At 62.2% G+C, this 53,957-nt stretch carries 61 protein-coding genes (2 of these 61 cut by a window edge); 29 read left to right on the top strand and 32 right to left on the bottom strand.

The annotated features are described in order from the left end of the window. Together NKH73_RS19410 and sufA are read left to right on the top strand one after the other, a co-directional pair. On the top strand, positions 1-25 hold the 3' end of the coding sequence (locus tag NKH73_RS19410) for an SUF system Fe-S cluster assembly protein (RefSeq protein ID WP_352934886.1). Its footprint begins 368 nt before the window's first position; the window shows 25 of its 393 coding nt (coding positions 369-393); the start codon falls outside the window, past its left edge; it ends in the stop codon at positions 23-25. Between the two features lie 92 nt (positions 26-117). Then, a complete protein-coding gene (gene sufA, locus NKH73_RS19405) occupies positions 118-498 on the top strand; it encodes a Fe-S cluster assembly scaffold SufA (RefSeq protein WP_006206001.1) in 381 nt (126 codons plus the stop codon). Between the two features lie 126 nt (positions 499-624). Here the strand turns inward: sufA and NKH73_RS19400 are convergent, their stop codons facing one another. After that, the gene (locus NKH73_RS19400) at positions 625-1,122 is read right to left on the bottom strand and encodes a GFA family protein (protein ID WP_352934883.1); all 498 of its coding nucleotides are present in this window, start codon (positions 1,120-1,122) and stop codon (positions 625-627) included. 90 nt (positions 1,123-1,212) lie between these two features. On the opposite strand from NKH73_RS19400, the gene NKH73_RS19395 reads away from it, so the two are divergent. Further along, positions 1,213-1,536 carry a TfoX/Sxy family protein gene (locus NKH73_RS19395; protein ID WP_352934880.1) on the top strand — a complete coding sequence of 108 codons (324 nt, stop codon included), beginning with the start codon at positions 1,213-1,215 and terminating at the stop codon, positions 1,534-1,536. Here NKH73_RS19395 and NKH73_RS19390 read toward each other — a convergent pair. After that, positions 1,506-2,480 (bottom strand): PfkB family carbohydrate kinase, encoded by a 975-nt coding sequence (locus tag NKH73_RS19390; RefSeq protein WP_352934878.1) that lies wholly within the window; start codon positions 2,478-2,480, stop codon positions 1,506-1,508. The genes NKH73_RS19395 and NKH73_RS19390 overlap by 31 nt on opposite strands. Before the next feature lie 276 nt (positions 2,481-2,756). On the opposite strand from NKH73_RS19390, the gene recA reads away from it, so the two are divergent. The 3 genes from recA (at position 2,757) to NKH73_RS19375 (ending at position 7,638) form a co-directional block, all read left to right on the top strand. Continuing rightward, positions 2,757-3,854 carry a recombinase RecA gene (recA, locus tag NKH73_RS19385; RefSeq protein WP_008875470.1) on the top strand — a complete coding sequence of 366 codons (1,098 nt, stop codon included), beginning with the start codon at positions 2,757-2,759 and terminating at the stop codon, positions 3,852-3,854. A 279-nt stretch (positions 3,855-4,133) separates the two neighbouring features. Then, a complete protein-coding gene (alaS, locus tag NKH73_RS19380; RefSeq protein ID WP_352934873.1) occupies positions 4,134-6,800 on the top strand; it encodes an alanine--tRNA ligase in 2,667 nt (888 codons plus the stop codon). A 58-nt stretch (positions 6,801-6,858) separates the two neighbouring features. Beyond that, entirely contained in the window at positions 6,859-7,638 is a 780-nt protein-coding gene (locus NKH73_RS19375) for a PhzF family phenazine biosynthesis protein (protein ID WP_352934870.1), read from the top strand. A 16-nt stretch (positions 7,639-7,654) separates the two neighbouring features. On the opposite strand, the gene NKH73_RS19370 is transcribed toward NKH73_RS19375, so the two are convergent. Then, positions 7,655-8,281 (bottom strand): glutathione S-transferase family protein, encoded by a 627-nt coding sequence (locus tag NKH73_RS19370; protein ID WP_352934867.1) that lies wholly within the window; start codon positions 8,279-8,281, stop codon positions 7,655-7,657. Between the two features lie 82 nt (positions 8,282-8,363). Beyond that, positions 8,364-9,575 (bottom strand): NADP-dependent isocitrate dehydrogenase, encoded by a 1,212-nt coding sequence (locus NKH73_RS19365; RefSeq protein WP_352934864.1) that lies wholly within the window; start codon positions 9,573-9,575, stop codon positions 8,364-8,366. A 218-nt stretch (positions 9,576-9,793) separates the two neighbouring features. Here NKH73_RS19365 and NKH73_RS19360 point away from each other — a divergent pair, with 218 nt between their 5' ends. The 6 genes from NKH73_RS19360 (at position 9,794) to NKH73_RS19335 (ending at position 14,692) form a co-directional block, all read left to right on the top strand. Beyond that, positions 9,794-10,639 carry an RNA methyltransferase gene (locus NKH73_RS19360; RefSeq protein WP_352934861.1) on the top strand — a complete coding sequence of 282 codons (846 nt, stop codon included), beginning with the start codon at positions 9,794-9,796 and terminating at the stop codon, positions 10,637-10,639. A 177-nt stretch (positions 10,640-10,816) separates the two neighbouring features. Further along, positions 10,817-11,629: a glutamate racemase gene (gene murI / locus NKH73_RS19355; RefSeq protein ID WP_352934858.1), complete on the top strand. Its 813-nt coding sequence runs from the start codon at positions 10,817-10,819 to the stop codon at positions 11,627-11,629. A gap of 60 nt (positions 11,630-11,689) precedes the next feature. Further along, positions 11,690-11,878 (top strand): DUF3008 family protein, encoded by a 189-nt coding sequence (locus tag NKH73_RS19350; RefSeq protein WP_023717374.1) that lies wholly within the window; start codon positions 11,690-11,692, stop codon positions 11,876-11,878. A 355-nt stretch (positions 11,879-12,233) separates the two neighbouring features. Beyond that, positions 12,234-12,851 carry a 30S ribosomal protein S4 gene (gene rpsD / locus NKH73_RS19345; RefSeq protein ID WP_095489591.1) on the top strand — a complete coding sequence of 206 codons (618 nt, stop codon included), beginning with the start codon at positions 12,234-12,236 and terminating at the stop codon, positions 12,849-12,851. Positions 12,852-12,987: 136 nt separating this feature from the next. Further along, a complete protein-coding gene (gene ttcA, locus NKH73_RS19340; protein ID WP_352934854.1) occupies positions 12,988-13,875 on the top strand; it encodes a tRNA 2-thiocytidine(32) synthetase TtcA in 888 nt (295 codons plus the stop codon). Beyond that, on the top strand, positions 13,865-14,692 hold the full coding sequence (locus NKH73_RS19335; RefSeq protein WP_352934850.1) for an inositol monophosphatase family protein: 828 nt from the start codon (positions 13,865-13,867) through the stop codon (positions 14,690-14,692). Before ttcA ends, NKH73_RS19335 begins: the two co-directional genes overlap by 11 nt. A gap of 152 nt (positions 14,693-14,844) precedes the next feature. On the opposite strand, the gene NKH73_RS19325 is transcribed toward NKH73_RS19335, so the two are convergent. Then, the gene (locus NKH73_RS19325; RefSeq protein WP_352934847.1) at positions 14,845-16,089 is read right to left on the bottom strand and encodes a multidrug effflux MFS transporter; all 1,245 of its coding nucleotides are present in this window, start codon (positions 16,087-16,089) and stop codon (positions 14,845-14,847) included. A 170-nt stretch (positions 16,090-16,259) separates the two neighbouring features. Continuing rightward, positions 16,260-16,595, bottom strand: a complete 336-nt coding sequence (grxD, locus tag NKH73_RS19320) for a Grx4 family monothiol glutaredoxin (protein WP_145715131.1) — start codon at positions 16,593-16,595, stop codon at positions 16,260-16,262. 164 nt (positions 16,596-16,759) lie between these two features. Between grxD and NKH73_RS19315 the strand changes: the two genes are divergently transcribed. Next, positions 16,760-17,554, top strand: a complete 795-nt coding sequence (locus NKH73_RS19315; RefSeq protein WP_352934843.1) for a phosphodiester glycosidase family protein — start codon at positions 16,760-16,762, stop codon at positions 17,552-17,554. A 13-nt stretch (positions 17,555-17,567) separates the two neighbouring features. On the opposite strand, the gene NKH73_RS19310 is transcribed toward NKH73_RS19315, so the two are convergent. The 3 genes from NKH73_RS19310 to NKH73_RS19300 all read right to left on the bottom strand — a co-directional run bounded on the left by NKH73_RS19310 (position 17,568) and on the right by NKH73_RS19300 (position 21,692). Next, complete coding sequence (locus tag NKH73_RS19310) at positions 17,568-17,801, bottom strand: BolA/IbaG family iron-sulfur metabolism protein (RefSeq protein ID WP_023674714.1); 234 nt, start codon at positions 17,799-17,801, stop codon at positions 17,568-17,570. Between the two features lie 86 nt (positions 17,802-17,887). After that, positions 17,888-20,128 carry a phosphoribosylformylglycinamidine synthase subunit PurL gene (purL, locus tag NKH73_RS19305; protein ID WP_352934840.1) on the bottom strand — a complete coding sequence of 747 codons (2,241 nt, stop codon included), beginning with the start codon at positions 20,126-20,128 and terminating at the stop codon, positions 17,888-17,890. 148 nt (positions 20,129-20,276) lie between these two features. Beyond that, the gene (locus NKH73_RS19300) at positions 20,277-21,692 is read right to left on the bottom strand and encodes an aminotransferase-like domain-containing protein (RefSeq protein WP_352934837.1); all 1,416 of its coding nucleotides are present in this window, start codon (positions 21,690-21,692) and stop codon (positions 20,277-20,279) included. Positions 21,693-21,785: 93 nt separating this feature from the next. Between NKH73_RS19300 and NKH73_RS19295 the strand changes: the two genes are divergently transcribed. Continuing rightward, positions 21,786-22,031, top strand: coding sequence for a DUF1127 domain-containing protein (locus NKH73_RS19295; RefSeq protein ID WP_352934834.1), 246 nt, complete (start codon positions 21,786-21,788; stop codon positions 22,029-22,031). Positions 22,032-22,073: 42 nt separating this feature from the next. On the opposite strand, the gene NKH73_RS19290 is transcribed toward NKH73_RS19295, so the two are convergent. The 5 genes from NKH73_RS19290 to purC are packed head-to-tail and all read right to left on the bottom strand — an operon-like array spanning position 22,074 to position 24,952. Next, positions 22,074-22,736 carry a Pr6Pr family membrane protein gene (locus NKH73_RS19290; RefSeq protein WP_352934831.1) on the bottom strand — a complete coding sequence of 221 codons (663 nt, stop codon included), beginning with the start codon at positions 22,734-22,736 and terminating at the stop codon, positions 22,074-22,076. Between the two features lie 4 nt (positions 22,737-22,740). Further along, a complete protein-coding gene (locus tag NKH73_RS19285) occupies positions 22,741-23,157 on the bottom strand; it encodes a hypothetical protein (protein ID WP_352934828.1) in 417 nt (138 codons plus the stop codon). Positions 23,158-23,203: 46 nt separating this feature from the next. Then, positions 23,204-23,872, bottom strand: a complete 669-nt coding sequence (gene purQ / locus NKH73_RS19280) for a phosphoribosylformylglycinamidine synthase subunit PurQ (RefSeq protein ID WP_352934825.1) — start codon at positions 23,870-23,872, stop codon at positions 23,204-23,206. 1 nt (position 23,873) lies between these two features. Next, positions 23,874-24,116: a phosphoribosylformylglycinamidine synthase subunit PurS gene (gene purS, locus NKH73_RS19275; RefSeq protein ID WP_095521871.1), complete on the bottom strand. Its 243-nt coding sequence runs from the start codon at positions 24,114-24,116 to the stop codon at positions 23,874-23,876. Between the two features lie 41 nt (positions 24,117-24,157). Continuing rightward, the gene (purC, locus tag NKH73_RS19270) at positions 24,158-24,952 is read right to left on the bottom strand and encodes a phosphoribosylaminoimidazolesuccinocarboxamide synthase (protein WP_023674725.1); all 795 of its coding nucleotides are present in this window, start codon (positions 24,950-24,952) and stop codon (positions 24,158-24,160) included. A gap of 272 nt (positions 24,953-25,224) precedes the next feature. On the opposite strand from purC, the gene NKH73_RS19265 reads away from it, so the two are divergent. Both NKH73_RS19265 and NKH73_RS19260 read left to right on the top strand, forming a co-directional pair. Beyond that, a complete protein-coding gene (locus NKH73_RS19265) occupies positions 25,225-25,545 on the top strand; it encodes a DUF1476 domain-containing protein (RefSeq protein WP_352934822.1) in 321 nt (106 codons plus the stop codon). A gap of 181 nt (positions 25,546-25,726) precedes the next feature. Next, positions 25,727-26,500, top strand: coding sequence for an HpcH/HpaI aldolase family protein (locus tag NKH73_RS19260; RefSeq protein WP_352934819.1), 774 nt, complete (start codon positions 25,727-25,729; stop codon positions 26,498-26,500). Here NKH73_RS19260 and NKH73_RS19255 read toward each other — a convergent pair. Continuing rightward, on the bottom strand, positions 26,497-27,045 hold the full coding sequence (locus NKH73_RS19255; protein ID WP_352935121.1) for an RBBP9/YdeN family alpha/beta hydrolase: 549 nt from the start codon (positions 27,043-27,045) through the stop codon (positions 26,497-26,499). The two genes, NKH73_RS19260 and NKH73_RS19255, sit on opposite strands and share 4 nt — an antisense overlap. 248 nt (positions 27,046-27,293) lie before the next feature. Here NKH73_RS19255 and NKH73_RS19250 point away from each other — a divergent pair, with 248 nt between their 5' ends. After that, on the top strand, positions 27,294-28,106 hold the full coding sequence (locus NKH73_RS19250) for a VOC family protein (protein ID WP_352934816.1): 813 nt from the start codon (positions 27,294-27,296) through the stop codon (positions 28,104-28,106). A gap of 16 nt (positions 28,107-28,122) precedes the next feature. Here NKH73_RS19250 and NKH73_RS19245 read toward each other — a convergent pair whose 3' ends face one another. From NKH73_RS19245 to NKH73_RS19230, 4 genes are read right to left on the bottom strand one after another with little or no spacing between them, the layout of a single operon-like run. Next, positions 28,123-28,695: an RBBP9/YdeN family alpha/beta hydrolase gene (locus NKH73_RS19245; protein WP_352934813.1), complete on the bottom strand. Its 573-nt coding sequence runs from the start codon at positions 28,693-28,695 to the stop codon at positions 28,123-28,125. Continuing rightward, the gene (gene purB / locus NKH73_RS19240; protein ID WP_352934810.1) at positions 28,695-30,002 is read right to left on the bottom strand and encodes an adenylosuccinate lyase; all 1,308 of its coding nucleotides are present in this window, start codon (positions 30,000-30,002) and stop codon (positions 28,695-28,697) included. The genes NKH73_RS19245 and purB overlap by 1 nt, the downstream gene beginning before the upstream one ends. Before the next feature lie 59 nt (positions 30,003-30,061). Then, positions 30,062-30,580 (bottom strand): hypothetical protein, encoded by a 519-nt coding sequence (locus tag NKH73_RS19235; RefSeq protein ID WP_352934808.1) that lies wholly within the window; start codon positions 30,578-30,580, stop codon positions 30,062-30,064. Next, positions 30,577-31,302 (bottom strand): DUF2259 domain-containing protein, encoded by a 726-nt coding sequence (locus NKH73_RS19230; protein ID WP_352934804.1) that lies wholly within the window; start codon positions 31,300-31,302, stop codon positions 30,577-30,579. The genes NKH73_RS19235 and NKH73_RS19230 overlap by 4 nt, the downstream gene beginning before the upstream one ends. Before the next feature lie 141 nt (positions 31,303-31,443). Here NKH73_RS19230 and NKH73_RS19225 point away from each other — a divergent pair, with 141 nt between their 5' ends. Then, positions 31,444-31,698 (top strand): DUF2171 domain-containing protein, encoded by a 255-nt coding sequence (locus NKH73_RS19225; protein WP_352934801.1) that lies wholly within the window; start codon positions 31,444-31,446, stop codon positions 31,696-31,698. Positions 31,699-31,727: 29 nt separating this feature from the next. On the opposite strand, the gene NKH73_RS19220 is transcribed toward NKH73_RS19225, so the two are convergent. Beyond that, positions 31,728-32,747 (bottom strand): P1 family peptidase, encoded by a 1,020-nt coding sequence (locus NKH73_RS19220; protein ID WP_352935115.1) that lies wholly within the window; start codon positions 32,745-32,747, stop codon positions 31,728-31,730. Beyond that, positions 32,747-33,820: a branched-chain amino acid ABC transporter substrate-binding protein gene (locus NKH73_RS19215; RefSeq protein WP_352934798.1), complete on the bottom strand. Its 1,074-nt coding sequence runs from the start codon at positions 33,818-33,820 to the stop codon at positions 32,747-32,749. Before NKH73_RS19215 ends, NKH73_RS19220 begins: the two co-directional genes overlap by 1 nt. A gap of 191 nt (positions 33,821-34,011) precedes the next feature. Between NKH73_RS19215 and NKH73_RS19210 the strand changes: the two genes are divergently transcribed. From NKH73_RS19210 to NKH73_RS19180, 7 genes are read left to right on the top strand one after another with little or no spacing between them, the layout of a single operon-like run. Further along, positions 34,012-34,506 carry a flavin reductase gene (locus NKH73_RS19210; protein ID WP_352934795.1) on the top strand — a complete coding sequence of 165 codons (495 nt, stop codon included), beginning with the start codon at positions 34,012-34,014 and terminating at the stop codon, positions 34,504-34,506. 28 nt (positions 34,507-34,534) lie between these two features. Further along, the gene (locus NKH73_RS19205; protein WP_352934793.1) at positions 34,535-35,464 is read left to right on the top strand and encodes an AAA family ATPase; all 930 of its coding nucleotides are present in this window, start codon (positions 34,535-34,537) and stop codon (positions 35,462-35,464) included. 4 nt (positions 35,465-35,468) lie between these two features. Further along, positions 35,469-36,719, top strand: a complete 1,251-nt coding sequence (locus tag NKH73_RS19200) for a vWA domain-containing protein (protein ID WP_352934790.1) — start codon at positions 35,469-35,471, stop codon at positions 36,717-36,719. 28 nt (positions 36,720-36,747) lie between these two features. Then, complete coding sequence (locus NKH73_RS19195; RefSeq protein WP_352934787.1) at positions 36,748-37,086, top strand: XdhC family protein; 339 nt, start codon at positions 36,748-36,750, stop codon at positions 37,084-37,086. 10 nt (positions 37,087-37,096) lie between these two features. After that, complete coding sequence (locus tag NKH73_RS19190) at positions 37,097-37,801, top strand: XdhC family protein (protein WP_352934785.1); 705 nt, start codon at positions 37,097-37,099, stop codon at positions 37,799-37,801. Continuing rightward, positions 37,798-39,408, top strand: coding sequence for an NTP transferase domain-containing protein (locus NKH73_RS19185; RefSeq protein ID WP_352934782.1), 1,611 nt, complete (start codon positions 37,798-37,800; stop codon positions 39,406-39,408). Before NKH73_RS19190 ends, NKH73_RS19185 begins: the two co-directional genes overlap by 4 nt. Positions 39,409-39,439: 31 nt before the next feature. Further along, a complete protein-coding gene (locus tag NKH73_RS19180) occupies positions 39,440-40,321 on the top strand; it encodes an alpha/beta hydrolase (RefSeq protein WP_352934780.1) in 882 nt (293 codons plus the stop codon). On the opposite strand, the gene NKH73_RS19175 is transcribed toward NKH73_RS19180, so the two are convergent. Then, complete coding sequence (locus NKH73_RS19175; protein ID WP_352934777.1) at positions 40,318-41,367, bottom strand: DUF1176 domain-containing protein; 1,050 nt, start codon at positions 41,365-41,367, stop codon at positions 40,318-40,320. The two genes, NKH73_RS19180 and NKH73_RS19175, sit on opposite strands and share 4 nt — an antisense overlap. Before the next feature lie 123 nt (positions 41,368-41,490). Between NKH73_RS19175 and NKH73_RS19170 the strand changes: the two genes are divergently transcribed. Further along, entirely contained in the window at positions 41,491-41,997 is a 507-nt protein-coding gene (locus NKH73_RS19170; protein WP_352934774.1) for a DUF1993 domain-containing protein, read from the top strand. A gap of 49 nt (positions 41,998-42,046) precedes the next feature. Here NKH73_RS19170 and NKH73_RS19165 read toward each other — a convergent pair whose 3' ends face one another. Next, positions 42,047-42,211: a hypothetical protein gene (locus NKH73_RS19165; RefSeq protein ID WP_352934771.1), complete on the bottom strand. Its 165-nt coding sequence runs from the start codon at positions 42,209-42,211 to the stop codon at positions 42,047-42,049. A gap of 383 nt (positions 42,212-42,594) precedes the next feature. Between NKH73_RS19165 and NKH73_RS19160 the strand changes: the two genes are divergently transcribed. Together NKH73_RS19160 and NKH73_RS19155 are read left to right on the top strand one after the other, a co-directional pair. Next, the gene (locus tag NKH73_RS19160) at positions 42,595-43,662 is read left to right on the top strand and encodes an aldo/keto reductase (RefSeq protein WP_352934768.1); all 1,068 of its coding nucleotides are present in this window, start codon (positions 42,595-42,597) and stop codon (positions 43,660-43,662) included. Between the two features lie 53 nt (positions 43,663-43,715). After that, entirely contained in the window at positions 43,716-44,981 is a 1,266-nt protein-coding gene (locus tag NKH73_RS19155) for a cysteine desulfurase-like protein (protein WP_352934764.1), read from the top strand. A gap of 18 nt (positions 44,982-44,999) precedes the next feature. On the opposite strand, the gene NKH73_RS19150 is transcribed toward NKH73_RS19155, so the two are convergent. The 9 genes from NKH73_RS19150 to NKH73_RS19110 form a co-directional block, all read right to left on the bottom strand. Further along, the gene (locus NKH73_RS19150; protein ID WP_352934761.1) at positions 45,000-46,031 is read right to left on the bottom strand and encodes a histone deacetylase family protein; all 1,032 of its coding nucleotides are present in this window, start codon (positions 46,029-46,031) and stop codon (positions 45,000-45,002) included. Next, positions 46,028-46,552: a GNAT family N-acetyltransferase gene (locus NKH73_RS19145; RefSeq protein ID WP_352934758.1), complete on the bottom strand. Its 525-nt coding sequence runs from the start codon at positions 46,550-46,552 to the stop codon at positions 46,028-46,030. Before NKH73_RS19145 ends, NKH73_RS19150 begins: the two co-directional genes overlap by 4 nt. Before the next feature lie 39 nt (positions 46,553-46,591). After that, a complete protein-coding gene (gene kce, locus NKH73_RS19140; protein WP_352934753.1) occupies positions 46,592-47,521 on the bottom strand; it encodes a 3,5-dioxohexanoate:acetyl-CoA acetone transferase in 930 nt (309 codons plus the stop codon). A 3-nt stretch (positions 47,522-47,524) separates the two neighbouring features. After that, a complete protein-coding gene (locus NKH73_RS19135; RefSeq protein ID WP_352934751.1) occupies positions 47,525-48,904 on the bottom strand; it encodes an aminotransferase family protein in 1,380 nt (459 codons plus the stop codon). Between the two features lies 1 nt (position 48,905). After that, positions 48,906-50,546: a N,N-dimethylformamidase beta subunit family domain-containing protein gene (locus NKH73_RS19130; protein WP_352934748.1), complete on the bottom strand. Its 1,641-nt coding sequence runs from the start codon at positions 50,544-50,546 to the stop codon at positions 48,906-48,908. Positions 50,547-50,554: 8 nt separating this feature from the next. Further along, entirely contained in the window at positions 50,555-51,319 is a 765-nt protein-coding gene (locus tag NKH73_RS19125; RefSeq protein ID WP_352934747.1) for an amino acid ABC transporter ATP-binding protein, read from the bottom strand. After that, positions 51,316-51,975, bottom strand: a complete 660-nt coding sequence (locus NKH73_RS19120) for an amino acid ABC transporter permease (RefSeq protein WP_352934745.1) — start codon at positions 51,973-51,975, stop codon at positions 51,316-51,318. Before NKH73_RS19120 ends, NKH73_RS19125 begins: the two co-directional genes overlap by 4 nt. Before the next feature lie 12 nt (positions 51,976-51,987). Further along, positions 51,988-52,635 (bottom strand): amino acid ABC transporter permease, encoded by a 648-nt coding sequence (locus NKH73_RS19115; RefSeq protein WP_352934743.1) that lies wholly within the window; start codon positions 52,633-52,635, stop codon positions 51,988-51,990. A 76-nt stretch (positions 52,636-52,711) separates the two neighbouring features. Next, entirely contained in the window at positions 52,712-53,488 is a 777-nt protein-coding gene (locus NKH73_RS19110) for an ABC transporter substrate-binding protein (RefSeq protein ID WP_352934741.1), read from the bottom strand. 134 nt (positions 53,489-53,622) lie between these two features. Here NKH73_RS19110 and NKH73_RS19105 point away from each other — a divergent pair, with 134 nt between their 5' ends. Next, positions 53,623-53,957 carry the 5' end (the start) of a LysR family transcriptional regulator gene (locus tag NKH73_RS19105; protein WP_352934740.1) on the top strand. Its footprint extends 625 nt past the window's final position, so only the first 335 of its 960 coding nucleotides appear in the window; it begins with the start codon at positions 53,623-53,625; its stop codon lies beyond the right edge, outside the window.

Genomic DNA, 53,957 nt, shown 5'->3' with positions numbered 1-53,957 from the left:
GCAGGTGGCGGTGGGCTGGTATTGATGGGTGTACTTGCGCCAGGCAGAAAATTTCACCATTTTAGGTGAGGAATCATTCGGCAGGCCTTGAACCTGCATGCAATGGAGAAAGAAAAGATGGGACGCTTCGCCGTCATCACGATGACCGAAAAGGCCGCTGACCGGGTTCGCGAGATCGTTGCAACCCGCGAGAATGCGCATGGCATTCGCCTTGGCATCAAGAAGGGCGGCTGCGCCGGCATGGAATATACGGTCGATCTGGTGACCGAACCCAACACCAAGGACGATCATATCGAGCGCGATGGCGCCCATGTCTATGTCGCGCCCGAGGCAGCGCTTTTCCTGTTCGGCACCGAGATGGATTTCGAGCAGACGACGCTGCGCACCGGCTTCACCTTCCGCAACCCGAACCAGAGCTCGGCCTGCGGCTGCGGCGAATCGGTCGAATTGAAGCCGGCCGACCTCAAGGCCTTGGCCGAGGCGCGCGCTTCGGCTTGAGCTTTCCTTCACCCCGTTTACGGGGAGAAGGTGGCCCGAAGGGCCGGATGAGGGGCAGCGCCAGCCTCTCCAAGTTAGCGCCGCTCCTCATCTGCCTGCCGGCATCTTCTCCGGGGCGAAGAAATGCTAATCCACCCACATCTCCGTTCGTTTGTGCCATCCGGCGATCGATTCTTCCGGATAGACATCGAAAACCTTGTCGCTCTCGCCGATCTCGGGCTCGACCCAGTTCGCCTTGTATTTCAGCATGAGGTGCACCTTCTCCGGCGGTTTCGGCAGGTCGCTGTCGATCGCCGAGGCGAAGGGATGTACCAGCTCCGGCCAGGTCGGATCGTAGAGCCACAGCGCCGATCCGCATTTCCGGCAGAAATTCCGCTCGCCTGACGAGATCTCGCATTGCGGATGCTCATCGTCCTCGATTTCGGCTTGATAGACGCCAAGATTGCGCTTGCCCTTGATTTTCAGCGTGTCGAAATCGGCGCCGAGATTGATGGCAAAGCCACCGCCGCCCTGCTGCTTGCGGCAGATCGAGCAGTAGCACAGCATGAACGGCACCGGCGTGTGGCTTTCCACCTCGAAGCGGACGGCATTGCACCGGCAGGATCCTTTGAGCAGAAGCGGCATGACAAAACTCCGACGAAATTGGTTTCAACTTGTCAGGATGGTGCCGGTTGCGGCGATGACAAGGGGAAATCCGGGTGACATGATCGACGCATGGACAATGAACGCATCGCCGAGCTTTTCGAAGGGCTTGGCCCGGTCAGCATACGAAAACTGTTCGGCGGCAAGGGCATTTATTTCGACGGCGTCATCGTTGCGATCGTGCTGCGCGGCGAGATGTTGCTGAAAGCCGACGCGGAAAGTGCGCCGGGATTCGAAGCGGCCGGCTGCCGGCAATGGGCTTATACCGGCTCGAGGCATGGCAAGCTGGTCTCGATGCCGTATTGGAGCATTCCCGACAGTGCTTTCGATGATCCGGACGAGATGGCGGTCTGGGCGCGCCGGGCCTATGAGGCAGGGCTGCGGGCCGGCAAATAGGTTGCCTCCCCGCTGGCAATTTCCCGCGCCTTGGGCACAAGCGTCAGCGCGTCGGCAAAACTCGCAGCCGTGAAAGCCGGCGCAAGCCCCGTACCCTCGATGGCAAGCATCGCCGCGGCAACGCCTTCGCGCAGTGCTGCGCGCAGTATCAGGCCGTTGAGCAGGGCAGCCACCGTTGCACCCGCCAGCGCGTCGGCGGCGCCGTCCGCGATCTTTCCTGGCGGCAGGATCGAAAAGGCGCCGGCTTCGTCGAAACCCAGCACCGGGCCGTCATCTGCCGTCACCACGCCGCCTCTGAGGCCCGCACGCCTCAGGCCGTCGACGATATCTTGCGCCGCGGCGCCGGTATCGACATCGGCGAGTGCGACGGCCTCGCGCAGGTTCATGAAGACCATCGCCAGACTGCCGAGCATCGGCGCGAGCCGCCCCGCCTTATCAGGTGAGACGGCGAGGGCGAAGACCGGCTTGCCGGCGGCAAGCGCTACCAGCCGCTCCAACGCCGTCGACGGCAGGTTTGCGTCGCACAGGACCGCATCGGCAGTGCCGATCGCCTCGCGCACCTTGGCGCGGCGGATCTGCTTGGCAAGCGCCAGGTCATAAAGCGCCATGTCGGCAAGGCCGATGATCAGCGCGCCGTCGCCGTCGACCAGCATCGTGTTGCTCGGCGTCGCGCGATCGAGGAACACCGCGGACAGATCGGCAATGCCGGCGGCATGGATGGCGCGCGAAACCGTGTCGGCCAGAACATCGCCGCCGCGCACCGAAAGCAGCGAGCCTGAAATGCCGCGGCGCACGGCGCTGCGCAAGGCATTGAAGACGGCGCCGCCGACATCCTCGCGCATCGTGCCGGGATTTGACGCCGCCGGCACGAAGGCGCCCGGGACCTGGCCTCGTCGGTCTACATAGGCGCCGCCTACGGCCAGGATTGTCGGCGACTTCATCATGCCGGCGAGATGACCTTTGCTGATTGCTCGGGTGGAGACTAGGTTGTCCGGCGCAACCCGGCAACCTACGGCGCGATTCGGAAGATGGCAGCACGATCCCGCAGAGGGTGCGGGATACATCCGAGCCGAAAAATGCGAAACAAAAAAAGAACAAATACGGATATCGTTTGTTTTTCAGCTATTTGATGCCTCTTGCCAAACAAGAACAAATAAGGTACAAATTAAGAAGGATTACGGATTGTCCGGCCTTCATTGACGACCAAGGGGTGATGTATCATGGCTCAGAATTCTTTGCGGCTTGTAGAGGACAAGGCAGTGGACAAATCAAAGGCTCTGGATGCGGCGCTGTCGCAAATCGAGCGTGCTTTCGGCAAGGGCTCGATCATGCGGCTCGGCGCAAACGAGCAGGTCGTCGAGATCGAAACGGTGCCGACCGGCTCGCTCGGTCTCGACATCGCGCTTGGCGTCGGCGGTCTGCCGCGCGGCCGCATCGTCGAGATCTATGGGCCGGAAAGCTCGGGCAAGACGACGCTGGCGCTGCACACGGTGGCCGAAGCCCAGAAGAAGGGCGGCATCTGCGCCTTCGTCGATGCCGAGCATGCGCTTGACCCGGTCTATGCCCGCAAGCTCGGCGTCGATCTCGAAAACCTCCTGATCTCGCAGCCTGATACCGGCGAGCAGGCGCTGGAGATCTGCGACACGCTGGTGCGTTCCGGCGCCATTGACGTGCTGGTGGTCGATTCGGTCGCGGCGCTGACGCCGCGGGCCGAAATCGAGGGCGAGATGGGCGATTCGCTGCCCGGCCTGCAGGCCCGGCTGATGAGCCAGGCGCTGCGCAAGCTGACCGCCTCGATCTCGCGCTCCAACACCATGGTCATCTTCATCAACCAGATCCGCATGAAGATCGGCGTCATGTTCGGTTCGCCCGAGACCACGACCGGCGGCAACGCGCTGAAATTCTATGCTTCGGTGCGCCTCGACATTCGCCGCATCGGCTCGGTCAAGGACCGCGACGAGGTCGTCGGCAATCAGACCCGCGTCAAGGTGGTCAAGAACAAGCTGGCGCCGCCCTTCAAGGTGGTCGAGTTCGACATCATGTATGGCGAGGGCGTGTCCAAGACCGGCGAGCTGGTCGACCTCGGCGTCAAGGCGGGCGTGGTCGAGAAGTCGGGCGCCTGGTTTTCCTACAATTCGCAGCGTCTCGGCCAGGGCCGTGAGAACGCCAAATTGTTCCTGCGCGACAATCCCGATACGGCGCGCGAGATCGAACTGGCACTGCGGCAGAATGCCGGGCTGATCGCGGAGAAATTCCTCGAGAATGGTGGTTCCGAAGGCGGCGACGATGGTTTCGAGGATGAAGCTGGCGCGATGTAAGGCCTCAGTGGTGGCCAGAGTTTGGCCATAATCCCGGTTCATCACCTCCAGCTTATGTAATCGAGTTCTGTATTGTTGCGTTTCAAACCGCCGGCCTAGCGCCGGCGGTTTGCGTTTCAGCGGTGGCGCCGATGACCTGCAAGCCCGCAAGTTGGCCCAATTCCGTGTTTCTGGACAGGCTGCGGCGTGATCGCTAAAAGGCCCAATCGATCTTCTAAAACGAAGAGTCCATTTACCGTCGGCCGGGCCGGCGGTTCTCTCCAGAAGGCAGTATTATTCATGAGTGGCGTGAACGAGATCCGGTCGACATTCCTCGACTATTTCCGCAAGGAGGGTCATGAGGTCGTCGCGTCGAGCCCGCTGGTGCCGCGCAACGACCCGACGCTGATGTTCACCAATGCCGGCATGGTGCAGTTCAAGAATGTCTTCACCGGCCTGGAAAAGCGGCCCTATTCGCGTGCCACGACCGCCCAGAAGAGCGTGCGCGCCGGCGGCAAGCACAACGACCTCGACAATGTCGGCTACACGGCGCGCCACCTGACCTTCTTCGAGATGCTCGGCAATTTCTCATTCGGCGACTATTTCAAGGAACGCGCCATCGAGCTTGCCTGGAATCTGATCACCAAGGAGTTCGGGCTGAAGCAGGACAAGCTGCTGGTCACCGTCTATCACACCGATGACGAGGCCGCCGGCTTCTGGAAGAAGATCGCCGGCTTTTCCGACGATCGCATCATCCGCATTCCGACCTCGGACAATTTCTGGGCAATGGGCGACACCGGACCTTGTGGGCCGTGCTCGGAGATCTTCATCGACCGTGGCGAGCACATCTGGGGTGGCCCTCCCGGCAGCCCCGAGGAGGATGGCGACCGTTTCCTCGAATTCTGGAACCTGGTATTCATGCAGTATGAACAGGTGACGAAGGACGAGCGCATCGATCTGCCGCGCCCGTCGATCGACACCGGCATGGGGCTCGAGCGCATGGCCTCCATTCTGCAGGGGGTGGAAAGCGTCTTCGAGACCGACCTGTTCCGTCACCTGATCGACGCTGCGTCATCCGCGCTCGGCCGCGGCCCGGATGCAGACACCGTCGCCTCGTTCCGCGTCATCGCCGACCATTTGCGTTCGTCCTGCTTTTTGGTGGCCGACGGCGTGCTGCCGTCCAATGAAGGTCGCGGCTATGTGCTTCGCCGTATCATGCGCCGCGCCATGCGCCACGCACAGTTGCTCGGTGCCCGCGATCCGCTGATGTGGCGGCTGGTGCCGGCGCTGGTGCGCGAGATGGGCCAGGCCTACCCGGAACTGCTGCGCGGCGAACAGATGATCACCGAGACGCTGAAGCTTGAAGAAACCCGTTTCCGCAAGACCCTGGTGCGCGGCTTGGGCCTGCTTTCGGAGGCGACGGAAAGACTGGGCGCCGGCGACATGCTGGATGGCGAGACAGCCTTCAAACTCTACGACACCTATGGCTTTCCACTCGACCTGACGCAGGACGCGCTGCGTCAGCGCAACATCTCGGTCGATCTTGCCGGCTTCACCAATGCGATGGAACAGCAGAAGGCCGAGGCGCGTAAGAGCTGGGCTGGTTCCGGCGAGGCCGCGACCGAAACGGTGTGGTTCCCGGTGCGCGAGACGGCCGGCGCCACCGAGTTCCTCGGCTACGAGACCGAGCAGGCGGAAGGCCTCATCCAGGCGCTGGTCAGGGACGGCAAGACCGTCGACAGCGCGGCCAAGGGCGACGCCGTTGCCGTGGTCGTCAACCAGACGCCGTTCTATGGCGAGTCCGGTGGCCAGATGGGTGATACCGGCGTCATTTCAGGCGAAGGGTTCTCGATCGAGATCTCCGATACGCAGAAGAAGGCCGATGGGCTTTTCGTGCATCTCGGCAAGGTGGTCAGCGGCACGGTCAGCACGGGCGCAACCGTCGAGCTGAAGGTCGACCATGCGCGCCGCTCCAGGTTGCGCGCGAACCATTCCGCCACGCATCTGATCCATGAGGCGCTGCGCGAGGTGCTGGGCACCCATGTCGCGCAGAAGGGCTCGCTGGTCGCGCCCGAGCGTCTGCGCTTCGACATCTCGCATAACAAGCCGATTTCGCCTGACGAACTCGAGGAGGTCGAGCGGATGGCGAACGAGATCGTCGTCCAGAACAGCCCGGTGTCGACGCGGCTGATGTCTGTCGACGATGCCATTGCCGAGGGCGCCATGGCGCTGTTCGGCGAGAAGTACGGCGACGAAGTGCGCGTCGTTTCGATGGGTACGGGCCTGCATGGCGCCAAGGCCAACCGGCCCTATTCGGTCGAGCTCTGCGGCGGCACGCATGTCAGGGCGACCGGCGATATCGGTCTGGTGCGCGTCGTGTCGGACAGCGCTGTCGCCGCCGGCGTGCGCCGTATCGAGGCGTTGACCGGGGAGGCGGCCAGAAAGCATCTGGACGAGCAGGACAAACGGCTGAAGGCGGTCGCTGCCACGTTGAAGATTTCGCCGGCCGACGTGCCGGCCCGCGTCGAGGCGCTGCTCGATGAGCGCAAGAGGCTCGAGAAGGAACTGACCGAAGCGCGCAAGAAGCTGGCGCTGGGCGACCGCTCGCCATCCGGCGTGCCTGCGGAAAACGAAACCATTGCCGGTGTCGGTTTCCTCGGCAAGGCGGTGTCCGGCGTTTCGCCGAAGGATCTGAAGCCGTTGGCCGATGCCGGCAAGAAGTCGCTCGGCTCCGGCATCGTCGTCTTCGTTGGCGCCGGCGAGGACAACAAGGCCAGCGTCGTGGTCGGCGTCACCGACGACCTGACCGGCCGCTTTAGCGCCGTCGATCTGGTGCGCGTGGCGTCCGCGGCCTTGGGCGGGCAGGGCGGCGGCGGCCGGCCTGACATGGCCCAGGCCGGTGGCCCGGATGCCTCGAAGGCCGAGGATGCGATTGCTGCGGTGAAGGCGGCGCTGGAAGCTGCGTGAACCTGCACCGGTAACGCGAGGCCGAAGTGGCAGCGGGGATGATGTGGCAACGTTGACTATGTATCAAGTCGACGCTTTTGCCGAACGGGCTTTCCAGGGCAACCCTGCTGCCGTTCTCATTTTGGCGGACTGGCTATCGGACGATGTGATGCAGGCCATCGCAAACGAGAACAACCTTGCTGAAACCGCGTTTGCGCGGCCGAATGGCAAGGGTTGGGATTTGCGCTGGTTCACGCCGGTTCATGAAGTCGACTTCTGTGGCCATGCTACTCTTGCGACCGCCCATGTATTGGCCGCGGAACACAATGTGCCTGGCGACATGGCCTTTGCCACGCGGGTAGGTGAGTTGCGGGTTTCGCAGCGGGAAGGTGCCTACCAGCTCGATCTGCCGTGTTTTCCGCCGCAGCCGCTCGGCGTGGAGTTAACGCCGGCGCTGCAAGAGATATTTCCCCTGCGTCCGGTTGCGAGCTTCCGCAATTTCGAAAACCTGTTTGTCGAGCTTGCCGACGAGTCGTCCGTACGGTCATTCGTTCCCGATCTGCTCAGGATCGGAACCCTTCATCCTCTTGGCTTGGTCATTACCGCGCCTGGGCGAGCCCATGATTTCGTCTCGCGTTATTTCGTGCCTGGGGCGGGCATTCCTGAGGATCCGGTGACTGGCTCCACTCATGCGACGCTGGTGCCTTACTGGGCTGAAAAACTCGGCAAGACGCATCTGTCGGCATTCCAATGCTCGCAGCGCGGCGGGCATTTGCTGTGCGACCTGGCTGGAGATCGTGTGCTGATCGAAGGTCGTGCGAAGACCTTCATGAAGGCGGAAATCTACCTTCCCGAATGAGCGGCTGCCATTCGCCTCACCCTGCCTTTTCGGGTCCGGAAAAGCTTGGACGCTGAGCGATGCGGTCCCACCAGGCCAGAATATCGGAAAATTCGGCCAGCAGCTTGCGCCCTTCGGCGGCCTTGACGAAGTAGCCGATGATCGGTGCCGCGTGCAAATCGGCCAGCGTCAATTGCTCGCCCAGCAGCCACGGCCCGGCGGCTTTCAGTGATGTGAGCACGCGAAGCACAGTTCTCGCCTGCCGAAGTCCGGCGGCGATCAAAGCCTCGTCAGGCGCCGTCTTCTCCAGCCGCTCGACAGCGACATCCCAGACCATCGCCCGATAGGCATAGGCGTCGAGCATGCCGATGAGCTGGTTCATGGTTGCGCGAGGCCGAACCTCAACCGGCTGCAAAGCCGGCCCACTAAACGCTTCGTCGGCATAGCGCGCAATCGCGCTCGCTTCGAACAGGCGAAAGCCGTCATGCTCGAAGGCCGGGATGCGCCCAAACGGATGATGCTCGAAATACCAGCCGGGAATGCCTTCAGCCGCGAAGACATCAACCGGCACGAGCTCGTAGTCGATGCCCTTTTCCTCGAGCGCGAGGCGGACGATGCGCACGTAGACGCTGTACTCCGCCCCGTAGAGGATCGGCTTGGTCATCGATCACCCTTCTTCCGCTCTCGTTGTTCGCCTTAAGAAGAAGGCTCCTCTCGGAGCCTTCGATGTTGCCGGGTTTTGGCCGTCAGGCCATCGCCTTCTGCAGATTCTCGTCGATCTTGTCGAGGAAGCCGGTGGTCGAAAGCCATGGCTGGTCGGGGCCGATCAGCAGCGACAGGTCCTTGGTCATGAAGCCGGCCTCGACGGTCTGGATGCAGACCCTTTCGAGCGTCTCGGCAAAACGCTTCAGGTCGGCGTTGTCGTCGAGCTTGGCGCGATGGGCGAGGCCGCGCGTCCAGGCGAAGATCGAGGCGATCGAATTGGTCGAGGTTTCCTCGCCCTTCTGATGCTGGCGATAGTGGCGGGTAACGGTGCCGTGCGCGGCCTCCGCCTCCACCGTCTTGCCGTCCGGCGTCATCAGCACCGAGGTCATCAGGCCGAGCGACCCAAAACCTTGCGCCACCGTGTCCGACTGCACGTCGCCATCGTAGTTCTTGCAGGCCCAGACATAGCCGCCCGACCATTTCAGGCTGGAGGCGACCATGTCGTCGATCAGCCGGTGCTCGTACCAGATCTTTTTCGCCTTGAATTCGGCTTCGAACTCGGCCTCGTAGACTTCCTGGAAGATGTCCTTGAAGCGGCCGTCATAGGCCTTGAGGATGGTGTTCTTGGTCGAGAGATAGACCGGATAATTGCGCAGCAGGCCGTAATTCAGCGAGGCGCGGGCGAATTCGCGGATCGACTCGTCGAGATTGTACATGGCCATGGCGACGCCGGCGGCCGGCGCATCGAACACCTCATGCTCGATCACCCTGCCGTCCTCGCCGACGAACTTGATCGTCAGCTTTCCCTTGCCGGGAAAGCGGAAGTCGGTGGCGCGGTACTGGTCGCCGAAGGCATGACGGCCGACGATGATCGGCTTGGTCCAGCCGGGCACCAGCCGCGGCACGTTCTTCATGATGATCGGCTCGCGAAAGATGGTGCCGCCGAGGATGTTGCGGATCGTGCCGTTCGGCGACTTCCACATCTTCTTCAGCTTGAATTCCTCGACGCGCTGCTCGTCGGGCGTGATCGTTGCGCATTTCACGCCGACGCCATGCTTCTTGATGGCGTTGGCCGAATCGATGGTCACCTGGTCGTTGGTGGCGTCGCGGTGTTCGACGCTGAGGTCGTAATATTCAAGCTTGAGGTCGAGATAGGGGTGGATCAGCTTGTCCTTGATGAACTGCCAGATGATGCGGGTCATCTCGTCGCCGTCGAGTTCGACGACCGGGTTCGCCACCTTGATCTTCGCCATGGAAAGAATGCCTCATTGTTGGGGATCGGAACGGCCTTGCCCGCATGGCTTCGGCCGGGGATGCGGCCCGTATATCAAAGCATTTTTGGCCGCGCAAACGGCGATCCGCGTGGCCTGGCTCGACCACCGCCATCGGCCGCTCTTTGTGAAAGCTTCATTTTCGCGGCCGGATATGGCAGGGGACGCTGAAATGCCGCAAACAGCAGTTCATTGACATCATGCAAGCCAGCAACGACATCCCTCCTGCCGCAGGCCCGGCGATCATCCTCGTCGAGCCACAGCTCGGCGAGAACATCGGCATGGTCGCGCGCGCCATGGCGAACTTTGGGCTTGCCGAACTGCGCCTCGTCAATCCGCGCGACGGCTGGCCAAGCGAGAAGGCGCGCGCTGCCGCGAGCCGCGCCGACCATGTCATCGATGCCGTCACGGTCTTTGACGATCTGGGCTCGGCGGTTGCCGACCTGAACTTCGTCTTCGCCACCACGGCGCGCGCGCGCGATAATTTCAAGCCGGTGCGCGGACCGGTCGAGGCGGGCAGGGCGCTGAGAGCACGCCAGCAAGCCGGGCAGCGCACCGGCATCCTGTTCGGCCGCGAGCGGTTCGGGCTCTATAATGACGAGGTCGGCCTGGCCGACGAGATCGTCACCTTCCCGGTCGATCCCGCCTTCTCTTCGCTCAACATCGCCCAGGCGGCCCTGCTGATGTCCTATGAATGGATGAAGTCGGGTTTGGAAGATGAAACGAAAACCAATTTTTCCAGCCCTGGCATGATGCCGGCGACCAAGGAACAGTTGCACGGCCTGTTCGCGTATCTGGAAGGCGCGCTCGAGGCGCGCGGCTATTTCCGCCCGGCGCCGAAGAAGCCGAAGATGGTCGACAATCTGCGCGCGGTGCTGACGCGTGCCGGCTTCGCCGAGCAGGAGCTCAAGGTGCTGCGCGGTATAATATCATCGCTGGACAGGTTCTCGCCGGCCATGCCGCGCGGCGACGGATCGCCTGGCGATGATCCAAGACGGCTTCCGGCGGCAGCGGCACGCGCCGCTAAGGCGAAAGACAAAGACTAGGCTTAACCCAAAGACTAGACTTAACCATAAGTAACCGAATGTTATTTGGAGTGGTCCATCATTCAGAATGATGGATTCTTCGGATGTGTAACCATCTTCCTGCCGAGGTCCGAGCCTCCTCTCGACCTCCTCTCGACCTCCTCTCCTAATCGCAGATTTCTCTCGTAAACGATGACAATGACCGATCCCTCAAGCGCCCGCCCGATCCTGATGTTCGATTCCGGCCTCGGCGGCCTGACGGTGTTGCGCGAAGCGCGCGTGCTGATGCCCGACCGTCGCTTCGTCTATGTCGCCGACGACGCGGCGTTCCCTTATGGCGCCTGGGAGGAACCAGCACTGAGGGCGCATATATTGGAGCTGTTCGGCAAGCTGCTCGACCGTTTTTCGCCGGCCATTTCGGTCATCGCCTGCAACACCGCCTCGACGCTGGTCATCGATGCGCTGCGCGAAAGATTTCCCGGCCATCCTTTCGTCGGCACGGTGCCGGCGATCAAGCCGGCGGCTGAACGCACGCGCTCCGGGCTTGTTTCGGTGCTGGCGACGCCCGGCACCGTCAAGCGTCAGTATACGCGCGATCTGATCAGCAAATGGGCCCAGAAATGCCATGTCCGCCTGGTTGGCAGCGACAGCCTGGCGGGACTGGCCGAGGTCTATATGCGCGAGGGCTTTGTCGACGAAGAGGCCGTGCGCACCGAGATCGCACCATGCTTCGTCGAGCATGACGCGCTGCGGACCGACATCGTCGTGCTTGCCTGCACCCATTATCCTTTTCTGGCCAACCGCATGCGCAAGACGGCACCTTGGCCGGTCGATTGGCTCGATCCCGCCGAAGCGATCGCGCGACGGGCGCTCTCGCTGCTCGTTGACACCGAGGGCAGGAATCGCGGCGAGGCGCTGCCGGAAGGCGCCGATCTTGCTGTCTTCACCTCAAAGAGGGTTGATTTTCCGACTCGCCGCCTGATGCAGGGGTTTGGGCTGGCGATTTCCTGATATTTAGGAACATCATCCCGACCGATACGTTTTCTCCTATTGGCAACAGGAGAAACGATCATGCCAGCCACATCAAAGGCCCAGCAGAAAGCCGCCGGCGCGGCATTGTCCGCCAAGCGTGGCGAGACCAAGAAGAGCGAGCTCAAAGGCGCTTCGAAGGGAATGTACAAATCCATGAGCGAAAAACAGCTCGAGGAATTCGCCGAGACCAAGCGTAAGGGCCTGCCGGAGAAGAAATCGAAACACTAGCCGCTCGTCCGCGCCCGCAGGAAGGCCCGGTTCCGATTCGATGGTTTGATAGCCGCGGCACTTGGGCCGTATCCGCTCGCAATCACCGACGCCAGCCGCGAGCTTGACACCGGTTGAATCTCCGTTTAATCAGCCCACCAACACCGGGCCGCAACGCCCGGTGGTTTCTTTATGTGCGCAAGACGTTTGGGAAGCTCTCTATTTTCCCGGGTCTTGTAAATGACGTGTCCCGTGGGTTTTCCGCCGCGTTGCGTGGGAGAACCCTGTCAGGTCTCGAAAACGGGGGCCAGAGGAGGGCGCGTTTCCTTCACCCGGACCATGAGGTTCCGGGTGTATTGTTTTGAAAGGGAATGCGATGAGCAAGCGCGAATCCGCGAAATACAAGATCGACCGCCGTCTCGGCGAAAACATCTGGGGCCGTCCGAAGTCCCCGGTCAACAAGCGCGAATATGGTCCCGGCCAGCACGGCCAGCGCCGCAAAGGCAAGCTTTCCGATTTCGGCCTGCAGCTGCGTGCCAAGCAGAAGCTTAAGGGTCACTACGGAGACGTTTCGGAGAAGCAGTTCCGCAAGGTCTATGAAGAGGCGGATCGCCGCAAGGGCGACACCTCGGAGAACCTGATCGGCCTGCTCGAATCGCGTCTCGACGCGGTCGTCTACCGTTCCAAGTTCGTGCCGACCATTTTTGCCGCTCGCCAGTTCGTCAATCACGGCCACATCAATGTCAACGGCAAGCGCGTCAACATCGGCTCGTACCGCTGCAAGCCGGGCGATGTCATCGAAGTGCGCGAAAAGTCGAAGCAACTGGTGATCGTCCTGGAATCGGTAGGCTTGGCCGAGCGCGACGTGCCTGACTACATCGAGGTCGACCACAACAAGATGACCGCGACCTTCGGGCGCATCCCCGGCCTGTCGGATGTCCCCTTCGCCGTGCAGATGGAACCGAACCTGGTCGTCGAATTCTATTCGCGCTGATCGATTTCTTCATCTGCCACACCACCGAAGGCCGCCGTCGAGGCGGCCTTTTCTTTTGGATATCCGAAAATCGATTTCGATTTTAGGGCCGATGCGCTAATCCGGGCAGCAACAAGGATATTGAGCCCGACGCGCCATGAACATGCTGCCAGAAACACTCGAGCCGATCGCCGATGCCGCAGGCGGCTTTCATCCGCTGTTTGCCGATGTGCCGTCCTCCGTCGAGTTCAACAAGCTGCGCAAACGGCTGCTGCGTCTCGCCCGTCAGGCGGTCGACGATTTTTCGATGGTGAGGCCAGGCGATCGCTGGCTGATTGCCTTGTCGGGCGGCAAGGATTCCTACGGCCTGCTCGCTTTGCTGCTCGACCTCAAATGGCGCGGGCTGCTGCCGGTCGAGCTGTTGGCCTGCAATCTCGACCAGGGCCAGCCCCATTTTCCCAAACACATATTGCCCGACTATCTCGATAAATACGCCATCCCGCACCGCATCGAATATCAGGACACTTATTCGGTGGTCACCGACAAGCTGCCCCAGGGCAGTACCTACTGTTCGCTGTGCTCGCGGCTCAGGCGCGGCCATCTCTACCGCATCGCGCGGGAGGAAGGTTGCTCGGCGCTGGTGCTCGGACATCACCGCGAGGACATACTTGAAACCTTTTTCATGAACCTGTTCCATGGCGGGCGGCTCGCCGCCATGCCGCCAAAACTGCTCAATGACGACGGCGACGTCATGGTGCTGCGGCCGCTTGCCTATTGTGCCGAGGCCGATCTCGAAAAATTCGCCAGCGCCATGAAATTCCCGATCATCCCGTGCGATCTGTGCGGCAGCCAGGATGGCTTGCAGCGCAATGCGATGAAGGCGATGCTCGACGACCTGGAAAAGCGCATGCCCGGCCGCAAGGACACGATGATCCATGCCATGGCCAATGTGCGGCCCTCGCATCTGCTCGACAGAAAGCTGTTCGATTTCGCCGTCCTCAACGAGACCCTCACCATAAGGCAAGACATTTCCGATGACATTTGACGACACCGCGATCGACTGGCTTGCCAACCTTCTGTCCGACGCTGCCATTGCCGAGATCATGCCGCGCTTTCGCCGGCTGGATGAGGGCGAGGTCCGCCAGAAAACCTCGGCAGCCGACCTGGTGACGGAGGCCGACGTGAATGCCGAGCGGCTCATCACCGTCAGGCTGCGTGAGCGCTACCCCAAGGCGATGATCGTGGGCGAAGAGGCCTGTTCCGACGATCCGGCGCTGCTCCAGGGCCTCGGTGAAGCCGATCTCGCCTTCGTCATCGATCCGGTCGACGGCACCTTCAACTTCGCCTCCGGTGTGCCGCTGTTTGGCGTCATGCTCGGTGTCGTGGTGAGGGGCGAGACAGTCGCCGGCATCATTCACGATCCCGTCGGCAAGGACTGGCTGATCGGTGCCAAGGGTGCTGGCAGCCACATACGGCATGCGCACGGCACTCTGGAGAAGGTGCATGTCGCCAAGCCTGTGCCGATTTCGGCAATGACCGGTGCGGTCTCCTGGCAGTATCTACCCGAGCCGGAACGATCCCGGCTGGCGCGTAACCAGACAAAGTGCCTGTCGCAGTTCGCCTATCGCTGCGCGGCTCATGAATATCGGCTGTTGGCGAGCGGCTATGGCCATTTCGCCGTCTACAACAAGCTGATGCCGTGGGATCATCTGGCCGGTGTGCTGATCCATGCCGAGGCAGGTGGTTATGCGGCACGGTTCGACGGCGGCCCCTATCTGCCTTCGCATGTCGATGGCGGCATCATCGCCGCGCCGGACAAGGAAAGCTGGCGCGAACTGCGACGCGAGCTCTGGGCGGAGTAGGCTTGCCGGGGATCATGCGCGATGCGCAGGGTGAAAGAAGCTCGTCGAGGATCATGGCGCCGAGCTGATGTGTTCGCACGACATGGACAACTCCAACCGGCACGCAATTCTACGGCTGATCTTTCCCTGGGGAATTGCGCAAAAACAAAGATCTAGACCGGCGGGTTCTGCGGCTGGAAGAACTTACCGCGTTCGGCGATCAGCACCATCACCAACGCGCCAAGCGACACGCTGCAGAATCCGGCGGCCAAGGGCGTCACCGTGCCGTTGAAGGCTTGACCGATCAGCGTGCCGAGCAGGCCGCCGAGGAAGGTCTGCATGAAACCCAGAATGGACGATGCGGTGCCAGCCAGTTGGCCGAGCGGCTCCATGGCGAGTGCGTTGAAATTCGCGCCAAGTGCGCCGAACGGGACCATCGCGCAAGCAAAGAAGGCGATGAAAAGCCAGAGCGGCATCTTCATTTGGATGGAAACAACCAGCCAGGCGAGGCTGATGGCCAGAAACAAGAGCAGTGCGCTCTGCGACAGACGGCGCATGCCGATACGGCCGACAAGGCGCGAATTCAGATAATTCGAAAAGGCGAGCACGCCGGCTATCCCTGCGAAAATCACCGGGAACATCTCGCCGACGCCAAAGACGCCGACGTAGATCTGCTGCGCCGAGTTGATGAAGCCGAACATCGCGCCGAAGGCAAAAGTGCTGGCGAAGGCGTAGCAAAGTGCCATGCGATTGGTCAGCACGATGCGGAAGCCGCCGATGATGGATTCGGCAGTTAGCGGCCTGCGGTGTTCGGGATGCAGTGTTTCGGGTAGGCGCAGCAGTGCCCACGCCGACACGATCAGCGCCCCTGCCGCCATGGTGATGAAGATCACGTGCCAGGTCGCGAACAGCATGATGAATTGGCCGATGCCGGGCGCCACCACCGGAATGGCCATGAACACCATGAAGATCAGCGACATGACTTCGGCCATGCGCCGGCCGTCGAACGTGTCGCGCACGATCGAGACGGCGATGACGCGTGTGGCCGCGGCGCCGATACCTTGCACAACCCTGCACAGGATAAGGGTGGCGAATGTCGGCGCGATTGCCGCCGCAGCCGCTGCCGCGACATAGATCACCAGTCCGACGACGAGTGGAGCACGGCGTCCAAATCGGTCCGAGATCGGGCCGAAGAACAGCTGTCCGCCGCCAAAGCCCAGAATGTAAGCGGCAATCACGTATTGGCGGTGGTTTTCATTTTTCACGCCCAGCGAGGCGCCGATTTGCTGCAGCGCCGGGAGCATGATGTCGATGGCCAGCGAGTTGAGCGCCATCAATGCCGCGCACAGCGCTATGAACTCCCAGCGCGGAATAGGCAAGGTGCTTGCCTGTTGCGGCGCTTGTGCATGCTGATCCACGGCAAAGTCCGATCTTCAAACGAAAAAGCGCCGGTGCGCCGGCGCCTTCATTCGTCTTGTGCCCCGACACCGGGGGTAATTAGTCTGCCGAGATGGGGGCTGGCCCGGCGTTTAGCGCAAGTCCCCGAAAGTCGGGAACCGACTTCCGGAAGGATCATGCACAACAGAATTCAGGCTGCGCCTTTGACGCTCACGCCCTTTTCGACGAGGAACGTCTGCAATTCGCCTGCCTGGAACATCTCGCGGATGATGTCGCAGCCGCCAACGAACTCACCCTTGACGTAGAGTTGAGGGATCGTCGGCCAGTTTGAGTATTCCTTGATGCCTTGCCGCAGCTCGGCCGAGGTCAGCACGTCCACGCCCTTGTAGTCGGCGCCGATGTAGTCGAGGATCTGCACGACTTGACCGGAAAAACCGCATTGCGGGAAACCGGGCGTGCCCTTCATGAAGAGAACGACTTCGTTGCCCTTCACCTCGCTGTCGATGTAGTCGTTGATACCGCTCATAGAGAATCCTTTCATGCCCGCGGGAGCCAGGCTCGAAACATACCCTTCAAATAAACCCATAGGTTGCCTGAAACAAGACGTTTGCCGCATCGTCACGCAAATGGCGCAAAGGATGGCCTGATATTGGGCCAAGAGCATCGGGCAGCTATTTTCCCAGGGAAGCGATGAGAAGGCGATATAGCGCGGCGTTCCTGATTGGTGTTCTGCTCATTGTGCTTGCCTCTATCTGGTGGCGGAGGCCATCGGAACACCCGCCTGTCGTTATCGGCTACGAGCTGCCCGGACCATGCCGCGATCTTAGCTTTGAGACAGTTCCATACATCGTCTGCGAGATCGATCTTCGCGCCTATGACACCGGCGTCTTGCACGCCGGCGACGACGGCAAAGCCTTCGGCTCGCTGGAAAAGTTCGACAAGGCGATGTCGGGCGAGGGCAGGCCGGTGCTGCTCGCCATGAACGCTGGCATGTATCATGAGGACCTGACGCCGGTCGGCCTTCTTATTGAGGATGGCCAGGAGAAGGCGCCGCTCAACCTCGCTGACGGCGAAGGCAATTTCTTCTTGCAGCCGAATGGCGTGTTCTTGGTCCGCAACGACGGCAAGGCGGCGATCATGGAAACGAACGCCTATGCCGCCGCGAAGCCGGATGTGGCGTTCGCCACGCAATCCGGACCGATGCTGGTGATCGACGGCCGGCCTCATCCTCGCTTCGAGGCGAACGGCACGTCGCGTTACATTCGTAACGGCGTTGGCGTGCGTGACGAAAACACGATCGTGCTGGCGATCTCACGCTCGCAAGTCAGTCTCGGCAGCTTTGCACGCCTGTTCCGTGATGCGCTGCATTGTCCCAACGCGCTTTTCTTCGACGGAGTGGTTTCGGCGCTGTCGAATGGCGAGAGGATGATCGTCGGTGGAAACTACCCGGCAGGGCCGATCATTGCCGTCTCGGCGAAAAGGTGACGAGGGCGGGAACTCAGTCCGGCACGCTGGTCTGCAAGGCGAGCGCGTGCAGCACGCCGCCCATATTGCCCTTCAGCGCGTCATAGACCATCTGATGCTGCTGGACGCGGCTTTTTCCGCGAAAGCTCTCGGCCACCACCTCGGCCGCATAGTGGTCGCCGTCGCCGGCCAGGTCGCGAATCGTCACCTTGGCGTCCGGAATGCCTTCCTTGATCAGCCGTTCGATGTCGTGCGCGTCCATTGCCATGCGAGGATTCCTTGTTCAGGTCGTGATCTCATAGATATGATCGAAATGGCGGATGAACCACACCGAAACGGCCCCACTCGATCATCTCACGGGTCCACGACCTCATTTGCCATGAAGCGAGGAAACCAGGATTCGTGGGCTGCGGTCAATTCGCTGATCGGTATCGCACGCGCCTCGCCGAGTTTCAATTCGCCGCCGCCGGTCGAGCCGATCCACGGCGCAAAGATGCCGAGCTTGCTTTGCTGTTCGCGAATAGTATCCCATTCGTCGCTCTGCGGATCGACCGACAGCGTCAAGAGATAGCGGCCCTGATCCTCGCCGAACCAGACCGGGATCGGATCGGTCCGGACCAGGCCGGGGACGGTCGCGCCGATGCCGGACGCCATCGCCATTTCGGCCAGCGCGACAGCAATGCCGCCATCGGAAACATCATGCGCTGATGTAACGACGCCGGAGGCGATCAGGGCGCGTACATGGTCGCCGACGCGCTTTTCATGGTCGAGGTCGACCGGCGGCGGCGGGCCGTCGGTGCGGCCATGAATGTCGCGCATATAGGCCGACTGGGCGAGATGCGTTCCCCACTTGGACGGCGCGCCGACCAGCAGGATCATCTGGCCCTCGGCGGCAAAGCCGATCCGCGTCATCTTCGACCAGTCGTCGATCAGCCCGACGCCGCCGATGGTCGGGGTCGGCAAGATGCCTTGCCCGTTGGTTTCGTTGTAGAGCGAGACATTGCCGGAGACGATCGGAAAGCCAAGCGTGCGGCAGGCGTCGCCGATGCCTTTCACGGCGCCGACCAACTGGCCCATGATCTCGGGCCGTTCCGGATTGCCGAAATTGAGGTTGTCGGTGGCCGCGAGCGGCAATGCGCCGGTGGCGGTGAGGTTGCGCCAGCATTCGGCCACCGCCTGCTTGCCGCCTTCATAGGGGTCGGCCTCGCAATAGCGCGGCGTCACGTCGGAAGAGAAGGCAAGCGCCTTGGTCGGATGACCTTCGACGCGCACGACGCCGGCATCGCCGCCCGGAAGCTGCAGCGAATTGCCCTGGATCAGCGTGTCGTACTGTTCCCATACCCAGCGGCGCGAGGAAAGGTCGGGTCCGCCAAGCAGTTTCAGCAGCGCCTCGGCGACATCCGCCTGTGGTGCGTCGCCAGCCGCCAGCGGCGCCGGTTTCTTCGGCTCGGCCCATGGGCGGTCATATTCCGGCGCCTTGTCGCCAAGATCCTTGATCGGCAGATCGGCGACTTCGTCGCCCTGGTGCAGCACGCGAAAGCGCAGATCGTCGGTGGTTTTGCCGACAATGGCGAAATCCAGGCCCCATTTGTGGAAGATCGCCTCGGCCTCTTTTTCCTTTTCGGGGCGCAGCACCATCAGCATGCGCTCCTGGCTCTCCGACAGCATCATCTCATAGGCGCTCATGCGCTCCTCGCGCACCGGCACCTTGTCGAGGTCTAGCTCTATGCCGAGATCACCCTTGGCGCCCATCTCGACCGCCGAACAGGTGAGGCCGGCCGCACCCATGTCCTGGATGGCGATGACCGCGCCTGACGCCATCAGTTCGAGGCAGGCTTCGAGCAGGCATTTTTCGGTAAAGGGGTCGCCGACCTGAACGGTGGGCCGCTTCTCGTCGATCTTGTCGTCGAACTCGGCCGAGGCCATGGTCGCGCCACCGACGCCGTCGCGTCCGGTCTTGGCGCCGAGATAGACGACCGGCAGGCCGACGCCCTTGGCTTCCGACAGGAAGATCGCATCGGTCTTGGCGAGCCCGGCCGCAAAGGCGTTGACCAGGATGTTGCCATTGTAGCGTGCGTCGAAATTGACCTCACCGCCGACCGTCGGCACACCGAAGGAATTGCCGTAGCCGCCAACGCCGGAAACGACGCCGGCAACGAGGTGTTTGGTCTTGGGATGGTCCGGCGCACCAAAGCGCAGGGCGTTCATCGCCGCGATCGGCCGTGCGCCCATGGTGAAGACATCGCGCAGGATGCCGCCGACCCCGGTCGCAGCTCCCTGATAGGGTTCGATGTAGGAGGGGTGATTATGGCTCTCCATCTTGAAGACGACGCAGTCGCCGTCGCCGATGTCGACCACGCCGGCATTCTCGCCCGGACCCTGGATGACCCGCGGACCTGATGTGGGCAGTGTGCGCAGCCACTTCTTCGAGGATTTATAGGAGCAGTGTTCGTTCCACATCGCCGAGAAGATACCGAGTTCGGTAAAGCTCGGTTCGCGCCCGACCAGGTCGAGGATGCGCTGATATTCGTCGGGCTTCAGCCCGTGCGCGGCGATGAGGTCCGGAGTGATCGGCACGGAATTGGAAATGGTCATGGGCGGCAATTTGTGTCCTGGGGATCGAGTCCCGTCTTATCGCAAGCCTTGCCGCCGATACACCCATCAAGCGACGAAAAACGATGGAAAGCCACAGGGGCAGCAAGTAGCGAAAGATCGCCACTCGACCCGCCTGTTTCAAGCCGGCTCAGGAGAAACTGTCGTAGCCGGCACGGCCTTCGTCCAGAAGCCGCCTGATTATCGCCAGACCATGCGCTAAGTCCTCTCGCCGTTCCGGCTGTGACACGCCAAAGCGGACGCCATGGAAAACCTGTTCGGAGCGCCCTGCCTTGAACTCGTCCTCATCGTCGATCAGTACGCCATGCTCGAGGCAGGCTTGCTTGAAGGTGCCGGAAAGCCATGGATCGGGCAAAGTGAGCCAAACGAAGGGCACGGTATCCAACGCCTTGATATCGAAGCCGTCGAGTGTCTCGCGCACGATCGCTATGCGCGCGCTGATTTCGGCAATGCTGCGTTTGCGCATCTCGCTGGCCTGGCCGGACAACACCAGCCTGCTGCCTACCTCTGCCAGCAGGAAGGGGAGGCCACCGGTCATCATCTTGTGGGCGACCCTGATGCGGTGGCGATAGGCCGGCGGGCAGGCTAGCCAGCCGCTACGAACACCCGCGGCGACCGATTTCGACAGGCCGCCGGCAACGATTGTCCGTTCCGGCGCATATTCGGCGAGCAACGGTGTTGGGTCGTCTGTCATACCACCATAGAGATCATCCTCAATCAGGACGACATTGTATTGACGGGCGACGCGCGCGATGGCCTCGCGGCGCGTTGCCGACAGCGTCACCAGCGTCGGGTTCTTGGCCGTCGGCATCAGAAACATTATTTTCGGATGTTTTTGCGCGCAGACGCGCTCGAAATCCTTGGGATCGATGCCTCCGTCGTCGGCCGCCACCAGTGCGGTCCGGCGCCCGATCAGGCCGGCGCTGCGGGAAATCTGCGAGTAGGTGAGGTGCTCGAAGACGACATAGTCGCCGGGAGTGGTGAGCCCTGCAATTGCTGCCATCACCGCGGCATGGGTGCCGAGCGTCGGAACGATGGTATCTGGGGCCGGGCGAAAGGAATTGCGCGACAGCCAGCTTCTGCCGGCCTCGAACCAGCGGTCCGGGAAATCGCGCGTGTAGCTTGAAATCTCGTGCGGATAGTCCTGCGTTGTGCGCGAAAGCACATCGGCGACAATGGCGCCCTGGCCGGTGTCGGGCGCGGCCGTGCTGTCGAGGCGCAGTTTGTCGCGAGGCGCATCGAAGTAGTAGCGCGTGCCTTGCTCGACGGGTTCCAGGAAATCCGGCTTCGCGACATCCGGGCGCTGCGTCAGGACGTAGGTTCCGCGCCCGACTTCGCCGCTGACCAGTCCACGCTCGCGCAACAATTGGTAGGCCCGGCCGACTGTGCCGACCGTCGTGCCGATATCATATGCCAGATCGCGCTGCGGCGGCAGTTTTGTCCCTGCATCGATCACGCCCCGATCGATGTCCGTTTCAATGGAATCCGCCAGCCGCTGATAGAGCGGGCCGGTGCCTGTGGTGAGATCTGGAAGCCAACTTGTCATGGTAACAATTTTCTATATTGCGCCGGGATATGAGTCAATACATATGAATGTCCGGCGAAAAAGGGTACAATCACGGATATTGGTGGAAAGACAATGCGTACAATCGATACAACTCACTATGCAGAAGCTGAGTTACGGATGGCGCGGCCATTAGGTCGGAGGACCTATGTCAATCGTCTCGTCCGCGTGGTCAGATCGCTTTTGAAGTGGATCGACGCCATGGTCGATCGCCGGCGCAGCCGGCTGATATTGCTGGAGATGACCGACGATCAGCTCAAGGATATCGGCGTCTCGCGCTGCGATGCCCACCGTGAGGGTCTGCGGCCGTTCTGGGACTGAAAGAAACATTGAGCCAGTGTCCATCTTTAAGAAGACACGGCCTCAGGAAGCCCTTTTCGCACCTGGATGGACGCCAGGGCTCCTCATCCGTGAGATGCCGTGGTCGGCAAGCACCGCAATGATGCACAGCACCAGAAAAAGACCGGTGATGCCGAGCGCCGAAACGGCGACGCTGGCCGCGCCGTTCTTGGCGACGTTGAGGAACGGGTAGGGCACTTCGCCCGATATCGGCGCCCGCGCCAATACATAGGCCAAATAAGCGACCGGATAGATCATCCACCAGGAGATGTCGCGCCACCGTGTCGAGCCGTCGGCGCCTGCCACGAGCCACCACAGCACGAACAGCACCGGTGTTACATAGTGCAGCAGGACGTCGCAGAGCAGGAACAGGCCCTGCGGCTGCCAAAGCTGCGCCAGGACAGTCGCATAGACGATGAAGACCAGGGTTATGGCAACCGCTACACCCGCCCGCATCCGCGGCCCGGCAAAGGCCGGAAACCAGGCGTAGCCGACGGGTGACAGCAGCGAAACATGCACGAGCACCGCGCCGATATTGGTCAGGATGGTGAAGAAGCTGAAGTAGAAGACCAGCGAGCCAATGAAGTTGCGGCCTGCTTCCATCGACGCCGGAACGGTGATGCAGATTTGCAGGACAAGCCCGGCCAGATCTATGACCAGACCCGCTATCTGCAGGAAGCGACCCATGGCGCTACGCCGCCGCACCGCAAGCCGGATTGCCAGTCTGCCAGCGGGCAATGTCCGCGCCGATGCGTGCACCGAGCGGCTCGTCCATCAGTGGGCCGTAGACGTCGATGCGGCGTGAATTGCCCTGCGCCTGCACGACCAGCAACGGCTTTCCGCCATAGTGTTTGACCGGGACCAGCAGGAAGCGCGGCGTGCCGGTGAACGAATTCAGCTCATTGGCCATCTGATAAGGCTTGAAGGCAGCATCCTTGCTGGCGATCCAGCATTTATGGGCGGCGATCGCCACCTGTTCCATTGCAAGCAGCGACGCGCTCTTGCCCGAGGGCGCCGGCGCACTCTTCGGCTTCGATTGGCAGGAGGCGAGCACAAGGCCGGCGGCGGCGACGAGAGCGAGGCGGGCGATCGTCTGTCTCAGGCTCATGCGGCGCCTATTTCGAGTTCGCGAAAAAGGATGAATGCTGGGGATATCAAGCGGCAATGCCGAGGGCACTTTCGAACAGCGCCCGGCCGTCGCTGCCGCCATGTGCTGCTTCGATCAGGTTCTCGGGATGCGGCATCAGGCCGAGCACATTGCCCTGGCCGTTGATGATGCCGGCAATGTCGTTGATCGAGCCGTTGGGGTTGGTGCCTTCGGCATAGCGGAACACGACCTGGCCTTCGCCTTCGAGCCTGCGGAGCGTCTCGGCGTCGGCAAAATAATTGCCGTCGTGATGCGCCACCGGCGAGCGGATGATCTGGCCCGGCTGATAGCGGCGGGTGAACATCGTGTTGGCATTGGCGATCTGCAGCTTGACCTGCCGGCAGACGAATTTCAGTGAGGTGTTGCGCATCAAGGCGCCCGGCAAAAGGCCGGCCTCGACCAGGATCTGGAACCCGTTGCAGACGCCGATGACCATGACACCCTTGGCCGCCTTTTCGGCGACCGCCCGCATGACAGGCATACGCGCGGCAATGGCGCCGCAGCGCAGATAGTCGCCGAAGGAAAAGCCGCCGGGGATGGTGATCAGGTCGACATCGGGGATTTCGGTGTCGGTCTGCCAGACCGTGACCGGTGGCGTTCCCGAAATCTTGGTCAGCGCCGCGATCATGTCGCGGTCACGGTTGAGGCCAGGCAGGAGGACGACGGCTGATTTCACCTCAGGCGATCTCCACCGCGTAATTCTCAATCACCGTATTCGCCAGAAGCTTGTCGCACATGGCTTTGAGGTCGGCTTCGGCCTTCGCCTTGTCGCTCTCTGAAAGCTCGACGTCGAAGACCTTGCCCTGCCGCACCTGGCCGACGCCGTCAAAGCCCATCCCGGACAGGGCATGCTCGATCGCCTTGCCTTGCGGGTCGAGCACGCCGTTCTTGAGGGTTACGGTAATGCGGGCCTTGATCACGCTAGACATGCTCCTGTTCGAAGTGTTGAGCGGCAAAAATCTCAGTGCGGCTTGCCTTTGACGCCATCGGTCGAGGCGACGAGCACCGGTCCGGCGGGACGCGGCGGCTCGTTCTCGTTCATGATGCCGAGGCGGCGGGCGACTTCCTGATAGGCTTCGACCAGCCCACCCATGTCGCGGCGGAAACGATCCTTGTCGAGCTTGTCCTGCGTCGCCACGTCCCACAGACGGCAGGAGTCCGGCGAGATCTCGTCGGCAACGACGATGCGCATCATGTCGCCCTCGAACAGGCGGCCGCACTCGATCTTGAAGTCGACGAGTTGGATGCCAACGCCCATGAACAGACCGGAGAGAAAGTCGTTGACGCGGATGGCCAGAGCCATGACGTCGTCGATCTCCTGCGGGCTCGCCCAGCCGAAAGCGGTGATGTGCTCTTCAGACACCATCGGGTCATCGAGCGCGTCGGCCTTGTAATAGAATTCGATGATCGACCGCGGCAGGACGGTGCCTTCCTCGATGCCGAGGCGCTTGGCCAACGAACCGGCGGCGACATTGCGCACGACAACCTCGAGCGGGATGATCTCGACTTCCTTGATCAGCTGCTCGCGCATGTTGAGCCGGCGGATGAAGTGGGTCGGAATGCCCATCCGGTTGAGATGATTGAAGATGTGCTCGGAAATGCGGTTGTTGAGCACGCCCTTGCCATCGACGATTTCGTGCTTCTTCTTGTTGAAAGCGGTCGCGTCGTCCTTGAAGAACTGGATCAGCGTCCCCGGCTCAGGTCCCTCATAGAGGATCTTGGCCTTGCCTTCATAAATGCGGCGGCGATTTTTCATCTGATTTTTCTCTGGATTTCCGGACAGGCGGCAAGCGACCAGTTCCTGTCCGTCCGCCTAAATTAGTGCGGCAACGGTAGGGGTTCAATGCCGGTGTCTATCCCAATCGCACTGTTTGCTCAATCGGCAAATCCTTTCAATCAACTGCTTTCCGGAATGAAATGCCGCAGCGCAGCAAGTGATGTAGCATATTGACCGGTCCGCGGCCTTTTGGTTTGTGCAGCGGAAACACATATTCACATCAACGAATCGGATTTGATCGGAGGGACGCAATGATCGATATGAAGGACCGCGAAGAGGGCTTCGAGCGCAAGTTCGCATTCGATGAGGAACTTCGATTCAAGGCTTCGGCGCGCCGCAACAAGGCGCTCGGCATGTGGGCTGCCGAAAAGCTGGGCAAATCCGGGGCTGATGCCGAAGCCTATGCCAAGCAGGTAGTTGTCGCCGACATCGAGGAAGCCGGCGATCACGACGTTTTCCGCAAGATCCGCAAGGATTTCGACGAAGCCGGGGTCGACCAGTCGGACCATCAGATTCGCCGCACCATGGACGATCTGATGGCGCAGGCGATTGAACAGATCAAGAACACATGATCTCTCTCTGAGCCAGATCGACCTGCTGGACCAATCGACCGCTCGGCCTATCCGGGCGGTTTTTCTTTGCCTTTGCCACCGTTTCCGGCTGAAACTGCCCTAACACCCTCTTTGGTATCGTGCGTTCCGACAACCGGTTCCGGGCCGATGCGAAAGCAAAAAGAGAGCAAAGGAGGCACCTATGTCCCTGAAGTCACGCCTGGCGGCGGATGAAACGTTATGCACCGCATGGTCCGGCGTGCCGGATGCCTTGACGGTGGAAATCCTCGCCAGACAGGGCTTCGATGCCGTTACGCTCGATATGCAGCATGGCGGGCATCACGAGGACAGCGTGCTGCGCGGCCTTGGGCCGGTGCTGGCCGCCAACAAACCGGCGCTGGTGCGCATTCCGGTCGGCCGCTTCGACATGGCCAGCCGCGCGCTCGATTTCGGCGCCGAGGCGGTGATTGCGCCGATGGTGAATTCGGTAGCGGACGCCAGACTGTTTGCCGCGGCCATGAAGTACCCGCCGCTCGGCGAGCGCTCCTGGGGTCCAACCTATGCCTTTCCGCGTCATGGCAAGGGTGACTATGCCGACTGGCTGCGCGACAGCAACGAGCGCACCATGGCCTTCGCCATGGTCGAGACGCGCGCCGCCCTCGATGCGCTCGACGGCATCCTCGACACGCCAGGTATCGACGGCATCTTCCTCGGCCCATCGGATTTCTCGATTGCCTGGTCGAACGGCGCCATCGTCAATTCGACGCTCGAAAGCATGATGGAGACCGTCGCTTCGATCGCCGAGCGGACACGCAAGGCCGGCAAGCACGCCGCAATCTATGTCGTCGAACCGGCCGTTGCCGGCCGTGTGGTGTCGATGGGTTACCGGCTGCTGGCCATGGGCTCCGAACATGCGCTGATCGGTCTGGGGGCAAAGACCCTGCTGAAGAGCGTCAAGGACTCGATCGAGTCCTAAAGGTCCGTCAGGAACTTCGCAAAAGTCATCGACCCCTCGGGCCATGGGCCGAAGCCGGAATCAGCATTGAGATGGCCGGCATCGCCGGCATCGATGAACAGCGAGCCCCAGGCTCCGGCAATGTCCTCAGCGACGTCGAACGCGCAGAAAGGGTCGTTGCGGCTGGCGATCACGACCGAGGGAAATGCCAGCGGCTCGCGCGGGTAGGGGCCGAAGGTCATCAGGTGCCTGGGTTTTATCTTGGGATTGGCGACGTCGGGTGGCGCCACGAAGAAGGCTCCGGCCACCGGGCGCTGGAATTGGGGCATGGCCTGAACCGCCGTCGCGACGCCGAGCGAATGCGCGACGATGACGACCGGCCGCTCGGCCTCGTTGACCGCTTTCGCCACGCTCGCCGTCCAGTCTTCGCGCATCGGCTTCGACCATTCTGCCTGCTCGACGCGGCGTGCCGTCGACAATTTCGATTGCCAGCGGCTCTGCCAATGGTCGGGCCCGGAATTGGTGTAGCCCGGCACGATGAGAATATCTGCATCCCTGACTTTCATGGCGCGCATGTAGCGAGCGGCACGGTTTCGTGCAACCGCGATAATCGGTGCGATTGCTCACAATTGTGAACACCATGTTCGCATCTTGCCATCTTGTGTGAACGATCGCGATCGATGATCTGTCGGTAGGAAATGAACAGCCGTGTAAGGAAACCAGGATTTTAGGACTGACACGACGTATAATGGTAGGTGGCGCCGGGCTCCTGGTTTTGGGGATCTCGTCAAAGGCTGCCCAAACGGAGAATTTGATGAGCGAACTGCCTTTTGCCGCCACCACCCCGGTCAGCGTTTCCCGCGTCGGGTTGCGCGCGCGGGATGCGGAAAGTCTCGCTGCCTATTATCGCAATGTCGTCGGCCTGCGGGAACTGAGCCGCGCCGGTGGCACGATCACGCTGGGCGCCGCCAACCGCCCCTTGCTTGACATCGAGGCGGATGCGGCGGCGAAGCCCGACGATCTGCGCAGCGCCGGCCTCTTTCACACCGCCTTCCTCTTGCCCAGCCGGGCCGATCTCGGCCGTTGGATCAATCATGCCATCGCCGACAAGATCAGCATCGAAGGCGCTTCCGACCATCTGGTCAGCGAGGCGCTTTACCTGACCGATCCTGAAGGCAACGGCATCGAGATCTATGCCGACCGCCCGCGTGGGGACTGGAAGTGGAATGGCGACAAGATAGCGATGGCAACCGAACGGCTGAACATCCCCTCTGTCGTTGCCGAACTGCCGTCCGGCGATGCCGGCTGGCAGGGCATGCCGGACAACAGCATCATCGGCCACGTCCATCTGCGCGTCGGCAGGCCGGAAGACGCCGAAGCTTGGTGGCACCAAGAGTTCGGCTTCGACACGGTGGCGAAATATGGCAGCGCGGCGGTGTTCCTGTCGTCAGGCGGATATCACCACCATATCGGCGCCAATGCATGGCAGAGTGCTGGTGCCGGTCGTCGCGACGCTTCTCGGTCTGGCCTCGCCTGGGTCGAAATGCGCTCGGACAATGTGGCTGATGGGACGACCCGCGAAGACCCATGGGGGACGGTGATCAGAACCGTTCCCGGCAAGGCTTGAGCGTTTCGGAAGCGGCTTAGAGCCGGGCCTTTTCCAGCAGCCGACCGAGCATGAGCAGGCCCGCCGGCCAAAGGCCGAGGCGGGTCTCGTTCCCCATATGGCCGAGATCGCCGGCATCGGCGAGGTCCGCGCCCCAGGCCGCGGCGAAGGCCGTAGCCTGGTCGAAGCTGACACGCGGATCGGTGCGGCTGGCCACTACCAGGGTCGGAAAGGGCAAGCGTTTCAGCGGCATCGGCGCAAAGGGACGAACCAGGTCGAAGGACGGATCAGGGTCCTCGACATTGGTTGCGGCAACCAGCAATGCGCCCGCAACCTTGTTGAGCTGGCTTTCGCTGGCGCCGGCTGCCCACTTCACCGCCGTCGCCACCGCCAGTGAGTGCGCAAGCAGAACCACGCGCCGAGGTGCCGCGGCAATCGCGGCGTCCACCCTGCCGATCCAGTCCTCAGGGTTGGGCCTGTCCCATTCGGCCTGCAGCACGCGGCTCGAATTGGGAAACGCCCGGCACCAATGCGACATCCAGTGATCTGGTCCGGAATTGCCGCGCCCCGGCAGGGCAAGAAAATCGAAATCTCCGGCCGCCGAAATCATCACGCTTCTCCGAACACCCGCTTGAAGATCGTGTCGACATGCTTGGTATGATAGCCAAGGTCGAATTTTTCACGGATCTCGGCCTCGGGCAAGGCTGCGGTGACCTCTTTGTCAGCCAAAAGTTCCTCAAGGAAATCAGCGCCTTGCTCCCACACTTTCATCGCGTTTCGCTGCACCAGCCGGTAGGCGTCCTCACGGCTGACGCCCGCCTGGGTCAGTGCCAGCAGCACGCGCTGCGAATGCACGAGGCCGCGGAACTTGTTCATGTTCTTCAGCATGTTGTCGGGATAGACGAGCAGTTTGTCGATGACACTGGTCAGCCGCGACAGCGCGAAATCGAGCGTCACCGTCGCGTCCGGCCCAATCATGCGCTCGACCGACGAATGCGAAATGTCGCGCTCGTGCCAGAGCGCCACGTTCTCCATCGCCGGCAACGCAAAGGACCGCACCATGCGGGCGAGGCCGGTGAGGTTTTCAGTCAGCACCGGGTTGCGCTTGTGCGGCATCGCCGACGAGCCTTTCTGTCCGGGCGAAAAATACTCTTCCGCCTCCAGCACCTCGGTGCGCTGCAGATGGCGGATTTCCGTCGCCAGCCGCTCGATCGACGAGGCGATGACGCCGAGCGTGGCGAAGAACATCGCATGACGGTCGCGCGGGATCACCTGCGTCGACACCGGCTCCGGCTTCAATCCGAGTTTCTTGGCCACATGCTCTTCGACATACGGATCGATGTTGGCGAAAGTGCCGACCGCACCTGATATCGCACATGTCGCAATGTCCTCGCGCGCGTGCACCAGCCGTTCGCGGCAGCGCGAGAATTCCGCATAGGCCTGCGCCAGCTTGACGCCGAAGGTGGTCGGCTCGGCATGGATGCCGTGGCTGCGACCGATGGTGACGGTATCCTTGTGTTCGAAGGCGCGGCGCTTGAGCGCCGCCAGCAGGCCGTCGATGTCGGCTAGAAGGATATCGCTGGCGCGAGTGAGTTGCACGGCAAAGCAGGTGTCGAGAACGTCCGAGGACGTCATGCCCTGATGGATGAAGCGGGCATCCGGCCCGACGAATTCGCTGAGATGGGTGAGGAAGGCTATGACGTCGTGCTTGGTGACGCGCTCGATCTCGTCGATGGCGTCGACGTCGAACTTGGCGGCCCCGCCTTTTTCCCAGATGGTCTTGGCGGCCTCCTTCGGGATCACGCCGAGCTCGGCCAGTGCGTCGCAAGCGTAAGCCTCGATCTCGAACCAGATGCGGAACCGGGTTTCGGGCGACCAGATGGCAACCATTTCCGGCCGGGAGTAGCGAGGGATCATCGGTCAGTCCTGACTTGCGAGGGCGTTCGCCCGCGTCCTAACAGAGGCAGACGGAATGCTCAACGCTGCTGGCGCGCAAACCAGATGCTGGCGAGAGCGAGCGCGATGAAACCAAGCGGAAAATAAAGCCGGATGCCCAGAACGATGAATTGATAGAACGCCGTTGCCACGGTGTGCACAAACTGGACTGACCAGGCGACGGTCAGCGCGGGTTCATGCCATTGGGCATAGTAGGAACGATAGTGCAGTGCAAACAGCCCGCCGGTGAGGCCGATCGTAGTAGCAAGAAGGCAGACAAATGCGGCCGCCAAGGCAACTTGCCAATGCCGTCCGAGCGAGACGAGCCGCGCCATAAACAGGCCGACCGGAAAGGCGAGCGCGCCGCCGGCCGCATAGAGCAACGAGACGAAGCGGATCTTTGCCGGGGTCTCCCAGTCGTCGAACAGCAGATTGAAAAGCGCGCTGGCGCCCATCGCGGTGGCCCACAGCAGGGCGCCGCAAACCACGGCGCCCGGCGATGGCAAGGCCTTGCGGATTCGATCTAGGACGCGGTTGCGTATGACGGGGAGCAGCGTCACAGCCGGCCGGTCACCGCGATCCAGCGATAGTCGGGCCCCTCGAAGCCGTGCTGGCGCACCGCGATCAGCACGGCATAGGCGCTGAGGCCTTGCAACGAGAATGTCTGCACCGCGCCGATCCGATAGCCGTTCGGGCAGCCTCTGCTTTTGGGGATCGACTTGTCCTCATGCAGAAGCGCAGTCTTGCCGCCGTCTTTCGCCTCGATGCGCAGCAGGCGAAAGCCGTTGATCTCGCCCAGGCTCTGGCAGCTTTCGGTATCGTTCATGCCGATCTCGTCGAGCCGGAATTCGAGCGGATCATCGACCGGCGAAAAGATCGGCCGCGGGTTGACCACCATGCGGAACGGATCGGCCGAAAGTTCGGTCACCGGGTTGAAGCCGGCAGTGATGCCGCGGTTGGCCGCAAGTTCGGCCTGCTTGACGATGGCTTCGCCTTTTTGCCGGGCCTCAAGACGCGCTGCCTCAAGCGTTGCGTTCTCGTCGTCAAGCCGCACTCTGATCGGCGTTCCCTTGAGGAAACTGTCGTCAGCCGTGTTGATGTAATAGCGATTGGCGTAGTGAAATCCCGATCCGTCTTGGATGCCATATTCCTCGAAGGCGAAGACGCCGCCATCCCCCGTGAAGCCGAGGATTTCAAGCTCGGCGACATCGCCGGCATTGGCGGCAAACGAGATTGCGAGCTGGGCAAGTAGGGAAACGGCAAACAGGACAAGGTTTCGCATTGGATTTCCATTTAAGCAGCCAGCGCTATTTCGATCACTATCACGACATCGTCAAAACGTCGTGCCCTCTGAAACGCAAAGCCGATGCATCCAATCGCGCTGTCATTTGTTTATGTTGGCAGCTTCAAATGGAGACCCACCATGACCGATGCAGCCAAGATTCGCGAACATATGGAAGTGATCGGCGCCGACGGCGTCCATGTCGGCACCGTCGACAGGGTTGAGGGACAGCGAATCAAGCTGACCAAGCGCGATAGCGGCGAGGGCGCTCACAAGGGACATCATCACTTCATTCCGCTTAGTCTCGTTGCCGAGGTGGAGGGTCAGAAAGTACGGCTTTCGGCAAATTCGGATGTTGCGGTCACCTTCGAGGAAGAAAAATCCGACCCCACTTGATCAGGCCCTGGTTGAGCACGGTGTGGCGATCAGCGCGATGACCAGACCGGAAACGGGTCGCCATCGGCAGGCGTCGCGGCGAAGACACCACGGCTGATGGCGCGCGCCATGGTGGCGCCGGCTGCTGCGTAGAGATCGATGGCATCGTTAGGCGCAAGTTCGATGCCGCTCTTGCCGGTTGCCAGTGCGAAGACCAGATCCCCGTCGGCCGGTGTGTGCGTTGGCCATATGGCGCGCACGAAGCCGTCATGCGCAGATATCGCCAGGCGTTTGGCGGCAGCGTTGGTGAGAACGGCGTCCGTGGCGATCACGGCGATGGTGGTGTTGCCGCTGACCTCCGTCCGACTCCCGACCTGTCTGTCGCGAAACTTCAGCAGGATTCTTTTCGCATCCTCCGGCATCGGCGAAGGATAGCCAAGCCCGCCGAACTCGTCGCCGATTTCGAAGGGCGCCGCCCAGAAGTGCCTGCTACGGGCGATCGTCACCGAACCAGTCGGGTTGACGGCGGCCAGCGCGCCGATGGTGACGCCGCTGTCGAGCACCGTCGAGGCCGAGCCGAGACCGCCCTTGAGGCCGGAGCTCAATGCACCGGTGCCGGCGCCGATCGTGCCCATCGCAAAGTCGATGCCGACTGCCTGGGCCGCCTCATAGCCGAGGTCGCGGTAGGGCGGATAGCGGCCCCAATTCTTGTCGCCACCATTGCGCAGGTCGAACAGGATCGCCGCTGGCACAATCGGTACGCGAAAGCCGCCGACCTCCACGCCGATGCCCTTTTCGCGCAGCGCCGCCTGCACGCCGGAGGCGGCATCGAGGCCGAAGGCCGAGCCGCCCGAAAGCACCACGGCATGGATCGCCTCGATCGAATTGTGCGGCTCGAGCAGGTCGGTCTCGCGGGTGCCGGGCGCGCCGCCAAGGATCTGCACACCGGCCACTGTCGGTTCGTCGCAGACGACGGTGGTCACCCCGGATTTCAGCCTGACATCGGAAGCGTTACCGACACGCAGGCCAGCGACATCGGTGATGAGATTGCGCGGCCCTGTGCGAAACATCATTTGGTCTCCGCCGGCACGAAATGCGCGCCGTTGAAACGGAAGACCCGATAGAGGTTCTCGGTCAAGTCGCCCTTGCCGTCAAAGCGGATCGGCCCGATCGCGGTGCTGAAGTCCTGCGCGGTGAGCGCATCGGCCACGGGCTTGCCGGAGGTTTCCGCCAGGGCCAAGGCCGCCTTGGCGATCTCGACCGCCGCATAGGCTGGCAGCGTGTAGCCTTCCGGCACGGTCTCTCGGACGGCAAAGGCGTCCAGCACCTTGGGGGCGGCGATATCGGCCCATTCGGGCGGCGCGATCATCAGTGTGCCCTGGGCATAAGGCACCTCGCCGGGCAGTGTGCGCAGTGTTTCGCCTCCGGCAAAAATGATGCCGGCATCGAGTTGGCCGGCGTCGCGGCCCATGATGGCGATGTCGCTGCCGTCGCCGCCGGCGAGGACATGCGTTGCGCCGGCTTTCTTCAGCCGCCCGACCAAACCGATCTGGTTGTCGAGCTGCGGCCGGAACGTGTCGACGAACACCGGTTTCAGCGCTGCCTGTTCGGCTGCCGCCCGAAGCGTCTCGGCGATTTCGCGACCGTAGATCGTGCCGTCGTCGATGATGGCGAACAGTTCGTTCTGCCATTGACGCGTGAGGATGGAGGCAACGGCGTTGCGCTCGTCGTCGCCACGCGGCCCGAGACGAAAGACTGGCCAGCCGGTCTTGGCGCGCCGGTCGGTCAGGCTCTCGGTACGCACGCCGACGGTGATGACCGGTATGCTGGCGTCCTTCAGGATCGGCAGCGCCGCCTCGATCGCCTCGGTGCAGAGGAAGCCGACGACCACGCTGACTTTCGCCGCGACGAATTCCCTGGCTGCGGCAGCCCCGCCATCAGCCCTGCAGCCGTCGTCGACCATGTTGAGCTGGACGCCGTTGGCCTCTGCCGCCAGGCCGGCACCCGCCTCGATCTGCCTGCCGAGGATTACCGATGGCCCGGATAGCGGTGCTGCGACGCCGATCAGCAGCGCCTCAGCGTTCGCACCACTGGCGAGAAACAGCCAGGCCAGCACCGCTATTGTCGTTGTCCTGGATCGCATGCGGGCGAAGAATTCCTCCGCGCCGGTCGCGTGTTTGCCGGCGCCACTTGCTGCCAAGACCTAAAGGCTGGTTAGCTTCCACGCAACACGCGAAATTCAGGATGCATGTCAACCACTTCGCTTGTGGCATGCAATATGCCGCCATATATAACGGTTGGGTTCCTTTCGCTCCAAACCAATGGAAATCGCCGGTGCTGAAGAAGAACGACATAGGGCCGCAGGCCTATCGCGACGCGATGAGCCATTTTGCCGGCCACGTCCATGTAGTCACCACCGACGGTTCCGCCGGCAGGCGCGGTGCGACTGTCATTGCGGCCTGTTCGGTCTCGGACACGCCGCCGACCATTCTGGTTTGTCTCAATCGCGAAAATCCCAAGAATGAGCGGTTCGTGAAAAACGGCAAGTTCGCGTTGAACACGCTGGCTTCGCATCAGGAGGCGCTGTCGGTCGGCTTTTCCGGCCTCACCGGCCTGCCGGTCGAGGAACGTTTTGCGCTGGGCGAGTGGGATGTGATCTCGACCGGCGCGCCGACGCTGAAGGGCGCGCTTGCCGTGTTCGACTGCGAACTGACCGACACCAAGGATCTGGCCACCCACCGTGTGCTTTTTGGCAAGGTGACAGGCCTGCGCATCGGCGATAATTTGCGGCCGCTGATCTATCACGACCGCGGCTACCACGTTCTGTGACGGGTATGGTTGTACCCACGGAGAAAGAATGACCGAGTTGAAACCGCGCCCCGCGCCGCGGACGATCGACGACACCCTCGAACTCCTGACCGGTGCGGACTATGTAGCGGACCGGTCTTTGGCGACCGTGCTGTTCCTGTCGCTGCGCATGAAGCGGCCGCTGTTCCTCGAGGGCGAGGCCGGCGTCGGCAAAACCGAGATCGCCAAGGTGCTGGCGCAGGCGCTCGGCCGCCGGCTGATCCGCCTGCAATGCTATGAAGGGCTCGATGTCTCGTCTGCCGTCTACGAGTGGAATTACGCCGCTCAGATGATCGAGATCCGCATGGAGGAGGCGGCTGGCAAGGTCGACCGCTCCGACATGGAGCGCAACGTCTTTTCCGAAAAGTACCTGATCCGCCGCCCGGTGCTCGACGCGCTGACAGGCGCGGCGGGCGCTGCCCCGGTCTTCCTGATCGACGAACTCGACCGCACCGACGAGGCATTCGAGGCGTTCCTGCTCGAAATCCTCTCCGACTTCCAGGTGACGGTCCCGGAACTCGGCACGATCAAGGCCGAGGAGCCACCGATCGTCATCATCACCACCAACCGCACACGCGAGATCCACGACGCATTGAAACGGCGCTGCCTCTATCACTGGGTCGATTATCCCAATGCCGAGCGCGAGCTGGAGATTGTGCGCAGGAAGGTGCCGCAGGCCAACAGCCGGCTGTCGGCAGAGGTGGTTTCGTTCATCCAGAAGCTGCGCCAGATCGAGCTGTTCAAGGTACCGGGCGTCGCCGAGACCATCGACTGGGCCGGCGCGCTGACCGAACTCGACAAGGTGGCGCTCGATCCGGAAACCGTTTCCGACACGATCGGCGTGCTGTTGAAATACCAGGACGATATTGCCCGTATCGGGCAGGGCGAAGGCCGGCGCATCCTCAACGAGGTGAAGGCCGAGCTTTCGGCGGCGGAGTAGGGCGATGGCAGTGCCGCGTCCCGAACCCAAAGAGGCCACGCCGGACGGGCGGATCGCCGACAACATCGTCTATTTTGCCCGCACCTTGCGCAAGGCAGGCATGCGGGTCGGCCCGGCCTCGGTCAAAGATGCGATCGAGGCGGTGCTGGCCGCCGGCATCGGTTCGCGCGATGATTTCTACTGGACGCTGCACGCCGTGCTGGTCTCGCGGCACGAGGATCATCCTACCTTCGACGAGACGTTCCGGCTGTTCTGGAAATCGCACGAGCTGATCGAAAAGATGCTGGCGATGTTTTCGCCGGTGGCGCCCGACATCAGAGAGAAACAGAAGCCGCGCGCTGCGGAAAACCGCGTCAGCCAGGCAATGTTCGAGGGCCACCAGAAGAACCAGCCGGCGCAGGAAATCCCCGAGATCGAGGTCGACGCCCGCTTCACATTTTCCGGTAACGAGGTGCTGAGGGGCAAGGATTTTGCCCAGATGAACGCCGCCGAGATGACCGACGCCAAGAGGGCGATCCGCGAGTTGCGGCTGCCCTTCGACATGGTCAGGACACGGCGTTTCAAATCCAATGCGCATGGCCGCCGCATCGATCCGCGCGCCATGATGCGCTCTGCCGCGCGCACTGGCGGCGAATTGATCCTGCCGAAATTCCGGTCACCGCGCGAGGTTCATCCGCCGCTGGTCGTGCTTGCCGATATTTCCGGTTCGATGAGCCAGTACACGCGCATCTTTCTGCATTTCCTGCACGCGCTGACCGAAAAGCGCCGGCGCGTGCATGCCTTCGTCTTCGGCACCAGGCTGACAAATCTGACGCGGCAGATGCGCCATCGCGATCCCGACGCGGCACTCGCCGATTGTTCAGCGGCGGTGAAGGACTGGTCAGGCGGCACCCGGATCGGCGATACGCTGGCTGAATTCAACCGGCTGTGGTCGCGGCGCGTGCTGGGGCAGGGCGCTGTCGTTCTCCTGATCACCGACGGGCTGGAGCGCGACGACGTCGCCGGCCTGTCGGAGGAAATGGAGCGCCTGCACAAATCCTGCCGGCGGCTGATCTGGCTGAACCCGCTGCTGCGCTTCGACGGCTTCGAGCCGCGCGCGCGCGGCGTCAAGGCGATGCTGCCGCATGTCGACGAGTTCCGATCGGTGCACAATCTTGATGCGCTCGCCGATCTCTGCGCGTCGCTGGATAAGAATTCGGCGCGCTCGGTCGACCCACGCAGATGGATTGAGGGTGGCGCGAGAGGCGCCGCATAGCCATATGTTTTCTCCGGGAGAAACAGTGATGGAAAACAACATTTATCTCGATGAAGCGCGCGACCCGCTGATCATCGCGGAAGGTTGGATGAAGGACGGCAAGGATGTCGCCATTGCCACCGTGGTCGAGACCTGGGGCTCGGCGCCGCGTCCGGTCGGCAGCCATCTTGTCATCGACGCGGAAGGCAATTTCCACGGCTCCGTCTCTGGCGGCTGCGTCGAAGGCGCGGTGGTCACCGAGGCAATCGACGTCATCGACAGCGGCAAAGCAAAGATGTTGGAGTTCGGCGTCGCCGACGAGACCGCCTGGCAGGTCGGCCTGTCCTGCGGTGGCCGCATCAAGGTCTATGTCGAGCGGTTGGGTTAGGCCGGGCAAGATGGACCCCTATGCTCTGAAGACGCTGAACGCCGAACGCCGAGCTCGCCGCGCGGCGATCCTGGTCACCGATCTCGGCGATGGCCGCGACCGCATCGTGCGCGAGGGCGACCAGGTCGCCGGTGAATTGGGCGCTGCGATCGCCAAGGCGTTTCGCACAGGCAATTCGGGCTCGGTCGAGGCGGAAGGGCGAACATTCTTCCTCAATGCGTATCTGCCGCAGCCACGCCTGTTGGTGATCGGCGCCGTTCATATCAGCCAGGCGCTGGCGCCGATGGCGAAGATCGCCGGTTATCCCGTCGAGATCATCGATCCGCGCACGGCCTTCGCCACATCAGGCCGCTTTCCCGATGTGGCGCTGCATGCCGAATGGCCGGAGGATGTCCTGAAACGCCAGCCGCTCGACAGCTATACGGCGTTGGCAGCTGTCACCCATGACCCGAAGATTGATGATTTCGCGCTGAAGGCGGCGCTCGACGCCAACTGCTTCTATGTCGGGGCGCTCGGCAGCCGCAAGACCCATGCGAAACGCGTCGAGCGCCTGCTGGCATTGGGCGCGACCGCCGACCAGATCGCCCGCATCCACGCGCCGATCGGCTTGGACATCGGCGCAGCCAGCCCGGCCGAGATAGCTGTCGCTGTGCTGGCGCAGGCGATCCAGGCCTTTCGTTCGCGTGGCCTCGAAGCCAAGGACGCGGCGGCGTGAAATTTGGCCCGATCCCGATCGACACGGCCGAGGGTGCGGTGCTGGCGCATGCCACCACCGCCGGAGAGCGGCGCTTCCGCAAGGCGCACAGGTTAAGCGCCGCCGATGTGTCTTTGTTCAAGACAGCAGGGATTTCCGAGGTTGTCGCGGCTGTTCTTGCTCCCGACGATCTGAGCGAGGACGCTGCCGCCGAAAAGATCGCCGAAAGCATGGTCCATCGCAACATCGAGGCCAAACCCGCTGCGACCGGACGGGTGAATCTCCACGCCGAGGCGGCCGGCATCTTCACAGTCGATGCGGCAATGATCGATGCCATCAACGCCGTCGACCCGACGATCACTATCGCCACGCTGGCGCAGCACGCGCCGGTTGAAAAGGGCCAGATGGTCGCGACGGTGAAGATCATTCCCTTCGCGGTCGGCTCCGCTCTGGTCGATGCCGTGACAAAAATCTGCGCCGGCAGCGAGATCTTTGCCGTCAATGCCTATCAGCCGGTGCGTGTCGGCGTTATCCAGACGGTTCTGCCCGGCATCAAGCCGAGCGTGCTCGACAAGACGTTGCGTGTCACCGAAGCCCGCCTGGTGCGCTCCGGCGGGCGGCTGACGGCGGAGCGCCGCACGCCACACGAAATTGGTTCGGTTGCGGAAGCTGCGGCCTCGCTGGCGCGCGACAACGACATGGTGGTGATCTTCGGCGCTTCGGCGATGAGCGATTTTGGCGACGTCGTCCCGGCGGCGATCGAGAGGGCCGGCGGCACCGTCATCCGCGCCGGCATGCCGGTCGATCCCGGCAATCTGCTGGTGCTCGGCACCCTTGGCAGCAAGCGCATCATCGGTGCGCCTGGCTGCGCCCGCAGCCCCAAGGAAAACGGTTTCGACTGGGTTCTCGACCGGCTGATTGCCGGTCTCGACGTGACGGCCAAGGACATCGCCGCCATGGGGGTCGGCGGTCTGTTGATGGAAATCCCGACGCGGCCACAGCCGCGCGAACCGCAGCCGGTTCGGGCCGAGCTGAAGGTCGATGTCGTGCTGTTGGCCGCCGGCCGCTCCAGCCGCATGGGTGGCCCGAACAAGCTGCTGGCGCTGTTCGACGGCAAGCCGCTGGTGCGCCGCACCGCCGAGCGAGCGCTCGGCTCGAAAGCCTCTGATACAATCGTCGTCACCGGCCATCAGCGCGAGCGGGTGCGGACGGTATTGTCTGGCCTCGACGTCACTTTCGCCGACAATCCGGATTTCACTGAAGGCCTGTCTTCATCGCTGAAGGCCGGCATAGTGCGGGTCAGCGGCGACGCCGCCGGCGCCATGATCGTTCTCGGCGACATGCCCGGCGTCTCGTCGGCCGATCTCGACAGGCTGATCGACGCATTCCGCAAGTCCGAGGGCCGATCAGTCGTGCGCGCCTCGCATGAGGGGAAGCGAGGCAACCCGGTGCTGCTGCCGCGCTCGCTGTTTGCGGCGATCGCTCATCTCGAAGGCGATACCGGCGCGCGCCATCTGGTCGAGGCCGAGGGGCTCGATGTCGTCGACGTCGAGATCGGCAAGGCGGCTTCCATTGATGTCGATACCCGTGAGGCGCTCGAAGGCGCCGGCGGCGTGCTGCAGGATTGACAAACCGAAGCCGAAAAACGATGCCTTTGGCATGGCTTTCCGTTTACCCCTTCTGACCTCGATATTTCTTTTGTTTTCGTGTTTGGCATATGGCCAAACATTCTCGCTAAAGCCTTTCAAGGACGATCTGTTCGCCTATCCGGCCACGCTCTCGTCGGAGAACAGCGGCGCCCATACGGTCATCGACTATCGTGAGCTGCGCGATATCAACGCCCGCGACGAGGTGCCGGAGCGCCGCGCGCACGCACAGTATGTCGACACCGGTGTGCGCAAGGTGCAGCAGGATCTGTTGCTGAAGACCGGCGCCGGCACTGTCCGCCACGTCGCCGTCGGCCGCACGCAAGGTGCTGCCATCATCGTGCTCTACCTGCACGGGCAGGGCGGCAGCCGCAAGCAGGGCGTCGACGACTTCACCTTCGGTGGCAATTTCAACCGCATCAAGAACCTGATGGCCGGCAATAGCGGCCTCTATCTCTCTCCGGATTTCTCCGATTTCGGCGACACGGGTGGTGCTCAAATCGCCGCGCTGATCGGCCATTATGCCGAACAGTCACCGAATGCGAAAATCTTCGTCGCCTGCGGCTCGATGGGCGGCGCGTTGTGCTGGAAGCTGGTCGCCCGCAAGGACATGGGCGGCCGCATCGATGGGCTGCTGCTGCTCGGTTCGCTGTGGGATGAGAGTTTTTTCGCCAGCCCCGCCTTCAAGCGCCGTGTTCCGGTCTTCTTCGGCCAGGGCAGCAAGGACCCGGTGTTTCCAGTCGAGAAACAGGAAGCCTTCTTCCGTTCGATCCTGGCCAGATCGAAGAGCTATCCGACGCGCTTTGTCCGCTTCGAGACCGGCACGCACGGCACACCGATCCGCATGACCGACTGGCGCGGCACGCTCAACTGGATGCTGTCGAAGACGCCTTAAGGCGCGGTATTGTAGTCCACCACCGTTTGCGGGTTGCTCTCGCCGTCATACGAGGCATCGACATCGTATTGCACCAGCGAGAAATTGCCGTGGCGGAACAGATAGGTGCCGGCTGACGAGGCGTCGCCGACGCCGCGCCACTTGTTGAGGGACGAGATCGTCTTGGTGGCGTCGTCATATTCGGAATTGACCAGCTGGTCGTCGGACTGGAAGCCGATGACGTTGATCGCCTCGACCTTGCCTTCGCTATTGTTGTTCTCATAGTGGATATCGAGTTCCGGCGAGGCGAACTGCAACTGCCGGACCCCTGATACGTCGTCGTAGACATAGTAGACGGCACTCTCATTATAGGCAGCCATCGAGCAGAAGAAGCGGAACAGCCGCGTTTCGCGTTCGGGCGCGTCGGCCTCGGCGCCCGCATCCTTGTAGCGGAGCGAGTAGGCGTCCGGCTCTCCCAAAGGCTCGCCGCCAGGCATCTCCTTGTCGCATTGTTCGCCATAGGTAGCCGCAAACACCTTCTTGGCCTGCTCCAGCGCCGCATCCTTCTTCGGTGGCGGTGGTCCATCGCCGCAGCTTTCCGGCACGGCGCTCTCGAAATCGGCCTTGGACGGTTTCAGCGCACCCTTGTCGATGAAGATCGGGCGGAACGGCGGTTCCTGGATCGAGGCATTGACCTGGCGCAACGTGTAGCAGCCGGCAAAGACATTTTCGCTGCCGTCCTTGGCTGTCGCCCGGATGGCGACCGGAACATTGTAATAGATGCTGCCGGCCGCGCCGTCTTCCGATACGCCGCCTGTTTTGACATCGACCCTTGCGGTACCGTCATAGCCCTTGACGAACGCATCGAAATCCTTGGCCGGCTTGGTGTCGCCGAAATAGTCCCAGGCCCGCGCAAATTCTTGCCGGTTGATGGCGCTGTAAAGCGAGCGGATGACCGCTTCGGCGTCTGACCGGTCATCGACATAGGGCGTTTCGGCGGCGAGCACTGGCTGGCCTGTCACGGCAAGGGAGAAAAAAGCGGTCGCTGCGAAAAGGGCGCTTCTCATCGGGAATCTCCACCAGATGAGAAATCCTATCATACCGATTGCGGCGACGTGGTGACGCTTGAAGAATCGCTTGGGAAGGCGCTACGTCCCGCCGTCGGCGTTCCTGCCGGATAGGAGATTCACGTGACCATATCGATGTACGAAGCGTCCGTGCCGGTGTTTTCGGCAAGGTTGAAGGCGCTATCCAACGTGCTGAACATCGCGGAGCAGAATGCGCTCGACCGTAAGATAGATCCCCAGGTGTTTTTGACGTCGAGGCTGGCGCCGGACATGTACGCTTTGACCAGGCAGGTACAGATCGCCACTGACCACGCCAAAGGCGCGCCATCGCGGCTTGCCGGCCGCGAGGTGCCCAAATACGAGGACAACGAGGCGAGCTTTGCCGATCTCCAGGCGCGCATCACTAAGACCATCGACCTTCTGGCGACATTCTCCGCTGCCGAATTCGATGGCTCCGATGACCGAATGATCGAGCTGAAGCTTGGCCAACGCGAATTATCGATGGCCGGCATGCAGTATCTTCTGCATCTCGCCATGCCCAACTTCTATTTCCACCTGACCACCGCCTACGACATCCTGCGCCACAATGGCGTGCCGCTGAGCAAAGCGATTTTCATGGGATCGCGTTGAAGAATGGCGAGGAGATATCCCGGCTGAGCCGGGATAACCTACGACCTGACTAGCGCAGCGACATTTCGCGGGCGACGCGCGGGAAGTCGGCTGGTTTGATGCCGATATCCGCACGGTCGGCATTGCTCATCGAATGAAGCAGCGCCAGAGCCGCGCGGTAGCGCAGACGTTCCTGCGGACGCGGACGGGCGAACATTTCAGTGAGGAAACCCATGATTCAAGCCCCTGGTTGATCCTCCCCGAGTCGCAATATAGGTAAATCATGACAATTGTGCAGTGCAGCATTTGCATGGCAGCCATGCTGCGCAGGCTTTTTTGATCACAATCGACTTGACCGGTGAAACTTCCGGCGCGGAGGGACCGTATAGCTGAACGCCGGCACAGGGCCGGTTTTTCCTCGCCATTCCTGGCGAAACTCCGGACTGCATGAAAATGCAGTCCGGCTTTTTGTTGACTGCCGCATAGCCGTTGGCTGGATTCTACGGAAAAGACGCCGGCCGATTGGCGGCGGGCTTGGAGACAGCCCGGGCCTTCCTGTATGCTGCGGCTTCCTTCCCGCGCAGCCGCGCAAAAGAATTTCCCGCCGGAGAAAGTTCCATGCACAAACGCCGCCTCGGTCGGACCGATCTTCTTGTTTCCCAGATTTGCCTGGGATCGATGACCTGGGGCCAGCAGAACACCGAAGCGGACGGCCACGCCCAGATGGATCTGGCCTTTTCGCGCGGCGTCAACTTCATCGACACCGCGGAACTCTACCCGATCCCGCCCAAGGCCGAGACGCAAGGTTGGACCGAGAGGATCATCGGCAGCTGGATGAAAGCGAAGGGCAACCGCGATCAGGTCATCCTCGCCTCGAAAGTGGTTGGCCGCACCGCCAACACATGGTTTCGCGGCAACCGCCCGTCGAAGCTGGTGCGCGCCGACATTTTCGACGCCGTCGAAAAATCGCTGACGAGGCTCAACACCGATTATCTCGATCTCTATCAAATCCATTGGCCGGAGCGCGCCGTGCCGTGGGGCGCCAATCCGAACCGCGTCGGTGCCGTAGCGCTGCGGGCCGATTCCGTCGGCGCACCGGCCAGCGAGACGCCGATCACCGAGACGCTCGCCGTCTTCGACGAATTGGTGAAGGCGGGAAAAATCCGCCATTTCGGCCTATCGAACGAGAGTTCCTGGGGTGTCATGCGGTTCATCGCCGAAGCCGACAAAGGCGCCGGCCCGCGCCTGGTGTCGCTGCAGAACGCCTATAATTTCGTCAACCGCGGCTTCGAGGGGAATCTTGCCGAGGTCTGCGAGCGCGAACAGGTTTCCCTGCTCGCCTATTCGCCACTGGCGCAAGGCTACCTGACCGGAAAGTACGACCATGGCGCTCGGCCGCAAGGCTCGCGTTCCCAGCTTTTCAACCGCGGCCAGCGCTACGAGACACCCAACGCTGCGGAAGCACAGCTTAAGTACAACGAGCTGGCGCGCTCTTTCGGCATGGAACCGGCATTGTTTGCCAACGCCTATGTCACGAGCCGGCCCTTCGTCACCTCGAGCATCATCGGTGCGACGACCATTTCGCAGCTCGAAATGGCGCTGTCTTCCGCCGATGTCGTCTGGACCGAGGACATGCGGAAGGGCGTCGATGCAATCCACCAGCGTGTCGGTAACCCGTGTCCCTGAGCAGACTTCCGGCGCTGTAAATGTGACTATCAATTACAATAGGGGGAGAAAAAGTGAATTTTCCGATCGATGCCGTGCGTGAAAAATTTCCAGCTCTTTCGCTGACCGACAAGGGCCGTCGCCGTATCTATCTCGACAACCCTGCCGGCACGCAGGTGCCGCAGGCGGTCGCCGACGCGGTGTCACGCTGCCTGCTGACCACAAACGCCAATCTCGGCGGCTTCTTCGAAACCACGATCGCAGCGCAACAGGTTGTCGATGACGCCCATGCGGCGATGGCCGATTTCCTCGGTGCTGCGAGCCCGCAAGAAATCGTCATCGGCGCCAACATGACGACGCTGACCTATCACATGTCGCGCACGCTCGGGCGTGCGATGAAACCCAGCGACGAGATCATCCTCACCCGCATGGACCACGAGGGTAACGTATCGCCGTGGCTGCAACTGGCCGGAGACCTTGGCCTTGTTGTGCGCTGGCTGGCTTTCGACGAGCAGAGCTGGCAGGTCGAGGAAGCGGAGCTTGCTGCGCTGCTCACCGACAGGACGCGGCTTGTCGCCTTGAACTACGCCAGCAATCTGACCGGCTCGATCAACCGGGTGAAGGCGCTGACCGGCATTGCCAAGCAGGCCGGCGCGCTGGTCTATGTCGACGCCGTGCAGTTCGCGCCGCACGGCCTGATCGACGTTCAGGACCTCGGCTGCGATTTCCTGATCTGCTCGGCCTATAAATTCTTCGGGCCGCACATGGGCATATTGTGGGGCAGGCTGGATGTCATCGACGCGCTGAAGCCGTATAAATGCCGCTGTTCGTCCAATGCTCTGCCGGAGCGGTTCGAGCTTGGCACGCCGCAGATCGAGCTGATGGCCGGACTGACAGCCGCGGTCGACTATTTTGCGGAGCTAGGGATTGCTGCAGGCGACGGCAGTTCGCGCCGCACCAAGGTTGCCAATGCGTTCGAAATATCAACAGCTTATGAGAACCCGCTGGCACAAAAGTTGATCGATGGACTGTCTGATATTTCAGGCCTGACCATCCACGGCATCACCGATCCGGCGCGCGTCGGGGAGCGCGTGCCGACGGTTTCGTTCACCGTTGAAGGTATCGTGCCGGAAACGATTGTACGGCAGATGAATGCGGAAAACATCTTCCTGTGGTCCGGACACAACTATGCCTGGGAGATCGTCCACCAGCTCGGCATCCCGGCCGAGCAGGGTGTCGTGCGCATCGGCATCGCCCACTACAATACAGCGGCCGAGATCGAAGAGACGCTGGCGAGCGTGCACCGTGTCATCGCCATGCTGCGACAGCAGCGGTTCTGACGCGACATCCGGCTGATATCACCGCTTCCTGCCGCCGCCGAAGCCGGTGAGGAATGCGGTGAGATTGTCGCCGAGTTCGTCGCAGAGATAGCCGCCTTCCTGCACGATCACCGTCGGCAGGCCGAGCCCGGCGATGGCCTCGCCAATGCGCGAGAATCCTGGTGTCGTGACCGACAGTCCGCCGAACGGATCGCCCTCGAAGGCGTCGAGGCCGAGCGCCACGACTAGCGCTTCCGGCGCAAAGGCGCGAATGCGTTGGAAACCTACGTCCAATGCTTCGAGAAACGCCGCATCTTCGGATTTGCGCGCCAGCGGCAGATTGAGATTGTAGCCGAGGCCCGGGCCTTCGCCGCGCTCGTCGGCATGGCCCCAGAAGAATGGATAGAAACGCACCGGATCGGCATGCAGCGAGACGGTGAGCACGTCCGGCCGCGCATAAAAAATGCCTTGCGTGCCGTTGCCGTGATGCAGGTCGACATCGAGGATCGCCACCCGCGCTGCACTCTTGCGCAGCGTCTGGGCCGCGACGGCCGAATTATTGATGAAGCAGAAGCCGCCGGCGACATCGGCAAAGGCGTGATGGCCGGGCGGGCGGCACAGCGCATAGGCGGCCGGCGCGCACGCCATCACCGCCTCGGCGGCCTCGACAGCGCTCCAGGCGCTCCACAGCGCGCTCTGCCAGGTCTCGCCGGAGATCGGGCAAGCGGTGTCGGCCATGTGGTAGCCGGCCTGGCCGACCGCCGAGGCCGGATAGGAGCCGTTCCGCGCGATCGGGTGGATGTTGGGGATCACTTCCGCCGAAGCGCCCTCAATGTGCTGCCAGCGCGCGAAGATGTGCTCGAGAAAATCGAGATATTCGGGCGTATGCGCCGCAGCAACCGGGCCAAGCCCGTGATTTCCCGGCCGTTCGATCGTGCAGCCGGCGGCCTTTGCGCCGGCGAGCAGCCGTTCGACGCGTTCCGGTTTTTCCGGATTGGGCTTTTGGGCGCCGCTGGAGAGGAACGCCTTGGGATCGTGGCGCTTCTGTTCTTCGGCATAGAAGGCCTTCATCTTGGATCCTCATCGTCCGGCGCATCGGCGAAGGCAAAGAACGCGTCGCCGACGATTTTCTGCAGCTGCTCGTAGCTCGACCAGGCAATGCCCAGCCTTTCGTAAAAGGCCTTGGCGGTCTCATTGTCGGTATCGACGGACAGTCTGAGGTAGACGCCGCCGTCCTTCCGGCATTGCGCCGCGACATGCCGCAGCAGGCGCTCACCGATCCTGCGGCCGCGAAACCGATCTTCGACATAGAGATCCTGCACATAGACGCCGGGCCGCCCCATCCAGGTCGAGAAGATCGGGAAATGCAGGCAGAGGCCGGCGAATTCGCCGTCAACTTCCGCGATCAGCGTCGAAAAGGCAGGGTTTTCGCCAAAGCCGTAGGTGCGCAGGTCGTCGGCCGTAGAAGTGATTTCCTCGGGCACGCCGATATGGGCGCCAAGTCGCAGGATTGCGGCATGGATGGTTTCGACGTCCTCGACGGTTCCGGGCCGGATCAGAATGTCGTTGGAGGCTGGATTGGCAATTGTCACGACAAGCGAGGCGGCAAGAGGGGAGTGAAAGCAACCATCTCAGAACGCTACCCTATCGCCACCCTTGAGCGCCAGCATCTCGCGCGCCTCAGTGGGCGTGGCAACCTCCAGCGATAGCCCATCGAGCACGCTGCGGATGCGGTGCACCTGGTCGGCATTGGACTTTGCAAGCTGGCGGCCGTCGTAGAGACTGTCCTCCAGCCCGACGCGGACATTGCCGCCCATCGCTGCCGCAATCGAGATCATCGGCATCTGGTGGCGTCCGGCGGCCAGCACCGAAAACTGGTAGCTGTCACCGAACAGTTTGTCGGCGATGCGCTTCATATGCACCAGATTGTCGGGATCGGCGCCGATACCGCCCAGTATGCCGAACACGAACTGGATGAACAGAGGTCCCGACACCAGCCCCCGGTCGCGAAAATGCGCCAGCGAATAGAGGTGGCCGACATCGTAACATTCGAATTCGAAGCGTGTGCCGCAGCCCTTTCCAAGTCTTTCGAGCACGGTCTCCATGTCGGCAAAAGTGTTCTTGAAGATCGTGTCGCGGGTCGCTTCCAGCAGTTTGGGCTCCCACTCGTGCTGCCACTCTCTTGGCCGGTCGAGCATCGGGAACAGCGCGAAATTCATCGAGCCCATGTTGAGCGAGCACATTTCGGGCTCGGCCCTGAGCGGGGCTGCCAGTCGCTGGTCGAGCGTCATCAGCGAGGAGCCGCCGGTGGTGATGTTGATCACCGCATCGGTCGCCTGCTTGATACGCGGCAGGAACTGCATGAACACGTCAGGATCGGCCGTCGGCCGCCCATCCCTGGGGTCGCGGGCGTGAAGATGCAGGATCGAGGCACCGGCTTCGGCAGCGACGATCGCGTCTGCTGCGATCTGGTCCGGCGTTACCGGCAGATGCGGCGACATCGACGGCGTGTGCACTGATCCGGTGACAGCGCAGGTGATGATGACTTTTCGCGGCGCCATTTTTCAGCCTTCGACCGGCAGATCGAGCTCGCCGGCCAGAACCTGCAGCGAGTCACCGATGATGGCGACGATCTCGCCGATCTGCTCTCGGGTGACGATCATCGGCGGCGCCACCATGAAGTTGTCGCCGTCGACACCACCCTTGACCTTTCGGCCATAGATGATCAGCCCACGCTCGTAGGCGAGGTCGAGCAGTCGCTGGGTGGCCTTCTTCGCCGGCGCGATCGGCCTCAGTGTATCGGGATCGGCGACCATCTCGACACCTAGCAGCAGGCCCTTGCCGCGTACGTCAGCGATGAACGGAAACCGCTTGGCCAGACACTTAAGCTCATCCATCAAAAGGTCGCCCATGTCAGCCGCATTGGCGATCAGGCCGAGGCGGTCCATTTCGCCGAGCACGGCGAGCCCGGCGGCGCAGGCGAGCGGATTGCCGGCATAGGTGTGGCCGTGCTGGAAGCCGCCGGAAGCGAGCAGCGGTTCGACCAGCCGCATCGGCGCCGCCAGCGCGCCGAGCGGCGCATAGCCCGAGCCCAGTCCCTTCGACAGCGCGACGATGTCGGGCTTGCAGTTCCAATGATCGCCGCCGAGGAATTTTCCGGTGCGGCCGGCACCGCTCATCACTTCGTCATGGATGAGCAAGATACCGTGGCGGTCGCAGATTTCGCGGATGCGCGGGTAATAGCTGTCCGGCGCCACCAGCGCCGCTGTGGCAGCGCCGCCAATCGGCTCCATGATGAAGGCGAGGACGCTTTCCGGTCCCTCGGCGAGGATTTTCTCCTCCAGCATGTCGGCGTAGCGGATGCCGCGCTGTTCCATCGAGAGGTTGTCGCGGTCGCGCCATGCAGCAGGCGCCGGCACGGTCGGCATGACCTGCATCATTGGTGTGAATGTTTCGGCCAGCGCATCGTCGCCGGTGACGGACAGCGAACCAAGCGTGCCGCCATGATAGGAGGGAAAGCGCGTGATCACTTTCCAGCGCTTGGGCTGGCCTGTCGCCACGGCCCACTGCCGGGCGAGCTTGATGCAGGATTCCGTCGCTTCCGAACCGCCCGAGACGAAAAAGACGCGGTCCATGCCTTCGGGAAGTTTGGCGGCCAATAGCCCCGCGAGCTCCTCGGCCGGTTCGTTCTCGAAATGCAGCCGGTAGGCGAAGGTGGCGCGGTCCATTTGCCGCTTCATCGCATCGAGTACGTTGCGGTTGGAATGGCCGATATTGGCGACCATCGGTCCGCTCGATCCATCGATGAAGCGGCGGCCATCCTGCGTCCAGATGTAGATGCCTTCAGCACGGTCGACCAGCGGCCGGCGCAGGCTGGACAGATAGAACAGGTGCGAGGGCGGGCGCGCCTCGGGGGTCGGAGCAGGGGTCTCGGATTTCAGCATGTCAGGACTTTCCAAGATAGCGGTCGAGGACATTTTTGGTGACGCGCTCGACCATCGGGTCCTGCCTTAGCAGGCCGGCGACCCATTCGCAGCTTCCGGCGTGGAACACCTCGCCCTTGCCGCGTGGGAAATTGACGATCATGCCGTTGGCGCGCTTGACCTTGTCGAGATTGGCGTCGCTCGCCTCGCCGAACAGCGTCTCGGCGGAAAAGCGGCCGTCGGCATCGCCGAGAAACTGGTCCTCGAACGCAATGTCGGCGCTCTCCTCGACTTGGGCAGCCATGCCGACGGCGAGGATTTGCAGCCCATCCGGCGCGCCGCTGTCTGATGTGGGGTAGGGCAGGCCGCCGCGGATTTCGTGATCGAGGCCGTCGACCTCATAGCCATAGACATGGCTGTCGGCGCCGAGCAGGTCGCCGTAATAGATTCCTGTGCCGGCGAATGCCCAATGCTCCGGCCGGTAGACCGGAAAGCCGCGCACGCCGCGTGGCGCGCAACCGCCCCAGCCGGCGTAGAGGCCCTTGGTCGCATTGAGCCCGAAGGTCGTGGCACCCGGCCGACCGATTTCAGGTGCTTCCCATGAATTGGTGGCGCGGGTCACGTCGCCGCCTCGATAGGCCGGATCCTCGGCGCGGGCACGATATTTGTAGCAGACCTGCCGGCGGCCCTCGTCCTCCAGCCTGGTCTGCCACATGAAATTGCCGGCGAAGCGCGCCGCATGGCCGCCGCGCTCGACATACGCGTCGACCGCGTCGCGCATCTCCCAGGTCCAGTATTCGTCATGGCCGACGAAGACGACGCAGTCATAGCCGTCGAGGATTCCGGGTGAGAAATGCAATTCATGCTGGCTGGCAAGGTCGACGGCATAGCCGGCACGCTCGGCAAAACGAAAGAAGTGGCTGTCATAACTTGCCCAGCCGGATGAGGCGTATTTTTTCGAATGGCCGGTGGCGAAGGCCCATTCCATGTGCGGATAGCGCGGCACGGTTTTCGGCAGCACGGCGACCTCGAGCGGCACACGCGGCGCCTCCTTCGGCAGAACAACGAAGCCGCGGCACCACGGCCGCTGCGTCGACACCTCAGGCGCATACTGGTCGCGGTTCGGACCGGTGATGCCCTGATAATGGTTGGAGCCGCCCCAAGTGTTGTAGGAAAGCCATGTGCCTGTAGCTGCAACCTGCAGCACACGACCGCGTTTTTTGCCGGGATGGGGACTGACGATGAAAAGATGATGGTAGCGGATCGGCTTGCCGTCGCGGCCGTCCGCCGTCAGCGTGACGCGATAGGCTCCGGACGGCCAGTCGTCGCCGATGCGGAATTCAAACGACGCGTCCCAGCCGCAGCCCACGACCGAACATTGGTCAGGTGTTTCCTGCCAGCGCGCCGCGATCCCAGCCTTCTCGAATACCTGCGTCTCGGAGCCGCCGTCGCGGGCGATCGCCATGCTGAAGCTGGGGGCTGTCGAGCTGACGTGCAGTACCACCGTCTCGCCCCGGCGATATGAAAAACGGTCGCTGTAGCACCAGATCTCGCCGCGTTCGCCATCCATCCCCGGCCATTCGTAATAATGGCCGCGCACCGCTTGCCGGCGCTGGTGGGGCGTCAGGCCGAAATCGGGGAATGTGTCGATCGTGCCGTTCATGGTTTGACTCACGCAGAAAGATACTTTTTCAGAAACGCGCGGGTCCGCTCTTTTTGCGGAGCGCGGAACATTTCGGACGGCGGACCTTCCTCCACCACCACGCCGCCATCCATGAACAGCACGCGGTCGGCCACTTCGCCGGCGAAGCGCATCTCGTGCGTGACGATCAGCATGGTCATGTGTTCGGCGGCGAGCTGTTTCATCACCGCGTTGACCTCGTCGACAAGTTCCGGGTCGAGCGCCGAGGTCGCTTCGTCGAACAGCATCACCTTGGGCTGCATGGCGAGCGCGCGCGCAATGGCCACGCGCTGCTTCTGGCCTCCTGAAAGCCGGGAGGGATAAGCGTCGATCTTGTCGGTTAGCCCGACCTTGGACAGTAGGCTATGCGCAAGCGTGTGCGCTTCGCTCTTCGTCATGCCTTTCAGGATCACCGGTCCCATGGCGATATTGTCGAGGATGGTCAGATGCGGGAACAGGTTAAAGTGCTGAAACACCATGCCCATCTGCTGGCGCACCTTGTTGATATGCCGCTCGAAGGCGTGGCCATGCAGTGGCTGGTTGACCTGAACGCCGTCGAGCCAGACTTCACCGCTGTCCAGCGTCTCCAGATGGTTGATGGAGCGCAGCAGCGTGCTCTTGCCCGAGCCGCTCGGTCCGATGACCGCTACGATCTGCCCGCGATCGACCGACAGGTCTATGCCCTTGAGGACCTCCGTCGGGCCGAATGATTTCCGGGCGCCGCGAACCTCCACCATTGGCCGCTGCGTGCTCATCGAGAGACCTCCACATGCCGTTCGAACCGGCGCAAACCCGCTTCGAGCACGAGGTTCAGGATGTAATAGAGTGCGGCCGCCGTGATGTAGAATTCAAACGGCCGGAACGTTTCGCTTATCGCCAGTTGAGCCGAATGAACCAGTTCCGCGATGCCGATGACCGAAACGATGGAGGATTCCTTCAGCAGCGCGATCATGTTGCCGCCAATCGGCGGCGCGGTGTTGCGGACGGCTTGTGGTATCACGACATAGCGCAGCGTTTGCCATTTGCCGAAACCGATGCTGCGCGCGCCTTCGGTCTGGCCGGTATCGACCGCGACGATGCCTGCGCGGACGACATCGGCATTGTAGGCCGCAAAATGCAGGCCAAGTCCGACAATGCCGGCGCCAAGGGCGGGGATGTCGATGCCGATCTGCACCAGGCCGAAATAGATCAGAAACAGTTGGAGCAGGAGTGGCGTGCCCATGAACACCCACATCAGGAAACGTATGGGATAGGCGACAATCGCAGGCGCATAGAGCACGGCGACCGCAAACACGATGCCGCAGATGAAGCTGAGCGCGCCCGCCGATACCGTCAGCAGGACCGTCCACCACACGCCCATCGCCAAGATGTCGGCATAAGGCAGAACGACGCTGAAATCCAAGCCTTGCATCGTGCCCTCCGGTCAGACGATTGCGAAGCGCTTGTCGAGCAGATCGACGACCAGGACGACGGCGTAGACCATGGCCATATAGAGCAGGGCCGCGACGCCGAAGATCTCGAACGGCTTGTAGGTGGAGCCGATGAAGCGCTGCGCCGTGTAGGTCAATTCCACGACCGAGATGGTGGAGACCAGAGCCGACCCCTTCAAGAGCCCCACCGTGTTGACGCCGAGCGGTCGTATCATCAGCCGCGCGGCCTGCGGCAGCACGACCTTGTGCAGCGTCTGGAAACGGCTGAAGCCAATTGTGCGTGCAGCCTCGGTCTGGCCCCGGTCGACAGCAACCAGCGCACCGCGGATCGATTCCGCCATGTAAGCGCCGATGTTGAGACCGAGACCGATGACGCCGGCCGCAAATGGCTCGAGATTGATGCCTATCTGCGGACCGCCGAAATAAAGCACGAAAAGCTGGATCAGGCAGGGCGTGCCGCGAAACAGGCTGACATAGAGCGTGCCGATAGCCCGCAGCGGAGTTGATCTCGACATCTTGGCGGCCGCAGCCAGTGCCGCGACCGCCAGCCCCAGAACCAGGGCCAGCGCCGTAATCTCGATCGTCACAAGGGCGGCTTCCACGAAGAACGGGAAGACACGCTGCATCAGGGAGAAATCCATTCCGGGAGACTTCCAGACAGGAGTGACGCTCGGCCTCAGCCGCTCTTGAGGTGACAGGAGCCTTGGCTGGCCAGGATCAGCGGATGTCGCTGCCGACCCATTCCATCGAGATCTTCTCGTAGGTGCCGTCCGTCATCATGTCGTCCAGCGCCTTCTGCATGGCGGCTTTCAGCTCAGGATTGTCCTTGCGAATGGCGATCCCGATGGCGACGCTGCCGCCTTCGATGTCAGGCGTGGCAAGCCTGCGGATCTTCTCGCCCGTTTCCTTGATGGCGACCATGACCGGAATATTGTCGACGACAATGGCGTCGACGCGGCCTGCTTTCAGCTCCAGCATCAGTTCCGGCAATCCCTTGTAGGCGCGGAGGTCCCAGCCGCCCTGTTCGCGCGCCCACTTCTCATGCGTCTCGCCGAGTGTGACGCCAAGGGTCTTTCCCTTCAGGTCGTCCAGGCTCTGCACCTCGGAAGCCTCGTTCACGAAAACCGCGCGGCCGGCGTGGTAGTACGGGCCGACGAAATCGACCACCTTCTCGCGCTCGGGCGTGATGGTCATGGAGCCGACGACGGTGTCGTATTTGTTGGCGAGCAGGCCGGCGATGATGCCGTCCCAGGCTGTCGTGATGATGGTGCCTTTCACGGCCATGCGCTCGGCGATCGCCTTGCCGATGGACGCGTCGAAGCCGACCACCTCGTTCTGGTCGTTGACGAAGTTGAACGGCGGATACTGACCGCTCATGGAAATCTTCAGCTCGCCCGCCGTCTTGATCTTCTCAAGGTCGTCGGCCTTGGCGGCTGTGAAGGCCGAGGCAAGCAGCAAGGCCGTGACCGCTATGCCGGAAAATAGTCTGTTCATCTGGTTTCTCGTCCTCTGGATGGAGCGCAAAGTCTTGTTCTTGGGACGCACGCGGTGCCTTCCGGATTTCATGATTGCCTTTGCGGCAGCATTGCGCAAATAGATAATGGGAATAGAGAGCATAGATATCAGGAATGGCTTCACCGCACTCCGAAAGGCTGGTCTGGGATCTGGACTGGAACCTTCTGCGAACTTTCGTGGTCATCGCGGAAGTGAAGAGCATCACCCGTGCGGCCGAACGGCTCAACCTGAAACAGCCGAGCGTCAGCAATGCCTTGCGCCGGCTGGAGGATCGCGTTGGTCGACGGCTGATCGAGCGCGATGCCACGCGTTTCGAGCTCACCGAGGTTGGACGCCTGCTCTACGAGCAGAGCATCGAGGTGTTTGGCACCATATCGCAATTGCCGCTGCTGATGCGGGGCGTCAGCGATGATGTCACCGGCCACGTCAACATCGCGATGGCAAGCCA

Origin of the sequence: Mesorhizobium sp. M0938, assembly GCF_040319125.1 — a bacterium.
GTDB lineage: Bacteria > Pseudomonadota > Alphaproteobacteria > Rhizobiales > Rhizobiaceae > Mesorhizobium > Mesorhizobium robiniae.
Note: the sequence above shows the minus strand (reverse complement) of the source record. Positions and strands in the feature narration are given on the sequence as shown.

What these genes read in the sequence shown, in the direction of transcription:
- NKH73_RS19365 (WP_352934864.1), bottom strand. Translation starts at nt 9,575, where the DNA reads ATGGCGAAGATCAAGGTGGCGAACCCGGTCGTCGAACTCGACGGCGAC.
- NKH73_RS19310 (WP_023674714.1), bottom strand. Translation starts at nt 17,801, where the DNA reads ATGGCAATGGACGCGCACGACATCGAACGGCTGATCAAGGAAGGCATT.
- NKH73_RS19135 (WP_352934751.1), bottom strand. Translation starts at nt 48,904, where the DNA reads ATGCTGAAATCCGAGACCCCTGCTCCGACCCCCGAGGCGCGCCCGCCC.
- NKH73_RS19390 (WP_352934878.1), bottom strand. Translation starts at nt 2,480, where the DNA reads ATGATGAAGTCGCCGACAATCCTGGCCGTAGGCGGCGCCTATGTAGAC.
- recA (WP_008875470.1), top strand. Translation starts at nt 2,757, where the DNA reads ATGGCTCAGAATTCTTTGCGGCTTGTAGAGGACAAGGCAGTGGACAAA.
- NKH73_RS19315 (WP_352934843.1), top strand. Translation starts at nt 16,760, where the DNA reads ATGAGAAGGCGATATAGCGCGGCGTTCCTGATTGGTGTTCTGCTCATT.
- NKH73_RS19265 (WP_352934822.1), top strand. Translation starts at nt 25,225, where the DNA reads ATGATCGATATGAAGGACCGCGAAGAGGGCTTCGAGCGCAAGTTCGCA.
- purL (WP_352934840.1), bottom strand. Translation starts at nt 20,128, where the DNA reads ATGACCATTTCCAATTCCGTGCCGATCACTCCGGACCTCATCGCCGCG.
- NKH73_RS19255 (WP_352935121.1), bottom strand. Translation starts at nt 27,045, where the DNA reads ATGAAAGTCAGGGATGCAGATATTCTCATCGTGCCGGGCTACACCAAT.
- NKH73_RS19350 (WP_023717374.1), top strand. Translation starts at nt 11,690, where the DNA reads ATGCCAGCCACATCAAAGGCCCAGCAGAAAGCCGCCGGCGCGGCATTG.
- NKH73_RS19370 (WP_352934867.1), bottom strand. Translation starts at nt 8,281, where the DNA reads ATGACCAAGCCGATCCTCTACGGGGCGGAGTACAGCGTCTACGTGCGC.
- NKH73_RS19395 (WP_352934880.1), top strand. Translation starts at nt 1,213, where the DNA reads ATGGACAATGAACGCATCGCCGAGCTTTTCGAAGGGCTTGGCCCGGTC.
- NKH73_RS19230 (WP_352934804.1), bottom strand. Translation starts at nt 31,302, where the DNA reads ATGCGAAACCTTGTCCTGTTTGCCGTTTCCCTACTTGCCCAGCTCGCA.
- NKH73_RS19205 (WP_352934793.1), top strand. Translation starts at nt 34,535, where the DNA reads ATGACCGAGTTGAAACCGCGCCCCGCGCCGCGGACGATCGACGACACC.
- NKH73_RS19360 (WP_352934861.1), top strand. Translation starts at nt 9,794, where the DNA reads ATGCAAGCCAGCAACGACATCCCTCCTGCCGCAGGCCCGGCGATCATC.
- NKH73_RS19150 (WP_352934761.1), bottom strand. Translation starts at nt 46,031, where the DNA reads ATGAAGGCCTTCTATGCCGAAGAACAGAAGCGCCACGATCCCAAGGCG.
- purC (WP_023674725.1), bottom strand. Translation starts at nt 24,952, where the DNA reads ATGAAAAATCGCCGCCGCATTTATGAAGGCAAGGCCAAGATCCTCTAT.
- alaS (WP_352934873.1), top strand. Translation starts at nt 4,134, where the DNA reads ATGAGTGGCGTGAACGAGATCCGGTCGACATTCCTCGACTATTTCCGC.
- NKH73_RS19285 (WP_352934828.1), bottom strand. Translation starts at nt 23,157, where the DNA reads ATGAGCCTGAGACAGACGATCGCCCGCCTCGCTCTCGTCGCCGCCGCC.
- NKH73_RS19165 (WP_352934771.1), bottom strand. Translation starts at nt 42,211, where the DNA reads ATGGGTTTCCTCACTGAAATGTTCGCCCGTCCGCGTCCGCAGGAACGT.
- NKH73_RS19295 (WP_352934834.1), top strand. Translation starts at nt 21,786, where the DNA reads ATGCGTACAATCGATACAACTCACTATGCAGAAGCTGAGTTACGGATG.
- purB (WP_352934810.1), bottom strand. Translation starts at nt 30,002, where the DNA reads ATGATCCCTCGCTACTCCCGGCCGGAAATGGTTGCCATCTGGTCGCCC.
- NKH73_RS19130 (WP_352934748.1), bottom strand. Translation starts at nt 50,546, where the DNA reads ATGAACGGCACGATCGACACATTCCCCGATTTCGGCCTGACGCCCCAC.
- NKH73_RS19110 (WP_352934741.1), bottom strand. Translation starts at nt 53,488, where the DNA reads ATGAACAGACTATTTTCCGGCATAGCGGTCACGGCCTTGCTGCTTGCC.
- NKH73_RS19400 (WP_352934883.1), bottom strand. Translation starts at nt 1,122, where the DNA reads ATGCCGCTTCTGCTCAAAGGATCCTGCCGGTGCAATGCCGTCCGCTTC.
- NKH73_RS19335 (WP_352934850.1), top strand. Translation starts at nt 13,865, where the DNA reads ATGACATTTGACGACACCGCGATCGACTGGCTTGCCAACCTTCTGTCC.
- NKH73_RS19200 (WP_352934790.1), top strand. Translation starts at nt 35,469, where the DNA reads ATGGCAGTGCCGCGTCCCGAACCCAAAGAGGCCACGCCGGACGGGCGG.
- NKH73_RS19115 (WP_352934743.1), bottom strand. Translation starts at nt 52,635, where the DNA reads ATGGATTTCTCCCTGATGCAGCGTGTCTTCCCGTTCTTCGTGGAAGCC.
- NKH73_RS19180 (WP_352934780.1), top strand. Translation starts at nt 39,440, where the DNA reads ATGGCTTTCCGTTTACCCCTTCTGACCTCGATATTTCTTTTGTTTTCG.
- NKH73_RS19250 (WP_352934816.1), top strand. Translation starts at nt 27,294, where the DNA reads ATGAGCGAACTGCCTTTTGCCGCCACCACCCCGGTCAGCGTTTCCCGC.
- NKH73_RS19375 (WP_352934870.1), top strand. Translation starts at nt 6,859, where the DNA reads ATGTATCAAGTCGACGCTTTTGCCGAACGGGCTTTCCAGGGCAACCCT.
- NKH73_RS19220 (WP_352935115.1), bottom strand. Translation starts at nt 32,747, where the DNA reads ATGTTTCGCACAGGGCCGCGCAATCTCATCACCGATGTCGCTGGCCTG.
- murI (WP_352934858.1), top strand. Translation starts at nt 10,817, where the DNA reads ATGACCGATCCCTCAAGCGCCCGCCCGATCCTGATGTTCGATTCCGGC.
- grxD (WP_145715131.1), bottom strand. Translation starts at nt 16,595, where the DNA reads ATGAGCGGTATCAACGACTACATCGACAGCGAGGTGAAGGGCAACGAA.
- NKH73_RS19190 (WP_352934785.1), top strand. Translation starts at nt 37,097, where the DNA reads ATGGACCCCTATGCTCTGAAGACGCTGAACGCCGAACGCCGAGCTCGC.
- rpsD (WP_095489591.1), top strand. Translation starts at nt 12,234, where the DNA reads ATGAGCAAGCGCGAATCCGCGAAATACAAGATCGACCGCCGTCTCGGC.
- NKH73_RS19120 (WP_352934745.1), bottom strand. Translation starts at nt 51,975, where the DNA reads ATGCAAGGCTTGGATTTCAGCGTCGTTCTGCCTTATGCCGACATCTTG.
- NKH73_RS19300 (WP_352934837.1), bottom strand. Translation starts at nt 21,692, where the DNA reads ATGACAAGTTGGCTTCCAGATCTCACCACAGGCACCGGCCCGCTCTAT.
- NKH73_RS19215 (WP_352934798.1), bottom strand. Translation starts at nt 33,820, where the DNA reads ATGCGATCCAGGACAACGACAATAGCGGTGCTGGCCTGGCTGTTTCTC.
- NKH73_RS19245 (WP_352934813.1), bottom strand. Translation starts at nt 28,695, where the DNA reads ATGATTTCGGCGGCCGGAGATTTCGATTTTCTTGCCCTGCCGGGGCGC.
- NKH73_RS19160 (WP_352934768.1), top strand. Translation starts at nt 42,595, where the DNA reads ATGCACAAACGCCGCCTCGGTCGGACCGATCTTCTTGTTTCCCAGATT.
- NKH73_RS19195 (WP_352934787.1), top strand. Translation starts at nt 36,748, where the DNA reads ATGGAAAACAACATTTATCTCGATGAAGCGCGCGACCCGCTGATCATC.
- NKH73_RS19290 (WP_352934831.1), bottom strand. Translation starts at nt 22,736, where the DNA reads ATGGGTCGCTTCCTGCAGATAGCGGGTCTGGTCATAGATCTGGCCGGG.
- NKH73_RS19260 (WP_352934819.1), top strand. Translation starts at nt 25,727, where the DNA reads ATGTCCCTGAAGTCACGCCTGGCGGCGGATGAAACGTTATGCACCGCA.
- ttcA (WP_352934854.1), top strand. Translation starts at nt 12,988, where the DNA reads ATGAACATGCTGCCAGAAACACTCGAGCCGATCGCCGATGCCGCAGGC.
- NKH73_RS19225 (WP_352934801.1), top strand. Translation starts at nt 31,444, where the DNA reads ATGACCGATGCAGCCAAGATTCGCGAACATATGGAAGTGATCGGCGCC.
- kce (WP_352934753.1), bottom strand. Translation starts at nt 47,521, where the DNA reads ATGGCGCCGCGAAAAGTCATCATCACCTGCGCTGTCACCGGATCAGTG.
- sufA (WP_006206001.1), top strand. Translation starts at nt 118, where the DNA reads ATGGGACGCTTCGCCGTCATCACGATGACCGAAAAGGCCGCTGACCGG.
- NKH73_RS19175 (WP_352934777.1), bottom strand. Translation starts at nt 41,367, where the DNA reads ATGAGAAGCGCCCTTTTCGCAGCGACCGCTTTTTTCTCCCTTGCCGTG.
- NKH73_RS19125 (WP_352934747.1), bottom strand. Translation starts at nt 51,319, where the DNA reads ATGAGCACGCAGCGGCCAATGGTGGAGGTTCGCGGCGCCCGGAAATCA.